Raw genomic sequence first — 57,671 nt, forward strand, 5'->3', positions numbered from 1 at the left:
TAAACGGCGGCGAGCGAAGCCCTGACTTAACCATCGGCGACACCCCTCCGTCAGGCCTTCGGCCTGCCACCTCCCCATGATCGTCGCTCAGGCGTCGGCCCAGCGGCGCAGCAGATTGTGATACACCCCGGTCAGCTCCACGACCGAGCGATCCCCCTGCCCCTTGTCCGCACCCAGCCGCTGGATGGCGCGGTCCAGGTCGAACAGGATGCGCCGCTCGCCATCGTCGCGCACCATCGACTGTATCCATAGGAAGGACGCGACGCGGCATCCGCGCGTGACGGCCTCGACCCGGTGCAGGCTGGAGGCGGGATAGAGCACGGCGTCGCCCGCGCCCAGCTTGACCCGCTGTTCGCCGAACAGATCCTCGACCACCAGTTCGCCGCCGTCATAGGCGGCCGGGTCTTCGAGAAAGAGGGTCAGCGACAGGTCCGAGCGCATACGGAAATCGCTGCCCCGCTTCAGCCGCACCGCATTGTCGACATGGACGTCGAACGCCTGGCCACCGGCATAGCGGTTGAACAGCGGCGGATAGACCTTCAGCGGCAAGGCCGCCGCCACGAACAGGGCTGAGCGGCCCAGCGCGTCGAGGACCATCCGCCCCGCCTGGGTGGCGGCGGCGGAGTCCTCGGGCAGTTGCTCGTTGCGCTTGGCGAGCGCGGCCTGCGGGCCGGAGGTGGCGTTGCCGTCACCCCATGCGCCCGCATCGATGACCGAGCGGATCGCCGCCACGCCGGCGGGATCGAGGACATGGGGAATCGCGATCAGCATGACGGCAACGTTACGCGGGTCAGAAGTTATAGAACAGGCTGAGCGTCGCCTGGCGCCGGTCGCCGGGCACCGCCCAGCCGCCGGTGACGATACCGGTCGTCGCATTCACATTGTTGCGCACGCCCGTGACGTATTTCTCGTCGGTGAAGTTCTGGACGTTGAGCTGCAAGGTCCAGCGCTGCGCAATGGTATAGGCCAGATAGGCACGGTGGATCAGATAATCGGGCACGCGGAACTGAACCCGGTTCCCCGCGACCGGAACATTGGTCGCGAACGCACCCTGATAGGTCAGGCCGTAACCGACCTCCAGCCCGAAGGGCAGCTTATAGGTGGTGAACAGGCTGCCCGAATGTTTGGGCGTCTGGATCAACTGGCTGCCCGCCTGCGGATCGATGACTCCGGCCGCCTTGTCGCGGTTGGAGATGCTCTGCAGCACCTTGCCGTCGAGATAGGTGTAGTTGGCGAAGATCGTCCAGGCATGGGTGATCGCCCCCGATGCGCCGAGCGCAATGCCGTCCACCCGGCTGCGCCCGTCGAGCACCTGAAGATTGGCGGGCAGCGCGGGGTCGTTGGAGGGCACGCGGTAATTGGTGCGCTCGTTGCGGAAGACGGCGGCGGTCAGTTCCAACCGACGATCGAACAGCCCGGCCTTCACGCCGACTTCGTAATTCTTGGCGGTTTCGGGCGCGACGGCGCAAGGATTGGCGGCGGTCGCCGTCGCCGGCACGCCACAGCCCAGCCGCACGGTCGTCGACGATGGCGTCTTGGCATTGCCATAGCCGGCATAGAGGCTGACATTCTCGACCGGGTGGAACACGCCCCCGACGCGCCACGAGAAGAGCCGCTCGCGGCTGACCTGCGGTTGGGTGGCGAGCGTGTTCACCGCGGCGGCCGTCAGCGGCAACGAACGGAAATTCGCCTCCTGATATTCCCAACGCACGCCGCCGTTCAGTTCGAAGAAGCGGTTCAGCTCCAGCGTGTCGAAGGCATAGACGGCCAGATTGCGCGTCTCGCTGCGCGACTGGGCGGTGGCGACGAAGTTGATCGGGCCCGTATAATTGGTGTTCGGGTTGGCGATATTGATGAGGGGAAGCGTCACCGCGCTGCCATCGGCGTTGCGCAGCAGCGATCCCTGGGTGATCCGGTAATTCTCGATCATGCCCGACACACCGACATTCAGGACATTGTGCAGGCCGCCCTTGACCCCCGCCTCATGCCGCAGATCGGTCTGGTTGTAGAGCATCTGGTTTTCCTGGTTCCGCACCAGCCCGCGCGGCCCCGAGGGCTGATAGAAGCCCGGCGGGACATTGGCCGGGCACGCCGCCCCGACCGTCCCGCCGGGTGTCGCGGTCACCGGCTGCAACCCGGTCGACGCCAGACAGAACGTCCCCTGCGGCGCGGAGGTGACACTATTCTGCTTCACCTGTTGCCAGCGGGTCAGGTTGCGCACGCTCCAATGATCGTCGATCGCGTGGCGGAAGGTCGCGGTCAGCCGGTCGACGGTGCTCGCCTGCCGGTCGAGATTGGCGATCCCGAAATAGGCGCTGCGGCTGGCGCCGGGCACGAACCGGTCGACGATGCCATTGTCGAAATAGGGCACGCCATAGACGGGCGTGTTGCGATCCTCCTGATGGACATAGGCCAGCGTCAGGCTAGTCGTCCCGTCGATGCCGATCGTCACCGAGGGCGCGATGCCCCAGCGCTCCATCTTCTCGACATCGCGGCCCGGCACGTCGTTATGGTGATAGGCGCCGTTCAGCCGCACCGCGACGAGATCGGACACGCGCACATTGCTGTCGATCGCACCGCGATAATAATTGTCGGTGCCGACCGAGCCCTGCATGATGGTCAGAGTCTCGGGCGTCGGCACCTTGGAGACCAGGTTGATCGTGCCGCCGACCGATCCCGATCCGTTGAAGACGCTGTTCGCGCCATTATAGACCTCGACCTGTTGCAGGTTGAACGGGTCGGTGCGGCTATATTGCGCGCTGTCGCGAACGCCGTCGATCGTGATGTCGTTGCTCGCCGAATAGCCGCGCAGATTGATCGAGTCGCCATAGCCGCCGCCGCCTTCGCCCGCGCCGAAGGTGATGCCCGGTATCGTCTGAAGCACGTCGCGCAGCGTCTGGAGATTCTGCTTCCGGATGGTCTGTTCGCTGACCACCGTGATCGTCTGCGGCGTGTCGAGCAGCGGCGATGTCGCCTTGGGGCTTTCCAGCGTCGCGGCGGTCGCGCGCTGGCCGGTAACGATCACCGTGTCGCGCTGCCCCGCGGCGTCCTGGGTCCGGGCGCTCGTATCGGTGCGCGGCGCCTCTTCGGCGGCGGCGATGCCCGGTGCGGTCGCCAGAAAGCCCACGCAGGACAGCGCGATGAATGAATGTGACATGGTCTATTCCCCTTTGGCGGCCGCTGCTATTGCGAGACACTCTCACTGTCAATGCGATTGATAGTGATTATCATTCTACCCCTGCCATGACGTGCCTCGCGGTGGGGACTGACATGCGGGCTACATAATTGCCGTCTAAGCGGCCCGCTTCGGTCCCGGCACGTCATGCGCCAGACCATGGGGTGGGCACGGACGACGGATGGCAGACACGGCGAACGCCTTGGCCTGCGCGCCACAGGGTGTGCGCGGATGACGCTGTTGCTGGCGATCGCCCTGGCCGGCGTGGCGCAGAACGACCCGGTTCTGGCGGTCGACCTACCCCCAGGTCCCGCCGCCGCCGGGCTCGACCGGCTGGCGCGACAGGCGGGACAGGCATTGGTGGCGCGCCCCGCCGATCTGGCGGGACGCCAGGGTCCCCGGCTACGCGGCACTATGCGGCTGTCGACCGCGCTTGATCGCTGGTGCCGCCCGGCGCGGCTGTCCTGTCGCCAGCGCGCGGGCGGGATCGTGGTGCGCGCCGCCGGCCGCCCCCCCGAGGTGCGGCCGATGCCCCACCCGCCCCTCACGCCACCGCCCGTCATCGGCGAGGAAGTGATCGTCTCAGGCCGACGGGGCACCGGCGTACAGGGCGAGCTGGAGCGCAGCTATTCGGCATCGCAGATCGATCGCATCGAATTGGACCGCCGCTCGCCGCAGAGCCTGGCGGAACTGCTATCGAATCTGCCGGGGCTCTGGGTCGACAATTCGGCCGGGGTCGCGGCGAATACCATTCGCGTGCGCGGCATTCCGCTCGACGGCTATCAGGCGATCGCGGTACAGGAAGACGGCCTGCCCGTGCAGCATGACACGCTGCCCTGGACCGATATCGACCAGTTCGTCCGCCCCGACCTGATGATCGAGACGGTCGATTATGTGCGCGGCGGCCCCTCCGCCATCTTCGCCAGCAATGCGCCGGGCGGCATCCTCAACCTGCGCACCCGCGCCCCCACCGCGCAGCCCTCGGCGGAGGCACGCGTCACCCTGACCGATTACGGCCTGGCGCGGTGGGAGGGCTATGCAGCCGACCCGATCGCGCCGGGCTGGCGTGCGATTATCGGGGGAGTGGCGATGCGCGATCCCAGCGTCCGCCGCATCGCCTCGACCTTGGGTGGGGGACAAATGCGGGCGCGGGTCGATCATGATCTGGCAGGCGGCGGCACGCTGACGCTGGCGCTGCATCTGCTGGACGACGACACGCTCAACATCTCGTCCTTCCCGATGCGCTATGACCATGGCAGGCTGATGCCGCTGCCCGGTTTCGATCCCCGGCGGGGGAGCTTTTTCGGTCCCGAATTCGCCGATCTGGATTTCACGGCGCTGGGCCTCCGCCCGGTCGGGCGCAACAACCGCAACCGGCTGGTCACCCCTTCGCTAGCGCTGATTCAGCCCATGGGTGCGGGCAAGCTGAGCCTGCGCGCGCATTACCGGACATCGCATACCGAACGCTATGCGCTGTCCTCGTCGGGCAGCGCCGTCCCGGCGGCCGACGCCTTGGCGCTCGCCCTGCCCCGCCTCGTCGCCGCGTTTCCCGATACGACCAGCGTGGCGCTGCGCCATGCGAGCGACGGCACGCCCTTTGCGGCGCTGCCGGGCAATGACCGTGTCACGGTGCTCAACCCGGTCGCCGCCGACACCCGCCTGAACGAAGCGATCGCCGACCTGTCCTATTCGCGGTCGCTGGAGGCGGCCGGGCATCATGAGCTGACGCTGGGGATCTACGGCGTCGGCTATGATTGGCGCTTCACCCGCGCCGTCGCCCGGGCGCTGGTCGAAGCGCGCGAGCAGGGGCGTCGGCTCGATCTGGTCGCGCTCGACGGCGCGGGGCGGACGGTCGGTCGGTTGACCGACAAGGGCCTGCTGACCGCCGGATCGACCTATGAGGCGTTGCAAGGCCGACAGCGCATGGTCGCCCTCTATGCCGCCGACGAATGGCAATTTGCCGAGCGCTGGCGGCTCGACTGGGGATTGCGCCACGAACGCGCGCGCGTGTCCGCCCGGGTCGAGCGCCCCGCGACGATCGACGGCGGCGATCCGCAGACGCTGGCGGACGATCGGCTCGCGGTCGGATCGGGGCTATGGGACAAGCGTCGCCAGCCGCTGGCACGAACCGCCGCGACGCTGGCGCTGCATTGGCGGGCGACCGAGACGCTGGGCAGTTTCGCCCGGCTGACCCGCGCGATGCGCCTGCCCGACCCCGGCGTCTTTCGCATCGGCAGCGGCGATGTCGCCCGGCCGCTGACCATCGAGCAGGCCGAACTGGGGCTGATCTGGCGGCGGGGCGCGATGGGACTCGACGCCACGCTGTTCGCCAGCCGCTTTCCCGATATCGCCCTGCCCGACCTTTCGCTCGATCCCATGACCGGCGCGGTGCAGGTGGGCCAGCATGACGCGACCGCGCGCACGCTGGGGCTGGAACTCAGCGCGCACGCCCATCCGCGTCCCGGCCTGTCGCTGCGCGCCACCGCGACATGGCAGGACCCGCGATTGCAATCCTATCGCCTGTCGAATCTGGTCGACGGCCAGCTCGTCCCCATCGATCTCAGCGGCCGCCTGCCCCGCCGGGTGCCACAGCTGATGGCCAATGTCTCCGCCAGCTGGGCGCTGCCCGGCACCAGCGTAACGCTCGACGGTGATCTCTCGGCGATGGGACGCCGCTTTGCCGATGATGCCAACACGTTGGCGCTGCCCGGCTTCGCGATCCTGGATCTGGGGGCAAGCTGGGCGGTGACGCCGACGCTGACCATGCGGCTGCGCGCGACCAACATCCTCGACCGGATCGCGGTGATGCAGGGCGATGCGCTGGGCGGCGAAATCCGCGCGAGCGATGCCGCCGGCGTCATCACCGTCCGCGCCCAGCAAGGCCGCGTCATCGCCTTCAGCGTGGATTGGCGGCTTTGAGCCCCCGGCGATAGGCCGCCAGTTCCTCGGCCGCCGCCGCCATGTCGCGACGGAAAGCGGCATCGCCATGCTCGCGTGCCACTATCGCGCTCGCCGCCAGATAACCGCCCTCGACCGCGCTCATGGTGTGCGATCCGCAGATCCAGCGGCTGTCGCCATAATCACGCCCGCGCGCCAGGATCGCCTGCGCACGATCGGGCAGCAGTTCGGCCATGATCAGCGCAAAGCCCCAGCCATGCGCGGTATGACCCGAGGGATAATCGCCATTGGCGATCAGCGAGGGCGTGCGCGGCTCGCAAATGGGAAGGTCGGTGCCGATGAACGGCCGCGCCGATTGCCAATGCGCCTTGCCCACTCGGATCGCCGCCGAGCGATCGGCATCGAAGCGCGCGATCAGTGTTTTCGTGACCGGCAGGCGCGACCAGTCGGGCCGGAAGCCCAGCGCCGTGGCGAAGCGGTCGCCCAGATCGCTCGACACATCGGCCGTCGCCTGTTGCCAGCGCGGCGAACCCTGCATGGCGCGACTGTCGCGGAAGAGTTGCGCATCCGCCTTGGCGCGCGGCGAACCCGGTGTGGGCGGCCCCGGCAGGATGGTCGCCAGGTCCAGGCCCTCGCCGACGGGCAAATAGCCGGTCTTGTCCCGCGCCCCGGCGGGAACGGCGCTCGACAGCACAAGCATCGCCACCAGCCCCATCCGCCATGCCATCGAACGCATATTCATCCCTTTTGCCAAGATTTGACCCGCCATTCGCTAGAGTATCGAAAACAGGGGCCGGGGACAGGATGGATCGACAATTTTCCATCGCACATCGCCCGCCCGGCACTTGTAACAAAAACGCCATAAATGTCTTAAAACTTTTACAAAAATCCTTGTCCCCGTTTGCCCGAAACCTCCGTCTTCCCCCGCGATCGTCCGCATGGCCGGGCGAGCAACTGGATTTCCTTGGGGGGAATTATCGTGACGAAATGGACGAAGAGGACGCTGCTGCTGGCGTCGAGCACGCTGTTCGCGGCGCAGCCGGTATGGGCGCAGGACATGAACGGGCAGGACGCCGGGGCGCAAGCGCAGGGCAGCCCGACGGACGCGGGCGGCGACGTCGTCGTCACCGGTTATCGCACCAGCCTGGCCCAGGCACGCAATTCCAAGCGTGATGCGACGATCATCAAGGACTCGATCTCGGCATCCGACATCGCCGCCTTTCCCGACCTGAATCTGGCCGAAGCGCTGCAGCGCCTGCCCGGCGTCGCGATCAACCGCGAGGCGGGCGAAGGCCGCCGGATTTCCTTGCGTGGTCTCGGCCCCGACTTCACTCGCGTCCAGCTCGACGGCATGGAAGTGCTGGGCAATGTCGACTCGCCGCAGGATAGCCGTGGCCAGACGACGCGCGACCGCGCCTTCGACTTCAACCTGTTCGCCGCCGAACTCTTTAACCATGTCGATGTCGAAAAGTCGTATCAGGCCAAGCAGACCGAGGGCGGTCTGGCCGGCACGGTCGGCCTCTACACCGCGCGCCCCTTCGACTATAAGAGCAGCAAGGTCGCGCTGTCGGCGCAGGGCGGCACCAACTCGCTGACCCGCGATTTCCAGCCGCGACTGACCGGCCTCATCTCCAAGAACTGGGGTAATTTCGGCATCCTCGTCTCGGCCGCCTATAGCCGCCGCAACACGCGCGAAGAAGGCTTCGACACCTATCGCTGGCGCCACAACAAGGCCAATGGCAGCGACCTATCGCGACTGACCGCCGCCGAGCAGGCCAAGATCAACTCGGGCGACCTGTTGTTCGCGCGCGGCAATCGCCTGTCGGTGTCGGACAGCACGCAGGAGCGGATCGGCCTCACCTCCTCGGTTCAGTGGAACCCGACCGACAAGGTGCATCTGACGCTCGACGGCCTCTATGGCCAGTTCAAGGGCGACCGGTTCGAGACCCATCTCGCCTCGCGCGGCGGCGGCAGTTCGACCTGGCTGGGCGGCGGCGAGACCTTTGCCGGCACCGTCTATCCCAATTCGCGGGTCAACGCGATCCAGTGGAACGACCGCAACGAGGTCGTCTATCTCGACGTCACCGGCGGCAAGGCCTCGACCGAAACCCGTATCCAGAACACCAAGAACATCTTCAAGCAGCTGGTGCTGTCGGGCGATGCCGAGCTGGCCGATGGCCTGACCTTCAACTGGCTGGGCGGTGTCGAGCGCTCGGGCTATTCGATGCCGGTCAACGACAAGTTCACCCTGGAAGGCTTTGGCGACGTCATCTCCGACTATCGCGGCGGCACCTATTCGCTGGTCAACACCTACAAGTTCAACACCGCCGATCCCAATTTCTGGCACGCCAAGCGCCTCTATGTGAACAACACCTACCAGGACACGGCGTTCGACAATGTGAAGGGTCGTTTTGACTATAAGGTCACGCCCGATGATACGATCAGCGTCGGCGGCGAATGGCGGCGCTTCGCCAATTCGGGCTATTATGCCGAACAGGACAATATCCTGACCAGCAGCTTCGTCTCGGGCAAGGTCAACGCCAATCCCAGCGGCTATGCGCAGACCTATACCGGCTATTCGGGGCAGGACTGGACGATCGTCGACTTCCCCAAGATGCTCCAGACGCTGGGCATCAACCGGTCGCAATATCTGACGGGCAAGCTGGGCGTGTTCGCAGTCGAGGAGCGGACGGGCGCCGCCTTCGTCCAATATGACTGGAACCATATCCTGGCCGGCGTGCCGTTCCGCGGCAATATCGGCGCGCGCTACTACCGCACCACCGTCATCTCGGACGGCCTGGCCAGCGTCGGCCCGATCACGGTGCGCGGGGAATATGAAGGGGTGCTGCCCGCCGCCAATCTGATCTTCGAGCTCGATCAGGGCCTGATGGTGCGTTTCGCCGCCTCGAAGAACATCAACCGCCCGTCGCTGGGCGCGCTGGCGGTCAACGGGTCGGTCAACAACGACAATGGCAACATCACCGTGTCGCTGGGCAACCCCAATCTGCGCCCCTATAAGTCGACCGATTTCGACATCTCGACCGAATATTATTTCGGCTCGGTCGGCTATGTCGCCGCCGCGCTCTTCTACAAGACGCTCGACGGCTATATCTCGACCCAGACGATCAACAATGTGCCCTATTCGCAAACGGGCCTGCCCGACAATCTCTATCCCGGCGTGACCGGGCGGACGATCATCGACAGCTATTCGCGCCCGATCAACCTGCTCAAGACCAATTTGTTCGGCGTCGAGCTGTCGGGCCAGACCGATTTCAAATTCCTGCCGGCGCCCTTCAACCGGTTGGGGACGGCAGTGAACTTCACCTATGTCGACTCGCGGCTGGATTATTCGAAGATCTACACCGGCAGCATCGCGACCACGCTGGAGGGCCTGAGCAAATATAACGCCAACGCCACGCTCTATTATCAGGACAAGGCGTTCGACGCCCGTATCTCGGCCAATTATCGCAGCGGCTATATCTTCAGCGCCTCGCCGGTGCTGACCGCGCTCGGCCCTGATCATGACGTCACCGGGTTTGAGGGTACGGTCTATGTCGATATGTCGGCGCATTATGCGCTGACCAATCATGTCCAGCTGACGCTGAACGGCATCAACCTGACGAACCAGCGCGAACGGCAATATTCGAACAGCACCAAGCGGCTCTATGTCGTGACCCGGTCGGGCACGACGCTGCTCGGCGGGGTCCGGATCACCTTCTAATCTAGAGGGCTCTTGATGTCCTGCCCGTGCGGGATATCAAAATCATGGCGCGTCGGCCCTTGGCGGGGCCGGCGCGCACCGTTTTTTGACAAGGATTGTCCCCGGATGCCCTGCAACCGGCTCTTCATGGGCGGGACCGAATGACCGGATCCGTGGCCTGGGTCGCCGAGGGGCGCGAGCGTCTGCTGACCTATGTCCGCCGGCGGATTCGCGAGCCCGAACAGGCGGAGGATATCGTGCAGGAGGCGATCATGCGCGTCATCGAGCAGGAGCGCAAACAAGTGATCGAACAGCCGCTTGCCTATGCCTTTCGCGTGGCGGATTCGGTGATCCACGGCCGGGCCCGGCGGACCGTGCCGGATGGTGGCCCGGTCGATGTCGAACTGGCCTGCGCCCTGCCGCTCGCCGATGAGGTGCTCGACTATCGCCAGCGTTTCGCCCGCTTCCAGGGTGCGCTCGTCACCCTGCCGCCGCAGCGCCGTGCCGTCTTCGTCGAACGGCATCTGGAGGGCAAATCGCGCACGCAGATCGCCGAGGAGATGAATATCAGCGTCGAGGCCGTGAAGAAGCATCTCGGCCGCGCCATGGTCGATCTGGCCGGATGCATCGACGACCTGCCGGCCCGCCTTAACCGGGGGGGCGGCGCATGACTGACATGATCAACCAGGACCGGCTGGAACAGGCCGCCGACTGGGCCGACCAACTCGACAGCCTGGGTCCGGAAGCCCGCGCAGAGCTGGGCCGCTGGCTGCACGAGGCGCCGGAGAACCGCGCGGCGCTGGTGCGGATGGTACGGCTGCTCGGCGACCCCGCCTTATTTGATGTGGTCGAACAGGCACGATGCGAGGCAATTCCCCCGCTCCCCCCGATGACCGAGGCGCGGCCCGCCCGGCGCTGGCCGTCACGGATCGGACAGCCGACGCGGCGACGGCTGGCGGTCAGCATCGCCGCCGCATTGGCCGCGATGATCGCGACGCCGCTGATCTGGCGTGGGACGCAGCCGGACACGCCCGAGATGACCCGAATCTATGCCAGCACGATCGGCCAGCAGCGGCAGGTGCATTTGCCCGACGGATCGAACATGACGCTGGATGCCGCATCGCGCGTCGCCATCGCCTTTTCGACGGATGGGCGCGACCTGACCCTGCAGAATGGCGCCGCCCGGTTCGAGGTGCGCCACGACGCCGACCGTCCCTTCGCCGTGTCCACGCCCGAGGGACAGATGGTGGCGCTCGGCACCAATTTCAGCGTCGATCGCGGCGCGGGCCATAGCGAGCTGCGGGTGTTCCGCGGCCGCGTAAGGCTGACCGCCCCCGGCCAGCCGTCCGTCATCGTCACCGCCGGTCATTGGGCCGAGGCCGGCGCCGGGCCCATCGTGCTGCACGCCTTCGACATCGGCGATTATCAGGGATGGCAGGACCGCTGGCTCAGCGGCGATCACATCCGCCTGGGCGATGCCATGGCGCGGCTGGGCCGCTACAGTCCCCGGCCGATCCGGCTGGCCGACCCCGCTTTGGCGAATGAAAGCTTCAAGGGCCGCTTCCGCCTCGACCGACCGGTCGAAAGCCTGACGCTGATCGGCGAACTGTTTGATCTTCCATTACATAAGGATGGAAAGACCCTGCAATTGGGCCCGGCCCGCCGACACTGACCAAAATCGGCAATTTTCAGGGCGTTCGGCCAACATATATTATCTTATTTGGCCAGGTGGTGGCGCGACGTCAAAATGGATTATCGACCTAGGTCAATGCCTTAGAATGACGGGGCGGCCCGAAATCGATTTTATGGCTCAACGAAGCCTTTACCGGCTTTGCGTTACGGCTGGCGTCATGACCGACCGTTCCGACCCGAATCGCTATCTCCGCATCGAAGGGCGGCAGGCGGAATTGGGTATGTATATCCATCCGTTGCATTGCTCGTGGCTGGACAATCCGTTCTGGCGCAGCAGCTTCCTCTTGGTCGAACCCAGCGACCGGGCCCAGATTCACGCGTCGGTACCCCATATCACCATCGATCTGACCAAGGGCCGCGGCCTGACGCTGGCCGCCGCCATCACGAGCGAGGAGGTCCCGGCCCCTGCCGCAACCGTCGCCCGGATTCGCCCACGCCGCCGCAAGCCACGCACTGATACCGAAATGGCGACCGCGCTGGCCGAGCATGCGACCGCAACCGTTTCCCGCCTGTATGGCGAGGCGCGGCTGGGCCATTCGGTGCACGTGCCCGACCTGGCCCCCGTGGTCGAGGAAATCGCGCAGTTCATCGCCAAGGGGTCGGCGACCATGCTCGCGGTCACCCGGCTGAAGGACGGCGACCAATATACCTATATCCACTCGGTCGCGGTCGCGACGCTGATGATGGGATTGGCGCGGCATCTGGGCCTCGGCAAGGAGGATATCCGCGTCGCGGGTATGGCCGGCCTGCTGCACGATATCGGCAAGATGCAGGTCGCCCCCGCGATCGTGGACAAGGCCGGCAAGCTGACGATCAACGAACTGGCCGAGATGCGCCAGCACCCCCGCTGGGGTTACGACATATTGGTGGGGATCGAGGATCTCGATCCGCGCATCGTCGATGTCTGCCGCCATCATCACGAAAAGATGGACGGCACCGGCTATCCCGACGGACTGACCGGCGAACAGCTCAGCGTCTTTGTTCGCATGTCGGCGATCTGCGACGTCTATGACGCGGTGACGTCGATCCGGCCGTACAAGCGCGCCTGGTCCCCGCATGAAGCGCTGGCCCGGATGGCGGGCTGGCAGGGGCATCTCGACCCCGAAATGCTGCGCGCCTTCGTCGCCAGCCTGGGCATCCAGCCCTATGGCGCGCTGGTCCGCCTGCATTCCAACCGGCTGGGACTGGTGGTGCGCGAGAGCGATTGCCCGCAGACGCCGATCGTACGCACCTTCTTCCACGTCCCCGACCAGCAGCCGCTGCCGCCCGAGGATGTCGCGACCAGCACCGATCCAATCCTCCGGGCCGAGCGGGGCGATTACTGGTTCGGCGAACGCTGGCCCGCGCTGCACGCGGAGATCATGGCGCTGGCCGCGCTTCCCGATCCGCCACGACGACGACAGGCGGGCGGCAACGCCTGAACCTTCCGGACGCATCCCAACCCCGGCTTGTGGATTGGCGCCGGTGCCGCGGAGCATGTATGGCGCGGCCATGATCCGCCTCAGTGAACTGAAACTGCCTCTCCATCATGCGGATGAGGCGCTGCCCGCGGCCATTTGCCGCCGCCTGCGCGTGACGCCGCGCGACATGATCCGCTTCAGCGTGGCCCGGCGCGGCCATGATGCCCGCGACAAGGGCAATATCCAGCTCGTCTATTCGGTCGACGTCACCCTGAAGAACGAAGCCGCCGTTCTCGAACGCTTCCGCCGTGACCGCGATGTGCAGCGGACGCCCGACACCCGCTATCACATGCCGAGCACGCCACCAGCGGGAGCAAAGCGCCCCGTGGTGATCGGTGCCGGTCCCTGCGGACTGTTCGCCGCCCTGATCCTGGCCCAGGCCGGCTATCGCCCAATCATCCTGGAGCGCGGCAAGGTCGTGCGCGAGCGGACGCAGGACACCTGGGGCCTGTGGCGGCGCAGCGTGCTCAACCCCGAATCCAATGTCCAATATGGCGAAGGGGGTGCCGGCACCTTTTCGGACGGCAAGCTCTACAGCCGGATCAAGGACCCGCGTCACCTCAACCGCAAGGTGCTGACCGAGTTCGTGAAGGCCGGCGCGCCGCCCGAAATCCTGACCGAGGCGCATCCGCATATCGGCACCTTCCGCCTGGTGACGATGGTCGAGAGCATGCGCGCCACGATCGAGGAACTGGGCGGCGAATATCGCTTTTCCACCCGCGTCGACGGCATCGATGTCGAGACCGACGGATCGGGTGAACGGCGGGTGCGCGGGCTGCATCTGAACGGCGGCGGCTATCTGGAGGCGGATCATGTCGTCCTCGCCATCGGCCATAGCGCGCGCGACAGCTTCGCGATGCTGCAGGCGGCGGGCGTCTATGTCGAGGCCAAGCCCTTTTCGATCGGGGTGCGGATCGAGCATCCGCAAAGCTGGATCGATCGCGCGCGCTTCGGGCATCAGGCGGGGCATCCGATCCTCGGCGCGGCGGAATATCACATCTCCCACCACTGTTCGAACGGGCGCACCGTCTACAGCTTCTGCATGTGCCCGGGCGGTACGGTGGTCGCCGCCACCTCCGAGGAGGGACGCGTCGCGACCAACGGCATGAGCCAATATTCGCGCAACGAGCGCAACGCCAATTCGGGCTTCGTCGTCGCGATCGATCCCGAACGCGACTATCCCGGCGATCCGCTGGCGGGGATCAAGCTGCAACGCGCGCTGGAGGAACAGGCCTTTGTCGCCGGCGGCTCGAACTACAAGGCGCCGGCGCAGCGGGTCGGCGATTTCCTGGCCGGGCGCCCCTCGACCAGCCTGGGGTCGGTCACCCCCTCCTATCGCCCCGGCGTAACGCCGACCGACCTGTCGCAATGCCTGCCCGATTTCGTCATCGCGGCGATGCGCGAGGCGATTCCCGCCTTTGGCCGCCAGATCGAGGGCTATGACCATCCCGATGTCGTGATGACGGGGGTCGAGACGCGCACCTCGTCGCCGGTCCGCTTCACCCGCGGCGAGGACGGGCACAGCCTGAACACGCGCGGCCTGTTCCCGGCGGGCGAGGGCGCCGGCTATGCCGGCGGCATCCTGTCGGCGGCGGTCGACGGGATCAAGACGGCCGAGGCGGTGGCGCGCAGCATCGGCGCGGCGTGAAGATCTTCTTCGACGGCGGCCTGCGGCCCCTGCCCGCCGGCATGGAATGGGCGGTCGTGCTCGGCGGGCGCACCCATATGGCGCGGGGCCTAGGTCCCGGGACCAGCATGACGGCGGAGTGGCTGGCGCTGATCGCCGCGACCCGGCTGGCCTATGCGGAGCATGTGGCGGACGCCGTCCTGCTGGGCGATGCGGCGGCGGTGATCGCGCAGGCGAACGGCGCGGTGCGCGTGCCCTCGGCCCACCGCGCGCAGTTCCAGCTCTGGTCCGAACTGCCCCGGCCGCCGGGGCGGTTTCGGCTCCGCTATGTCAAGCGGACGCAGAATCTGGCGGGCATCGCCCTCGCCAGGCCAGGTCTCCGCCAGCCCGGATCATGATATCGCTTCCCCTGCGGGGGCGGTTTCGGCTCGTCGCATCGCGAAGGTGCGGGACAGGCCGTGATAGAGCTTCTCGCGGCATACCAACTGGCTGACGCCATCGGCGATGAAGGCGGCGGCGAACATGGGGAGCATCAGGCCACGGCTGGCGGTCGTCTCCGACAGGATGATCACGGCGGTCAGCGGCGCACGGACCACCCCGGCGAAATAGCCGACCATGCCCAGGATCACGATCGCCGAGGCGGGCGAGTCCGGAAAGATCGAGCGGAGCAGATTGCCCAGTCCAGCCCCCACCGACAGCGACGGCGCGAAGATGCCACCGGGCAGGCCCGCCACCGCCGTCGCCAGCGTGGCGAGGAACTTGGCCGGCCCGAACCACAAGGGCGCATCGACGCCGACGATCATCGCCCGCGCCGCGCCATAGCCCGTGCCCCAGGTCAGCCCGGTGCCAACGCCCAGCGCCGCCACGACCACACCGCACATCGCCGCGAACAGGATCGGCCTCTTCTTGCTCCACAGGGTCAGTCGGCTGGTGCCCATCGCCATCATCAGCATCAACCGCGCGAAACCGCCGCCCGCCAGTCCGCCGACGATCCCCGCGACCGGCGCCGCCACCAGCGCGGTGACGATCGGCATATGCGCGCCGATCAACCCGAAATAGATATAATCCCCCTGCGCCGACTGGGCGACCATGCCCGCGATCGCGATCGCGGCGACGACCAGCAGCGTCACCTTCTGCTCATAGGCCGAGGCCAGTTCCTCGATCGCGAAGAGCAGCCCGGCGAGCGGTGTGTTGAACGCCGCCGCCACGCCCGCCGCGCCGCCCGCGATCAGCACGGCACCGCGCAACGGCACGCCCAGGATACGGTGGGTCAGCCCCATGATCGCCGCCGCAATCTGTACGGTCGGCCCCTCACGCCCGACCGAGGCGCCGCCCAGCACCGCCGCCAGCGTCAATCCCGCCTTGCCGATCACCGTGCGGACCGAGACCAGCCCCTGCGTCGCCCGCTCCGGATCGGCCTGCGCCGCCATCACCTGCGGAATGCCCGAGCCGCGCGCGAGCGGCACGTAACGCCGCGTGATCCACACCAATATGGCGAACAGCAGCGGCGTGATCACCAGTGGTGCCCAGTGATAGCGCGCGGCGAAATGGCCGAACATCTCGCCCGCCAGATCGGCGGCGCGGGCGAACAGCGTGGCGGCGAGACCGATCGCCACCGCCCCGATCAGGATGGCCAGCCGCGTCCGAAACTTCACCGAGCGCGGCCCTTGTCGACGGAGGAGCGCCCGGTAACGCGCGGGCGTCCAAATCCGGTGTCCGGGGCGGGGCGGGTTCGACTCGGCCATGCATCGGCTCTACACGCGGTGGCCGCGCCATGGCCAGCCACATGCCGCGGCGATCCGCCCCGTTTGTCCAAAGGGGTCGTCGCGCCGGCCGGGATGGCGTAGCACTGACCTTTTCAACCGGTGGAAGACATAGCGGAATGGCAGAACAGACGGCCCATGCTCGAAACCCGATACGGCGATGGTGGACCCTGTGGGTCGTGGGAGGGGTCGATCATGATGCGGTGCTTCGCCAGATCGCCCAGGATTCGGGCTGGTCGGGTCGCTATGCCTTTCTGATCGTCGTATCCGCCGCGATCTCGCTGCTCGGGCTGCTGATGCCCTCGGTCGCGGTGCTCATCGGCGCGATGCTGTTGTCGCCGTTGATGATGCCGATCATCGGGCTGGGTTTCGGCATCGCGACCTTCGACACGCGCGAGATGCGCCGCGCCGCCACGGCCCTGATCGCGGGGGCGGTCATCGCGATCGCGCTGTCGGTCGTGTTCGTCACCCTGTCGCCGGTGCAGACCATCACCAGCGAGATCGCCGGGCGCACGCGCCCCACGCTGTTCGACCTGCTCGTCGCGCTGCTCTCCGCCGTGGCGGGCGCCTATGCGCTGATCCGGGGGCGCGGCAATACGGTGGTGGGCGTGGCGATCGCCATCGCGCTGATGCCGCCGCTGGCGGTGGTCGGCTTCGGGATCGCCACCGCCAACTGGACGGTGTTCAGCGGTGCGCTGCTGCTGTTCCTGACCAACGCCGTCACCATCGCGCTGACCGCCGCGATCGTCGCGCGCCTCTATGGCTTTGGCAGCCATTTGTCGCATCAGCATACGGGATGGCAGCTCGCGCTGTTCGTCGGCGCGCTCGGCGTGCTGTCGATCCCGCTCGTCGCCGCGCTGCGCCAGATCGCGTTCGAGGCGGTCGCGCAGCGCCAGACCCGCGACACGATTCGCGCACGTTTCCCCGATACGTCGCGGCTGGGGCAGCTCGACATCGATTATGGCGCCAAGCCGATCCGCATCCGCGCGGTGGTGTTCACGCCCCGGCTGGAACCCCAGGCGGACCGGGTACTGGCCGCCGATCTGCGCGCCCGGCTCAGCCGCCCCATCGACCTGCATGTCGACCAGTTGCGCGTCTCGCTGGACGACAATGGCGTCGAGGCGGCCCAGCTCGCCCGCGCCAGCGCTTCGTCCGCCCCCAGCGCCGCCGATCGGCAGCAGCGCGCCGCCGCCGATCTGGCGCTGATCGCCGGGATCGCCCCCACCGCCGTCCGGATCGACCCGTCGCAGCGTATCCTGTCCGCCGACGCCGCTCCGCTGCCCGGGCTCGGCCTGGCCGGTTATCGCACGCTGGAACAGCGGGCCGCCGGCGCCCTGCCGCAATGGACGGTTCACCTTGCGCCCCCCGCCGACACCGCGCTGCCGACGATCCGGTTCGTCGAAGGGGTGATCAACGGGGACCTGCTGGACGCCACCGCCTGGGCGAGCGAGCGATTGGACCGTACGGTGCGGGTCCATGGCGGCACCCTGGCGCAGCGGCGCGCGGTGGCCGAGGGACTGATGAGTCGCGGAGGCCAAGCAGAGGCAGGTTCGGCCGGCGGAGCATTGCGCCTGGAATGGGCGCCGCCGCCCCAGACAGCGTCCACAAGCGAAGGCCAATCGGCATCCTCTCCTGTCAGCGGAGGTGACAGGCCGAAGACCTGATGGTGGGACGCCCCATGGACAAGGCCTGTCGGTTTGAACGCCGATCGACTCGCGTAACGAGCTGGGCCCGCATGGAGGACAGTTAAGCTCCTTATCGGAGCCAATGTTTCAAGGTAACGACATCACCACCCAAAAGAACTGCTGATCTCCATCCATGTTATGGCGATGATCCGCGCCTGGTGCTTTATTGACCATCCGCTCGCGGATCGGACCATGAAGGAGGTGCATCATGCCACTCCACCATCGCCATATCCTCGTCGTCGAGGACGAATATATGCTGGCCTATGATATGCAGGCCGATCTGGAGGCTGCCGGCGCGGTCGTGATCGGTCCCGAGCCGTCGGTCATGCAGGCGCTGTCCCGGATCGATCACGAGGACCGGATCGATGCGGCCCTGATCGACCTCAATCTGCGCGGCGAAATGGCGTTCCCGGTCGCCGATGCGCTGACCGCGCGGCACATCCCGTTCCTCTTCGCCAGCGGCTATGACGATAGCGCGATTGGTGATCGCTATCCGGGGGTCGATATGTGCAACAAACCCTTCAGCAAGCGGTTGCTGCTGGGCTCGCTCATCCGCTTGCTGGACGCGGGGACGCCGCGCCACGGATGAGTGCGGCGATCGCAGGAGATGGCCGATTCCCCCACCCGTAACACCCGATGGCCGCTATATCGTGGTGCGCGGGCGACTCTGGCGCCGCGCCAATCCCAACCTGTCCGAGCAGGATCGCCAAACCCATGTCGCGGCGCTGATGCGGGCGCGGCGCGCGGTGCGGGACGCTTTGGCCAAGGACGACGCCGATGCGCTTCGCGCCGCACGAGCCGACGTCAATAATGCCAAGCTGGCCTTGGGAGAGCGTGGCCCGACCTGGTGGACCGATGGCGAGGACCTGAATCGCCATCTGGCGCGCAACACATCTTACGCCGATTGGTATGCGGCGTTGGAGGAGAACACGCCACCGGATGACTGATCGCCATGGCGCTTTCGCCACCCACCGCTGAACCATCGGGGACGGCGGTCGGTTCTGTCTGTTGCAGATCGGGAGACGAGGCAGAATGGCGACGATGACGCTGACGGGGCTGGAGATAGCCTATACCGACACCGGCCCGCGTAATGGTCCGGCCGTGCTGCTGCTTCATGGCTGGCCCGATGACGCATCGACCTGGGAGGCGATCGTCCCGGTTCTGACCGGGGCGGGCCTGCGCGTGATCGTGCCGACCTTGCGCGGGTTCGGCGAGTCGCGCTTCCGCCGTGCCGACATACCGCGCACCGGCGACAGCGCGATCCTGGCACTCGACGCGATCGCGTTAATGGACGGGCTGGGCATCACCCGGTTCCAGGTCGCGGGCCATGACTGGGGCAGCAATATCGCCGAGGCGCTGGCGGTCGGCTGGCCGACGCGGGTCAAGCGGATGGCGATGCTCAGCACCCCGCCCCGGCTGGGCGGCATGCCCACCCCGCCCTTCGACCAGGCGCAGCGGCAATGGTATCACTGGTTCATGGCGACCGCGCGCGGCGCGCAGGCGGTGCGTGACGATCGCAAGGGCTTTGCGCATATCCACTGGACCAACTGGTCGCCGCCGGGCTGGTTCGACGAAGCGACGTTCGACCGGGTGGCGAAGTCCTTCGACAATCCCGATTGGGCCGAGGTGACGATCCACAGCTATCGCGCGCGTTGGGATGAGGCGAAGCCCGATCCTGCGGGGCGCTGGCTGGCCGAACGGGTCAAGGCGAAGACCAGCCTGTCGCTGCCCACCCTCTACATCCATGGCGACCGGGACGGGGTAAACCCACCCTCCACGGCGGATGACGTGCCGGCCAAGTTCACCGGCCCGTTCGCGACCATCACGCTACCGGGCGTCGGTCACTTTCCGCAGCGCGAACGCCCCGATGCGGTGGCGCAAGCCCTGCGCCGCCTGTTCACCGGCGATGCCAGCCTGTTCCCGGTGCAGGACGTGCCCGGCAAGCCCGTCTCGCTGGCCCTGGGTGTGGCGGCTGTCGGGCTGGCCGTTGCCGCTGCCGGTATCGTCGGCGGACGACAGTGGCGCGCGCGTCAGGCGGCCGGACAGTAACTCCGCAGGAACGTCGCGTGGGGCGGGATCGGCGCGATGGCTTCGGCGATCTGGCGGTCCAGCCCCGATAAGGACTCGCGCAGCGCCTGCGGGCTCAGCATTCGCGCGATCTGGTGATGGGCGCGCGGCATCAGGCCCTGGCCGAGCATCACCGAAACCCAGGAGTCGATGCGGAACAGATCGTCCTGCCCCTGCCACGCGCCGGCGCTCTCGACGAAGAGTGCGATCCGCTCCTTCAGGCTGTCGGGGAGCGGCATCGATGCACAATGCTGCCAGAAGGGGGAATCATCCCGCTCGGTCTGGGCGTAATGCAGGATGATGAAGTCGCGGATATGCGCCCATTCCTGCGCCGATTGGGCATTGAAGCGCGCCGCCAGCGCTCCCGTATCGCCGCCGCGAAACGGGAAGGACTGGATCAGCCGCATCACCGCGATCATCACCAGATGGATGCTGGTCGATTCCAGCGGCTCGATAAAGCCCGCCGCCAGCCCCAGCGCGACGCAATTGCGGTTCCACGCACGCCGCCGCACGCCCGCGCGGAAACGTAAGGGACGCGGATCGAACAGCGGCCTCCCCTCGACCTCGCCAAGCAGCGTCGCCACCGCCTCGTCCTCGCTCATCCGGTCGCCGGCATAGACCAGGCCGTTGCCGACCCGGGTCTGGAGCGGGATCTGCCAGCGCCAGCCGGCGCGGTGGGCGATGGCGCGGGTATAGGGGACGGGCTCGCGTACCGCCTCGGTCTGCACTGCCAGTGCGCGGTCGCAGGCCAGCCAGTGGCTCCAATCCTCGAACCCGGTTTCCAGCGCCCCTTCGATCAGCAGCGCGCGAAAGCCGGTGCAGTCGATAAACAGGTCGCCCGCGATCCGCTCACCGCGTTCGAGATGCAGCGCGGCGATGTCGCCGCCTTCGCCGTCTTGCTCGACCCGGATGATCCGCCCCTCGACACGGGTCACGCCCGCCGGTTCGGCGATGGTGCGCAGGAAGCGGGCATAGGCGGTGGCGTCGAGATGATAGGCATAGGCCAAGGTCTCGTTCGCATCGCGCGCGAACCGGCCTTCGGCCGCCGCGCGGGCTTCGCGCGAATAATCGGTATAGTCACGCCCGAAACCATGAACGCGCGCCTCCAGCCAGAAATGCTGGAAATCGGCGATCGCCACCGCACGCCCGACCGTCCCGAACGGATGGAAATAGCGCGCGCCGAGCTGATGCCAATTCTCGAAGGCGATCCCCAGTTTGAACGTCGCCTGGGTCGCCGACATGAAGGCGGCCTCGTCCACACCTAGAAAGGCATGGAAGCTGCGCGCGGTGGGAATGGTCGACTCGCCGACGCCCACCGTGCCGATATCATCCGATTCGATCAGTGTGACATCGACGAGCGGCCCCAATTGCCGCACCAGCGCGGTCGCCGCCAGCCAGCCGGCGGTGCCGCCCCCCGCAACGACGACGCGGGTGATCGGGCGCGTGTCGCTCATCGATTCAACCGGTGCAGCAGATAGGCACGCAGCCGCCGCGCGCCTTGGTCATCAAGCGGCGCCAGCGGTCCCTGCGCCGCAGGCGGCAGGTGACCGGTCACGCTCTCCGCCGGTCCGAAGACATAATGATCGAAGATTGCGCGCCAGGCTTGTTTCTCCGCCGCCGGCCGGTCACGCAGCGAGAGCATCGCATGCATCACCGTATCCATCGGGCTGTCGAGGAAATCGGGCGCGGCATTCCACCAATAGTTCACCAACACATTGAAATCGTCCAGCGCCTCGACATGATGCCACCAGAGCGCGGGGTAGACGAGCAGATCGCCGGGTTCGAGCTCGGCGACCTGCGCCCGTTCGATAGCCTGAGCGAAACGGGGGAAGCGTTCCAGATCGGGCGCGGCGAAATCGACCATGCTCACCACCTGCCCGCCCGGCGTCGGCGCGAGGGGTCCGGGGTAGAGATTGGCGATCTGATCGGGCGGGAACAGCGTGAAGCGGCGGCAGCCGACCGCACAGATCGCGGCGTTGTTCGCCATGTCGTAATGCGCCGAGGCGATGGTGCGGTTGCCGATCCAGATACTGGCCAGCGGCACATGGCGGGCGAACAGTTCGCCGGTCGGGTTGAGGTCGTTCTCGCTTCGAAAGCCCGGCAGATAGGTGTCGAGATCGGTCGACCCCATATAATAGGCCGTGCCCGACCGATCGCCGAGCACTTGGGCTAGAAACTCGGCCAAGGCGAAGGGCCGCGCCTGGAAATTCAGCGCGGTACCGCTCGCGTCATAATGGAAGCGTCCCCGGATCGCAGGGTCGCCGATATAGCCGGTGACGGGCCGCCCCCGATCGAAGCGGCGCAGATAGGCGGCCGCGGCCTGGGCCGAGTGCCGGCCTTCGCGCACCAGCGGCCAGTCGGCGGCATGGCCGCGCAGGATGACGGGCATCCCCTCGGCGATCAGCGCCTCCAGATCGAGCGCGCCGCCCGCCGGCACCTCGCGAACCCGCGCCGCTGGAGTCAGGCGATCAGCCAAGGGCATGTTTGCGAATCTTGCGATCGATCAGATGGCGCAGATTGCCGAGCGACGAGGCGATCCAGATGGCGGGGCGCAAATGATCCTGCGCGTGGAGCGCCGCCAGCGTCTCCGGCTCCAGCGCCGCCAGCCGATCGGTATCGATCGTCAGGCAATCGGGGACATTGTAGCGGCGCCCCTCGTCCAGATCGAGTTGCAGCAGCGCGGGCGTCAGCAGCCCTGCGGCTTCGAGCGCGTCGAACAATTCGGTCTCGGTCTGCACGCCGACATAGATGCGCTGGAGCATTGCCGAGACATGATCGAGCAACGGCGCATTCCCGCCATGATCGCGAAAGACGGGCATGCCGTCCGGGGTCAGGCGCGGATGATCGGGATCGACGAACACCATCGGCGCGCCGTCCGCGTCATGCCCGATCGAGAAGGGCCCGCGCGCCCGTGTCGCGGGGACATAGCGCGCATCCCAATGCTCGCCGTCGAGGAACAGATTCTCGTCCGGGTCGAGGCCGAGCAACACCGTGGCGTAGAGCTTGGCACTCTCGTCCCGGCGCAGCAGGATCGCATAATCGCGCTGCAATTCCTCGAACTCGGCCGGAAAGACGCGCGTCTGGTTGATCGCATCGCCATAGCGCGCGTGATGTCCGACCGCGACGCGAAGATCGCGGTGATCGACATTGTTGAGCAGCACGAAGGTCATGATCACCCTCTATACCCGGAAGACCGCCGGGGGGCAGCGGCCTTCCGAGTTCCGGGATCAGAAGCGGTAGCGCGCACCGACCAGATAGCGGGCGGAGCCTTCCGCGAGATACCAGGTGTTCATGCGGTCGCGACCATAGGTCTGGACGCCCTCCTCCGTCAGGTTGATCGCCTCGAAGCCGAGCGCGAAGCGCGGCGTCAGGTCGAAGCTCATCGAGAGGTCGAGCTGACCATAAGGCGCGGTGAAGACCGGGTTGCGGTCGCCGCCACGGTTGATATCGCTCAGGAACTTGTCACGCCAGTTGTACGACAGGCGCATCGAGATGCCGTGTTTGTCGTAGATCAGCGTGGCATTGGCGGTATCCGACAGGCCGACCAGCGCGAAGGTGTTGACCGTCGGATCGGCGGCGATGTCGATGCCGATATTGCCGCGCACCAGCGTATAGCTGGCCGCGATGCCAAAGCCCGTTTCGCCCAGGAAATACTGGCCCGCCAGTTCGACGCCGTAGATATGCGCATCGCGATTGTTGATCGGCGTGTTCACCGCGAAGTTGAACAGCGGATCGCTGGCGTTCGGGCTGACATCCAGGGCACCCAGCACCTGGTCGACAAAACCCTGGTTCAGCGCACGGCTCTGGGTGTTGTAGTTCGCGCCGAACTGCGCGTTGGTGGCCGCGACATTGCCGTTATTTTGCTGGAGCAGCGCGGTATAGGTGAACAGGTTCACGTCCGTAATGTCCGCGCCGAAGGTGCTGGTCAACTGCTCCTTCGCCACACCGGAGCGCGTGCCCGCCGCGCCCGACGTCGCGTCACGCAGACCGAACAGGTTGCGGTTCACGACGGTGTTGCCGATGAAATTGTGCACCCGCTTGTCGAAGAAGCCCGCCGACAGGAACACGTCCTTGCGTGGATACCATTCCAGCGTGACGTCGATATTGTCGGAGGACAGCGGCAACAGCCCGGTATTGTTGGCAGACCCCGTCGCGATGCCGCCGATCGCGGTCGGCCGCCCCGGGGCACCAACACCGGTCGAGGCGAACAGATTGCCATAAGGCGCGCGCGAGATCGTCTTGCTGTACGAGGCGCGGGCGAACAGATTGTCCATCACCTCCAGCTTGGCGTCGATCGCGGGCAGCCAGTTGCTGTACGATCCGCGCGCCGAGATCGCCTGGCGATCGGTGCTGTTCTGGACGACGAAGTCGTTGTCCGCGGTCCAGACGATGGCCAGCGGCACCGGCTGGAGCGAGACCGCGCTGACCTTGGTATTTTCGTAGCGCAGGCCGGCGACGATCTGTGCGGTGCGGCCGAAGACCGTGCCGTTCCAGGTACCCTGGAGATAGCCCGCCCAAATATTCTCGCGCACCGAATTGTCGCTGTTGGCGTCGATATTGTTGCGATGGTCGACGCCGTCGTTGGTCACGCCAATATAATGGTTGAACAGCGTGTTGTAGAGCTTGGTCGCGTCCTGGGTGCGGAACGCGATCTGGGTGTTCGCGTCGGCGTTCGGGTTGTTATGCTCGAACTTGCAGGTGTTGCAGAATTGGAAGACCTGTCCCGGGGCCAGCTGCGCGACGTCGGGCGGCAGCGAATTGCCCCAGTCGCCCAGCACCTGGCGGGTGTTGTACTGGGTCTGGCGCGTAGTGGTGGTGCGATAGTCGCCACCGGCGTCGAAGCGGAACTGGTCGTTCAGTTCCCAGCCGGCATCGGCGCGAATCTCCTTGATCCGCTGCGTCTGGTTCGACGCGAACTGGCGCTGCACCGCGCTCGACAGATCGCCGACATCGAGGATGCCGTTGTTGTTGCCCTTGATGAAGCTCTGGCCCGTGGGGGTCGTGCTGCGCGTGCCGTCATTGATGGTCAGCGTCTGCTGCGGGAAACCGTTGTCGGTCCAGTACAGGCTGTGCGCGGCCACGACCGGCGCGTTGATCGCGACGGTGGTCGAGGTCTGGCCATTGGGATTGTCCGGCGAGCTTTGCGCCTCGCCGATATGGCCGTCGATCGACAGGGTGAACCGATCGGTCGGCTTCCATGCGATATTGCCGCCGAAATCGTACAGCTTGTTCTTCTGTGCGCGATACGCCTGCTCGAAGGCGGCGTCCTTCACGCCGTTGATCGTCTCGGACAGGAATTGCGTCGTCGCGATACCGTTGCTGGCATCGTCGAACGTCACCTCGCCGAACGGACGGTTGAACCAGTTGGACTGGCTCGACCGACGTTCCGACTGGCGCAACTGGGCATAGAGGCCGTCGGCGGTGAAGGTCAGCGTGTCGGTCGGGCGGAATTGGATGATCGCCTGGCCGTTGATGCGCTCGCGGCTGGCCTCCGAGAAGTGATAGCGGAAGTCATTGGGGACGGAGACCAGCGGATTGCCGGTTGGGCGGTTGTTGATCTTGGTCGCCGCGTTCACGAACCCGTTGGCGGGGTTCAGGAAGTCGTTCAGCGAGCGGATATTCCAATTGTCCGGCGCGACGCTGGCGAAGCTGAAATTGCGCTTCTGATAACTGCCGAACAGCGACACGCCGAAGCGCTGCTCGCTGTCGGACCAGCCGACCGTGCCCGACGCCTCGGGCGTGACGCGCGCGCCGCAGTCGATGCAGTCGGCCGAGCTATTGTCATAGCTGCCCTTTACGCCCAGCGAGCCGACGAGGCCGGTGTCTGCCGAGTCGAGCGGACGGCGACTGACCACGTTGATCGTCGCGCCGATGCCGCCCGAGGGGATGGCGGCGCGGCCGGTCTTGTAGACCTCCAGCGTCTTCACCCCTTCGGAGGCGAGGTTGGAGAAGTCGAACGACCGGCCGAAGCCGCCCGCGCCGTCGCCGCCCTGGTCGCCGCCGACCGCGACGATGTTGGACGTGGCGAGCTGACGACCGTTGAGCGTGACCAGATTATATTGCGCGCCGAAACCGCGCACCGTGACGGTCGAACCTTCGCCGTTGCGCCGGTCGATCGACACGCCGGTGATACGCTGGAGCGACTCGGCCAGGTTGGTGTTGGCGAACTTGCCGATATCTTCCGCGCTGATCGCATCGACGACGCCGTTCGAATCGCGCTTGATCGCGATCGAGCGTTCCAGCGAGGCGCGGACACCGGTGACGACGATGTCGGCGCTATTGGTCTCGGGCTGGGCGTTGGTGGGGCTGGCCTCTCCGGCGGGCGGCGGCGGATTGCCGGTATCGGCCTGCGGCGTGCCCTGTTGCGGGTCGCCGGCGGCGGTGGTCTGCGCGCCGGCTTGGGCCGCCAGCATCAGCCCGGCGCTGAGGCCCAGAATCGATGTCGAGCGCACGAGTACGCGCGCAAGCCTTGTCCCCTTCATCCCACCTCTCCCTTTGACGGCATCATCGCGCCGTCTGTTTTTCCCGGTCATTTATCTGGCCGGTTTTTGTATGAAGCTCTTGCTATACCGACCGACATCGGTGTCAACGAAATTGCCACCCACCTATGTCGGTCGGATCGATCAATTGGTCGACTGTGCTCCCGCCGCCACAGTCACATCGCCCGACGCCACGGGATGCTCGGCATCGGTGGCCAGCGTCAGGCGATAGCGACCCGGCGCGGTGGCCCAGCCGCTGCCCTTGGTCCAGCGTGCCAGGATGCGCGGATCGGCGGCGATCGACAATTGCCTGGTCTCGCCCGGCGCCAGCGTCACCCGCTGGAACCCTGCGAGGCGCAGCGGCCCCTGCCCTTCGCCGGTGACGTAAAGCTGCGGCACGACGACGCCCGCCCGCTGGCCGCTATTGGTGACCGCGACCGCCACCGATGGCGTCGCGCCGCCAGTGAAGCGCGGCGTGCCGAAGCGGAAGCGGGTGTAGCTGAGCCCATGGCCGAACGGGAATAGCGGCCGGTCGCCGCGCGCGGCATACCAGCGATAGCCGACATCGCTGCCTTCCTGATAATCGACCGGGAAAGGTGCGAGGTCGCCGGTATCGACCACGCCGGCATTGCTCGACGCATCGGTCAGCGCGGTGACGCCGGCGGGCAACACGGGACGCGGGCGCGGCAGTTGCGAAATGGCACGCGGAAAGCTGATCGGCAAACGGCCCGAGGCATCGACCTGCCCGAACAGGACGCGCGCGATCGCCTCGCCGCCGCGCTGGCCGGGATACCAGGCCTGGACGATCCCGGAGACATCGCCGACCCAGGGCATCAGCACCGGGCCGCCCGTCTCCAGCACCACGACGCTGCGCGGATTGGCCTTGGCCACCGCCGCGATCACCGCATCCTGATTGTCGGGCAGCGACAGCGAGGGGGCATCCTGCGCCTCGGTCTGCCACTGGGTGGCGAACACGATGGCGACATCGGCGGCCTTGGCAGCTGCCGCTGCCGCCGCCGGATCGCGCCCGTCGACGAACGTCACCTGCGCGCCCGGTGCCGCCGCCCGGATCGCACGAAGAGGGGAGGAATTGTGATAGGTAATCCGGGCGAAAGAAGCGGCCGCGCCCTTGGTCAGCGGAATCTCGATCGGCACGCCACCGACCGAGCGTACCTGGCTCGATCCGCCGCCCGACAGCACGCCGACATCGGCATGGCCGCCGATTACGACGATGCGCTTGGCCGTCGCCGCCAGCGGCAGGACGTCGCGGTCGTTCTTCAGAAGGACGATTCCCGCCTCGGCCGCGCGCTGCGCCACATCGGCATGCGCGGCATAATCGATGGCTTGCGCAGTCGCGGGCGTGGGATCGTCATAGAGCCCGCTGGCGATGACGCCGGTCAGGATCCGCGTCACCATCTCGTCGAGCCGCGCCTCGGGCACGCGTCCGCCTGCGATCGCATCGGCGAGCGGCTGACCGAAATAGATCTGCTTGTCGAGTTCTTGCCCCGATTCCTGATCGAGACCGGCCAGCGCGGCCTTCTCGGTCGAATGGACCCCGCCCCAGTCGCTCATGACGAAGCCCGGATAGCGCCATTCGCTGCGCAGGACGTCGGTCAGCAGGAAGCGGTTCTCGCAGGAATAGTCGCCATTGACCTTGTTATAGGCGCACATGACCGATCCCGGCCGGCCGCCGTCGATCGCGATCTTGAACGCGAGCAAGTCGCTCTCGCGCAAAGCCTTTTCGTCGATCCGTGCGTCCAGGATGTTGCGTCCCGTCTCCTGCGCGTTGAGCGCATAATGTTTGACGGTCGAGACAATATGGTTCGATTCGACGCCCCGGATCGACTCGCCCCCCATCAGGCCGGCGAGCAGCGGATCTTCGCCCAGATATTCGAAATTGCGGCCGTTCCAGGCGTCACGCGTCAGGTTGACGCCACCCGCCAGCAGCACGTTGAACGTCTTGGCGCGTGCCTCCGCCCCGATCATCGCGCCGCCGGCATAGGCGATGGCGGGATCGAAGCTGGCGGCGGTGGCCAGGCTGGAGGGCAGAGCCGTCGCGGTATCGCCCTTGCGCTGCTCGACCTGATTGGCGACGCCCAGGCTGGCATCGCTTTCGCGCAGCGTCGGCACGCCCAGACGCGGGACGCCGGGGACATAGCCGGCCGAAGGGATCATGTCGGCATGGCGTTCCTTGGTCATCGGGGGGAACAGGCCATGGACATAGGCCAGCTTCTCCGCCCGCGTCATCGCCTTGACCAGCGCGCGGGCACGCTCCGCTGCAGGGACATCCTTGTTCTGCCAGGCACCCTGGGTCGGGCTTTGCGTCGCCTGCTGGGCCGACAGGGCCACGGGCGCGGCCCCGGCGAGAAGGGCGGCGGCGAAAGCAAGGCGGTACGACATGAACAGGCTCCTGGCGATCGGGGTCCCGCAGGAACATAGGGTCATGGCGACGCAGGACTGCCCGTCCCGTCGCTTGATCCTCTCCTGATGAAACCCCGTTTCTCCGACGATGTTCGGCGTGTATGACATCGGTGTCAACGCCAAATCGGTGATGACGGCTGGGCGGCACCCTGCCCAAGGACGGGACATGCCCCACTTCCTGTCGCGTTGCGACGGGGCACGGCGCGGCTAGAATGGATAAGATATGCGGCGATACCCGATTCCTCCCCGTCTCGCCGCCTCACTCCCGGATATACCGCGATGAAGCCGCTGACGATCAAGGACGTGGCCCGGCAGGCCGGCGTTTCCCCCAAGACCGTGTCCCGCGTCATCAATGGCGAGGCGCATGTCCGCCCCGAAGTACGCGAGGCGGTGGCGCGGGTCGTCGCCGAGATGAATTATCAGCCCAACGCCTTTGCGCGCGGGCTGTCGAGCACCCGATCCTTCCTGATCGGGCTATTCTTCGACGATCCGGGGTGCAGCTATGCCAATGACGTGCTGCTGGGCGCATTGGGGCGGGCACGGGCGCTGGGCCGGCATCTGGTGATCGAGACGGTGGCGTTCGACCGTGCCGACTGGCGCGAACGGCTGGAGGAAAGCCTGCAAGGGCTGCGGCTGGGCGGCGCGATCCTGACGCCGCCGATCTGCGACTGCGACGAACTGATCGCGATCTTCGAGCGGCATGACGTGCCCGTCGTCCGCATCGCGCCGGGCACCCACACCGCGCGCACGCCGCGCGTCTGGATGGACGACCGGGCGGCGGCGCGCACCATGACCGAGCATCTGCTGGCGCTGGGCCATCGCCAGATCGGATTTGTGCGCGGCAATCCGCAGCATACCGCCTCCGAACGCCGCTGGATGGGCTTTTACGAGGCCATGACCGATTTCGGCATCGTGCCCGACATGGCCCGCGTGTTTCAGGGCGACTTCACCTTCCGCTCAGGGCTACTCGCCGCCGAGGCGCTATTACGCGGGCCCAACCCGCCCAGCGCGATCTTCGCGAGCAACGACGAAATGGCGCTGGGCGTGCTGACCGCCGCCAGCGCCGCACAGATCGCGGTGCCGCAATCGCTCGCCATCGCCGGGTTCGACGATGCGCAACTGGCGCGCATGGCCTGGCCGCAGCTCACCACCATCCGCCAGCCCAATGTCGAAATGGCCGCCGCCGCTATCGATCTGCTGGTCGAGCGCGCCCCGGATGGCGGCGCGATGCAGGCGCTCGAACTCCCCTATGAACTCGTCGTCAGGGCCAGTTCGGTCGAGGAGGAGGCGCGCGAGGCCCAGCCAAAGGCCAGCACCGGCAGATAGCAGGCCGCCGGCAGGAGCAGCGCCGGCAGCAGGCCGACCCGGTCGGCGAGTAATCCGGTCAAGAGCGGCACGACCGCACCGCCCACCACCGCGACGCAAAGCACCATGCCCCCGGCGGGCGCTTCCTCCGCGCGGGGCGGCAGCGCCAGGACATAGATGGTCGGGTACATGATCGAATTGGCGATCCCGACCGCGAGCAGCGCGATGGTCGCCGCCATCCCCTGTCCCAGCAACGCCGCCAGCACCAGACAGGGCGCGAGCGTCGCGGCGGCGGCGAGCAGATACGCGGGCTCCATCCGCCGCAGCAGCGCGGCCCCCGCGAACCGCCCGACCATCGCCCCGCCCCAATAAAGCGCGACCAGCCGGGCCGCCGCGACCGGCGACCAACCCGAGGCATGGCGCGTCATCAGGAAATCGGTCAGCAGCGCACCGATCGTCACCTCCGCGCCGACATAGGCGAAAATCGCCAGCGCCCCGCCCTGCAAACGCCGGTTGCGCAGCGCGGCTGTCCATGTCCCGCGCGTGCGCCCATGCCGCCCCCCTTCGCCAAGCAGATCGCGGTAGCGGGCAAAGCCCAGAGCCAGCCCCGCCAGCGTCAACGCCGCCAGCCCGAACGGCAAGGCGGGCATCCAGCCCGCCGCCCGCCCCGTCGCGGGGATCAGCGTGCTGGCGCCCAGCACCGGTCCGACCACCGTGCCCAGCGAATTGAACCCCTGCAGCAGGTTGAGCCGCGTCGCCGCCAACCGGGGATCGCCCGCCATCGTCACCGCATTGTTGCTGGCGATCTGAAGAAAGGTCGCCCCCGTCGACAGGGCGAGCAGCGCGATCAGCACGGGCGCATAGGCCTGCGCTCCCAGCCCCAGGATCAACAGGGTGCTGCCCAGCGCCATGATCGCCAGCCCGGTGGCGTTGGCACGCATATAGCCGGCCTGCGCGACCAGCGCGGCGGCGGGAAAGGCGAACAGCAGATAGCTGGAGAAGGAGGCGAACTGGATCGCACTCGCCGCGCCGTAACCCAGCCCCCAGGCCAGCCTTACGCGCGGCACCAACAGGCTGATCGAGGAGGCCACGAATCCGCCGATGAAGAACACCCCGATTGACAGCCGGAACAGCAGGGTCGCCGTCCGCGCCGGATCGGCCATGGGGACAAGCGGTGACGCAGGCTGCGGATCGCGGGCGGACATGGCACCATGCCTATCAGCTTTTGGCGCATCGCCAACAGCGGGACGCCGCACGCCAAAAGCGCAAGATTGGTCGAGCAGGCCATGGGTCGCCGGGGTAACCGGAATGGCCACGAGGGACGGACAGGATGACGACGGCGATCGACCATTATCGCACCCGCATGCAACGGGTGCTGGATCATATCGACCAGCATCCGAGCGGCGATCTGGACCTGGACGCGATCAGCGGGATCGCGGCCTTTTCCAAATTTCATTTCCACCGACAGTTCACGGCGATCTTCGGCCTGTCCGTCTATCGCTATGTCCAGCTCGCCCGGCTGAAACGCGCCTCGCACCAGCTCGTCACCGACCGGGCGCGCAGCGTGACCGATATCGCGCTGGAGGCCGGCTATGACGCGCCCGATGCCTTCGCCCGCGCCTTTCGCGCACGGTTCGCGCAATCGCCCTCGGCCTTTCGCAAGGCACCGGACTGGACCCCGTGGCTCGCGGCCTTCGCGCCGGTCAACATCGCCAGGAGCAAGCTGATGCCCATCACCTACACCACCGACGACGTCACCATCCGCGACATGCCGCCGACCCCGGTCGCGCTGTTGGAACATCGTGGCGACCGCGCCACACTGGACCAGACGATCCAGCGCTTCATCGCCTGGCGCAAGGCCGCCGGGCTGTCGCCTCAAACCAGCCCGACCTTCAACATCTTCCGGTCCGAGCGCGTGCCCGCCAATCCGGCCGATTACAGCATGGACCTGTGCGTCGGCACCGACCGGCCGATCGGGCCCGAGGATGCGCCGATGCAGCCCGGCGTCATTCCCGGCGGACGCTGCGCGGTCTTCCGTGTCGTCCACAATACGCATGATCTGGAGCCCGCCGCGCTCTATCTCTACCGCGAATGGTTGCCCGCCAGCGGCGAGGAGGCACGCGACTTCCCGATCTATTGCCGGCGTCACCTGAATTTCTTCCCGAATGCGGCGGTCCATGACGTGGTCGTGGAGCTGTTCCTGCCCCTGCAATAGGATCGGTGGACGCCACGGACCCGCCGGGCGATCGGATCGTTTGTGGCGTCATGCCTCATCCTGCCATTCTTCCCGATCATGTCGCCGTCATCACCGGCGGCGCCAGCGGCATCGGCCTGGCCGTCGCCCGGCATCTCGCCGCCGCCGATATGAGCATCCTGCTCGCCGATATCGACGAGGATGCGCTGGCCGAGGCCAAACACGCCCTGCGTGACGAGGGTCGGCGGGTCGAGACGATCCGGGTCGATGTCGGCGATCCATCGCAGATCGCCCGGATGAAGATCGCCGCGGAGGATCTGGGCCGCGTATCGATCCTGATGAACAATGCCGCGCGCGAAGGCGGCGGTGGCATCTTGGCGGGCGCCAATATCTGGGAGCGGACGATCGCGACCAATATGATGGGCGCGGTATATGGCGTGCAGCACTTCCTGCCCGCGATGCTCGCCGCCGACTGGCCCTGCGCGATCGTCAACACCGGATCGAAACAGGGCATCACCCTGCCCCCCGGCGATACCGCCTATAATGTCAGCAAGGCCGGGCTGAAGGCCTTTACCGAGAGCCTGGCGCACGATCTGTTGGCAACCGATGGCCGGGTCAGCGCGCATCTGCTGATCCCCGGCTTCACCTATACCGGCTTTACCAAGCGGCGCGGGATCACCGAACGGCCCGCAGGCGCGTGGAGCGCCGATCAGGTCGCCGACTATCTGCTGTCGGGCATGGCGCGCGGCGATTTCTATATCCTGTGTCCCGACAATGATGTGACACGCGCAATGGACGAGCGCCGCATCGCCTGGGCGGCGGGCGATATCATCGATAATCGCCCGGCTTTGTCGCGCTGGCATCCCGATCATCAGGACGCTTTCGCACGCCATATGGAGGACAAGGCATGAAGATCGGTTTCATCGGGCTGGGGCAGATGGGCGCCGCCATGGCGAGCAATCTGGTGCAGGCCGGCCATGACGTGACCGTATGGAACCGCTCGCCCGACAAGACCGAGCCGCTGGTGGCCGCCGGTGCGACCCGCGCCGAACGCCCGGTCGATGCGGCACAGGGCGATGGGGTGATGACGATGCTGGCCGATGATGCGGCGCTGGAGACGGTGGTCTTCGACGCCGATGGCATCGCCGGCGCCCCCGCACTGCATATCGGGCATAGCACGATCAGCCTGGCACTGGCCGATCGGCTGGCGGATACGGCGGGGCCATCCGGCTATGTGTCCGCGCCGGTCTTCGGCCGCCCCCCGGCGGCGGCGGCCGGCAAGCTGTTCGTCGTGGCGGCGGGCGACGATGCCGCGCTCGACCGCTGCCAGCCGCTCTTCGAGGTCATCGGCCAGCGCGTGTTCCGCATCGGCGAAAAGCCCTCGGCCGCCAATCTGGTCAAGCTGAGCGGCAATTTCATGATCATGGCCGCGGTCGAGGCGATGGCCGAGGCGATGACCCTGGCCGAGAAGAACGGCGTCGATCGCGCCACCCTGCTCGAAGTGCTTACCGGCACGCTGTTCGGTTCGCCCATCTACCAGACCTATGGCGAGATCCTGGTCGAGGACCGGTTCCGCCCGGCGGGCTTCACCGCGCCGCTGGGGCTGAAGGATATGAGTCTGGTCGACGCCGCCGCAACACATGCCGCCGTGCCGATGCCACTGTTGGGCATCGTGCGCGATCACCTGCGCGGCGCGATCGCGCAGGAGGGGCGCGATATCGACTGGGCCGGGATCGCGCTGGCGGTGCGCAAGGGCGCCGGCGTCTGACGCCTCAGCCCGGACGCGGGACCGGGCGGGTGATGCGGATCAGGAAAATGCTCAGATAGAAGATGATCAGCAGGAGCAGCGTGGCGAGCGGCCCGACAATCTCGCTCGCCCGCGCGCCCATCTGATTCAACCGGATGAACAGATGCATGCCGCCGGTCGCTGGCGACGCCCAGGCCAGCGTCGCCAGCCAGCGCGGCATCGCGTCGAGCGGCCAGGCGAACCCCGCCAGGAAGACGAGCGGGACCGAGGTCGGCAGCAATATCTTGAGCGCGTCGTCACCGTTGCGGAAGAAGGCGCCCGCCGCCAGCCCCAGCGCCGCGACCGCCCCGGCAAAGGCCGGCACCGCCAGCAGCAACAAGGGCATGTTGCCGCCACGCGGAATGTCCTGCACCCAATAGACGAAACCGAAATAGAAGAACGCCGCCAGCATGCCGATCACCATGCACGCCACCCACATCCCGAGCGCGTCCGACAGGCGGACGGGGGCAGAAATACGCCGCCGCCGCTCCGCGATCAGCCGTGCGCTGGCGAACAGCAGGGTCTGTTGCAGGATGATGTTGGCCACCGCCGGGAAGATATAATCCCGGTAACCGCCGGTGGTGTTGAACAGCGGATGGACCAACACCGGCATCGCCGCCTGCCGCACCAGCACCCCCCCGCGCGCGGCACGCCAATCGTCGAGCGTGTCGATCACCACCTCGGCGAGCCCCGCGCCGATGCTCTCCGCGCGCAGGAGATAGGTGCCGTTGAGCCAGAGCGCCACGCCGCCCGTCCCCCGCCCGGCCAGCGCGTTGCGGGTGAAATCGGGGGACAGCATCAGAATGGCTTCCGCCCGCCGTTCGCGCATCGCGGCGCGCGCGGCGGGCATGTCCGCCACCTCGCCCACCACGGCCACCGCGCGCGTCTCACCCAGATGCGCAATCAGCCGGCGCGACAGGGGGCTGTGGTCGCCATCGACTACCACGACGGGTAGCCGGGTGGCGGTCTGATGCGCATAGGGCGCAGGATAGTAAAAGGCATAGAGCAGCACCGACAGCACCGCGACGGCGACCAGGTCGCGCGTCGTCAGGATGGTCAGCAACGTCTCCTCAAAGGTGCGCCGGAAGCTCATGCCCGCCGCCCCGCCCGTCGGATGAGCCAAGCGCCCGCCCCGCCCGCGACCAGCGGATAGAGCATCAGGACGGCGCCGGCGCGCAGGAACGGCATCGCAGCCACGCCCATCACCTGATCCATCTGAAGCGCCATGAAATGGGTGAGCGGCAGGATCTGGCTCCACACGCGCGCAAACAGCCCCGCGCCGGTCAGCGGCAGGGATGCCCCCGAATAGGCCAGCGCCGATCCGGCAAGGATCACCGCGCCCGACAGCGAGGTCGACACCTCCCGCGTCGCCGCGACCAACAGCAGCGCCAGAGCGGCGGTGGCGACGAACAGCAGGACCAGGCCGACCACGATCAGCATCAGGCTCCCCTCGGGCCGGTAACCACGCGCCAGCGTCAGCCACAGCAGCCACAGCGTTCCCCACAGCGTCCCGGCCACGATATGCGGCACCATCCGCCCGATCAGGACCGCCACCGGGGCGGGAGTGCCCCGCGCAAAGGCGGCGAAGCTGTGATCCTCCATCAACGCGCCGATGCTGGAGACACAGGTGACCGCGATCAGCAGATGCAGGATGCCCGGCCCCAGCAACAGGCCCAGATACCATTCGAAACTGGTCGTCGGATTGCCCAGGATCGTCACCGCGATCCCCGGCAGGGGCACGCGCAGGGCCACGGCCTGCGCCAGCCCGCTATCCTCCGCTCTCGCCGCAAGGAGCGTCGCGGTGATCACCGCCCGCAAATTGGTCGCGGCCAGCGCGCCGGTCGACAGGAAAACCGCCTGATGGAAAATCTCGACCGGCGCGCCGTCCGCCACCCGCGTGCCGACGCCGCGCGGGATGACCACCGCCGCCACCGCACGCTCGCTGCGGATCATCGCCATCGCCTGGTCGAGATCGGACGTGCGCGCGACGATGCTGACGCTGTGCGAGGCCGCGATATGGCGCACGATCGACCGCGCCAGCGCGCCACCATCGCGGTCGACGATCACCGTCTTCAATCCATAGGGCGATCCGGCGAACAGCATCGCCGCCATCGCGCCCAACAGCAGCAACGGCATCAGCATCAGCAATAGCAGGTCGACCCGCGTGCGTCCGATTCGCGCGATCTCGGCGCGGCAGGCGGCCCGGATCGCGTTCATTGCGGCCAGTCGAACAACACGCTCATCCCCGGCCGCAGCCCGGCGACCGGGGTCACGGGCTTCAACTTCACCGCGAAGGCGCGCACGTCATAGCCGCGCGACTGGCGGGTGGCGCGCCAGGTGGCGAAGCTGCCCTGGGCGGCGACATGCGCGACGCGGAACCGCACATTGCGATCCAGCGCGGGCACATGACCGACCAGTTCGCGCCCCATCGCCATGCCGCGATAGTCGTCCTCGCGCACGTTCAGCGTCACCCAAGGATGGTCGATATCGATCACCTGGAAGGCAGGCAGGATGGGGCTGACGATCTCGCCGCTGCGCAACAGGCGCCGCGACACCTCGCCATCGATCGGCGAGACGAGCGTCGTTTCGCGCAGGAGCGCATCGGCGGTCGCAGTTGCGGCGCTGGCCGCGCGCACCTGTGCATCGGCGATGGCGCGGTTCTGCGGCCGGACGCCGGCCATCACCTTGTCATATTGCGCCTTGGCCGCCCGCGCCGCGCGGGCGCTGCTATCGCGTGCGGCATGGGCCTCGTCGCGGCGCTGGGCGGCGATCACCCCTTCGGCGAACAGCCGATCGGCGCGCTTGCTGGAGGTGGCGGCCAGATCGGCCGTCGCCTGCGCAGCAAGCCAAGTCGAGCGGACCGAAGCTACATCCTCGCTCCGTGCGCCTTCGATGGCGATCGACTGGAGCGCGCGGGCACTGTCGAGCGCGGCCTGCGCCTGTTGCCGGCCATTGGCGACCTCGGGCGCGGACAGGGTGGCGAGCACCTGTCCGCGACGGATGCGGTCGCCCTCATCGGCGCGCAGCTGTTCGACGCGCGCCAGCGTCTTGGTGGCGATGTTGATCTCGTCGGCCTCGACCTCGCCCTGCAACGGCTCGGGCGCGGGACGGCTGGCGAGCCACAGCCCGATGCCGATCGCGATCGCGACCAGCACCAAGCCACCCCAGAGCAGCAGGCGCGCACGACGCGACGGGGCGGCGGGTGCCACTTCGGTTTCGCTCATCGGCGCGGCTCCTGGGTCAGGCGGATATCGGCACGCGCCAGATGGTCGGAAAAGCTGTCGAGTTGCCCCGATGCGGCGAGCAGGCCGGCCAGCGCTAGATCATATTCATAGGCGGTCGCCGCCTTTTGCGCGCGGGCGGCGGCCAGGGCGGCCTCTGCCCCCAATACAGCGGTCAACGTCCCCTCCCCCTCGCGAAACGACACTTGCTGAACGCGCAGATTCTCGGTCGCCGCCGCCATCGAACTGTCGAGCGACAGGAAGGAGCGACGCGCGCTTTCCACCAGATCCCAGGCCTTCAGCGTCGCGCCGGTCGCCGCCTTGCGCGACTCGCGCGCGGCATCGGCGGCGGCAGCGGCATTTTCCTGCGCGGCGTTCAGCGCATGGCGGCGATCGACATTCGACAGCAGCGTGTAGCGAACCCCGACGCCCGCGACCCAGTCCGGCTCGGTCGGCAGTGCGTTGCTGCGGTTGAGATTATACTCGCCAAACGCGAAGGCCTGAGGCCGGTAGCGCGAGCGGGCAAGGTCGACCCCGGCATCGGCCACGCCACGCGTTGCATCCGCCTGTCGCGTTTGCGGCAAGGCCGCCTCGCCGCCCAGAAAGCTCGAGGCGGGGGCGAGCGGCCGGCTGGTGACGAAGAGCGGGGTCAAGGGCTCCACCGCCTCGACCTCCAGCAGCCGCGACAGGTCGCCACGGGCGCTGTCGGCGGCGATCGCCGCGCGCTGCCACGCGCGGTCGGCGGTGTCGCGGGCCACCTGCGCCTCCAGCGTGCGGGCATGGGGGATCACGCCCGCCGCCTCCAGCTTGCGGGCATCGGACAGCAGCCGGTCGAGCGCCTCACGCGATTCCAGCGCCGATCGGGCAAGCTGCGCCGCCATGATCTGTCCGAAATAGAGGCGGATCAGATTGAGCCGGGTCAGGTCGCGTGCCTGCGCCGCGCGCGCCGACGCCATCTCCGCCCCGGCCTTGGCACCGCGCTGGATCGCGGGGATCGCGCCGCCCGAATAGAGCGGCAGGACGCCCTGCACCGTCGGGCGGAACACATCGTCGCGATAACGATAGGACAGGCTGTCGGGAATGATCGCGAACAGGCCGGGCAGCGCCTGCGAGATGCGGCCGACGATATCGTTCGCGATCTGCTGAAAGGCCGGCGGCACGGTGCCGGGGATGCCCGACAGGAAATCCTGGGTCGCGTCGCTGGCCGATTGCTTCGATCCGGTCAGGTCGACCGACAGCGTCTTTTGATATTGCAGATATTGCGCCGAGGCGGTCAGGATCGGGCGATGCAAAGTGGCGACGGCCGCCGCCGTCTCGCGCGCCGCCGTTTCGGCATGGTCGGCAGCGGACAGCGCGGGCGACACATTGGCCAGCCGGTGCGCCGCCGCATCATAGCTGAGCGCGACCGACCGATCCTGTGCCGATGCCCCTGCCGACAGGCTCGCGACGACAAGGCCGAGCAGCAGCTTTGTCGGGCTCGTGGGGCCGCGCGGCGAACCGACCATTCTCACATCGTCACTCCCTAGGGGCCCCCACCCGCGCTTGGCATAGCGCGCTTGACGCTTACGTCAAAGAAGTTGGCGCCCCGGCCGGGGATCAGGTTTCGCCGAACAGCTCGCGCTGGCTCTTCTCCAGTTCCTCGCCATAGCGGCGCCGGACATGCGCCTCGGTCAACAGGCCCAGCACGCGGCCATCGGCATCGACCACTGCCAGTTCCTCGCACCGGGCGGCGTCGAATGCCGCCATGACCATCTGGATATCCATATCGGGGCGAAGCGCCTGATCCCGCGCCTGGGCCAGTTCGCCGACGCGGGTCTCGCGCGCGACGTGCTCGTCATGGGCGACGACCGGGTTGACGATGCCGGCATAGCGATCGGCGGTATCGACCAGGACCACCCGGCTGGTCGAGCCGAGCGGGAAGCGGTGGCGAAACGCGCTCACCATCATGCTGTCGGGGACGAGATTGGGCTGCCGCCGCATCATCCGCCCGGCGGTCAACGCCTTGACCCAACCGACATCGCGCGCGCTGCGGATCGTCTCGCCGCGCAGGTGAAGCCGCCAGGTCGAGAAGGAATAGCCGAAGAATTGCCGCACGATCGTCGAGGACACCAGGCTCGCGGCCAGCACGGCGCCGGTCAGGCTGAAATTGCCGGTCGCCTCCAGCACCAGCATGGTCATGGTAAAGGGCGCGCCAATCACCGCCACCGCCAGGGCGGCCATGCCGACCATCGCGGCATTGCCCGGATTAAGCACCGACGTGCCCGCCATCCACCCCAGCAGACCGGCATAGAGATGCCCGATGAGCGTGCCGAGGAACAGCGAGGCGAAGAACAGGCCGCCGCGAAAGCCGAAGCCGAGCGAGACGATCGAGGCGAGCGACTTCATGACCAGCACGGTCGCGACAAAGGCCAGCGGCACCGCCGTCATCATGTCGATGTGCAGCGCGCTGTGCCCTGCCGACAGCACCTGGGGAGAGACGGCCGCCAGCACCGCCATCAACAGGCCGCCGACGATCGGCCGCCCCCAGCCCGGCAGGACGGCGCGCGTCCGCGCCTCGACGACGCCGACCGCGCGCATGATGACGATGCCGATCACCGCGCAGACCACGCCCAGCACACCATAAACCAGATAACCGAAGCTGTGGATGGCGGGCCCGCGCTCGACATGGACGATATAGGGGACGACGCCCAGCCGCTGCGCCGTCTGCGCGCCCGCCAGCGCCGCGGCGACGACCGGCGCGATGGCGGCGGGCGTATAGGCACCGATCACCACCTCGAACGCGTAAAAGGCCCCGGCCAGCGGCGCGCCGAACGCCGCCGCGATCGCCGCCCCCGCCCCGGCGCCGACCAAAGTCCGCACCTCGATCCGCCGCAATTTCAGCCATCGCCCGGTCAGCGAAGCGATCAGCCCGCCGAGCTGTGCATAGGCGGCCTCCAGCCCGACCGAGGCGCCGAAGCCATTGGACAGGATCGTCTGGCCCGACACGATCGCGCTGTCACGTACCGACAGGCGCCCGCCATGCAGGGCATTAGCCTCGACCGCGTCGACCAGCGAACGGCGACGTGCGCCGACCAGGCGATTGAACAGCACCAATGCGCCACCGCCCAGCGGCAGCATCAGCAATTGATGCCAGCTTAGGGCCGGTATTCCGCTCAACCGCCATTCGGTCGGCATCGCAAAGGCGATATGTTGAAGGGTGCGGGCCAGCGCGCCTTGCGCCACGGTCAGCAGCCCTGCCCCCATGCCGATGAGGATCGCCACCACGACAAACAGCGATTCGATCGAACGCGCCTGTCGGGCCAGCCAGCGCAACCACGCGGCACTTCGGCGCACGAGGCGCGGCAAGACCGGCAGTCGGTGATGGAGCGGGGCCATGCCCATCGCTCTGCCGACACACGCCGCGCGAGTCACGCGCGGACTTCAGGATTTTGGGAAGGGTCCCAACGAACCGGGACGGCCGCCGCTCAATCGATGCGACGCCGTGGACGGGCGGGACGAAGCCCGCCCGCCGTCATCATCGCGTTACTTGCCGCGCAGCGTGTTGATGAGCGCCAGGCCCAGTACGCCGCCCAGTGCGGCGGCCGCGAAGGGGCGTTCCTGCACGAAGTTGCGGACGACGTCCTTGGCCTCGCCAAAGGTCTTCTGCGCCTTGCCGCTGAACTGATCGGTCTTGCCCTCGGCCTGCAACGACTTGTCGTTCAGGGCCGTGCCCAGACCTTCCTTGACCTTGCCGCCGATGTCGGTGGCCGAACCGGTAAGCGTATCGGTGTTCATCGATCGTCTCCTTGGCAAATGGATGGGACAGCGTCCCGTCCCCGACGCCCCCAACGCGCGACGGGGCTTAGGGGTGCATCGGCCGTGATCGCGCCGACACTTATCCGGCCGCGCCCATCGCCACGGCCTGCACCCGGAGACGCGGGAACACCGCCTCGATCGGCTTGGTATCGGGCAGCACATAGACATAACCGCCCTTGCGGCGGAACATCGGCTGGATCTGGCGGCCGTACACCGCCTTGGGCACGTTGATGCAGCCAAAGGTGATGCGGTTGTCGTCCGGCGTCGGCGACAGCATCCGCTCGCGCCGCTTCTCCCGCGCGCCGGCATCGGTCGGGATCGGGTGGATCGCGACCGAGGTCGCGTAATCGACCCACAATACCCGCTCGCCCGCCACCGGCAGACCGAATTTGGCGAGGTAGCGCCCGGCGGGCGTGGTCTTCTCGGCGGGCCCCAGATCGGCCAGCTTCTTGCTGCCGACACCCGGACTCGCCTCGTCACCGGGCGCGATGCCGATCAGCACGGGCGCGGCGGCAACCTGTTTGCCCTTGGCATCGAACAGGAACATCGTTGCCTGCTGCTTGTCGATCACCGCCCAGGGCAGTCCATGATTGTCGCCCGCGCCGGCGACCCAGGACACGACACGCGCCACCGCTTCGGAGGGCAGGATAACGGGGGGCGGCTCGACCGCCTTGGCCGCGACCTTGGCTTTGGCCTTGGCGGGCTTTTTCGACGGCTTGGCCTTGGCGCTCACCGCCTTGGGCGCCGGCGCCGCGCCAACCATCGCCACCGGCAGGATCAGCGACAGCCCGGCCAACACCCGCACGATCAACTTCATCGTTTCGGCACACTCACAAAAGATCGGGCACAAAAGATCGGCCGCCCCACCCGAGGGGGACGGCCGACAGGCGAAAGGGGGTATGTTCGGTACCGCGTGACCGATGCGATCAGTGGCGCGCGCGCTTGGCGGGCCGCTGCTCCTGCGCGGTCAGGCGCTGGTCCATGCCATCGACGCGGCCGTTGAGCTGATCCAGCCGCTGACCATTACTCTGCGCCTGTTGCGAAGCGGCCTGCGCCTCGGCCAGCGCGGACTTCGCCGTGCCATCGGTTTCCTGCAAGCGCGCCTCCAGCGTGTCGACGCGCTGGCTGACCGGCGCGATCTGCTCGCGCACGAAGGACTTGGTGGCACAGCCGCCCAGGCTGACGGCACCGGCCAGGGTTACCATGGCGAGCAGGGATTTGGACGCGTAAGCAGACATCACTAAACTTTCAGTCGTTGACTAACTGAAACAAGCAAGCCGAGCCGTGACGATCCGACAATCCGCTTTCTGTTCGACCGTGCCGCATCTTCGACCAAATGTTATATGAACCGAATACAACGCAAATCCTGCTCTTCTCGTCGCAATTCGGCGTCATGACTTGGGATCACCGGCGCGACTTTCGTCCCGATCCGGTCGCAAAGGGATCGCGCGGAATATCGTCTGCCCCCGATTTTTCACCGCTCGACACCCGCGTCCTATCGGCCAATTTGGCGACGCATTGCCGCAGGCTGGCGACCGCAGCGCCGCTGCCGTCGAGGGGCAGGCGCTCGACCGGAACATCGCCGCGCGCGATGGCCAGCATATGGGAGCTGGCGAAATAGGCCGGAAATTTCGGCTCGAAACTGGTCACGAAGCCCCGCTTTCCGTCCGACGCCAATCCGACCGCGAAATGCTTGGCATAGCCGCCCTTCGATAGACGGAAATCGAGCTTGAGCCTCTGCTTCGGCTCGATCGACCAGTTGGAGTTGAGCACCGTCAGATGGTTGGTTCCGTCGCGGTCGAGCCCCAGCAACAGGGTCGTGTCGCCGGGGCGGTCATAGACCTTGGTCAGGAAGCATCCCTGCCCATCCTTGCTCGGTGCCACCGTCCACCCGCCGATTGCGCGCGGGGCGTCGTCACGGGCGATGGCAGGCGCGGAGGCGAACAGGCCGGCGAGGAGCGAGAGGCAGGCGAAACGGGGGAATATATGCGATTTGGGCATCGTCATGGGTCTCCGCCGCGATCCTAACCGGCGGCGTGGCGATTGGCCAATGCTGGCGACACGAGCAAACCCGCCCGAACGACGAGGCGTTCGGGCGGGCCGGTGACGATCAGGTCGATCGAAGCGGTCAGGCCTTGAGCGACTTGGCCATGTTGAGATGCGCGGTCACGGTCGGGATCAACCCGGTCGCGAAATCCTTGAGCGCGGGCATGTCGCCCGATGCGGCATAGGCCTTCAGCGTGTCGAGCGTCTGCTGATGCGCCGCGGTCTGCTCGGCGATATAGGCCTGATCGAACGCCGTGCCGTTCAGCGCCTTCAACCGGTCCAGCTTCTGCTGCTGCTCGGCGTTCAGGGTCGGATCGGGGGTGATGGCCGGCGTCAGCCCCGCCACCGTCGCCTTCAGCTTGGCGGTCGAGGCGGTGTGCGCATCGATCATCTTGCGCGCATAGGATTTGACCGAGGCCGAGGCGCCGTTGGTCAGCGCCAGCTTCGACGTTTCGATCTCGAAGGCGTCGCTGGCGGCGGCGGCATTGGCGAAGCTCTGCGATGCGCTGACCGCGGCGGTCGGGGTCGGCGTCGTCGCCTCCGGCTGGGTCGCCATGGCGGTGTCGTTCGTCATGTTCGTCTGCGCGGGCTCATTGCTCCGCCCGCACCCGGCCAGGGCCAGAAGAGCGGTGGTGGCGAGGATGGTGGCGCGAATGGTCATGTTGGCAAACCCCTGAAATTACATGCTTCCGTCCTGCATAAGCGCGTATCGCGGCCCGACGTTCCCATGATCGGACCCGAGCCGCCCCTCACGTCGTTAGAGCGCAGACCGCCCGCGACGCGGCGACAAGCAAAGGAAAGGATATCATGAGCATCTTCGGCAACATCCTGGGCAAGATCTTCAACCATGGCGGCAAGAAGGCCGACGCGCCCGCCGGGCAGGCCACGCCCGCCCCCGCGCAGCCGGCCCCCGCACAGCCGACGCCCGCGCCCGCCGCACCGGCCGCGCCTGCGCCCCAGGCGGTAGATGTCGGCGCGGTCCTGTCGGAAATGGCGTCGATGAAGAATGGCGGCGGCAATTACCAAAGCTCGATCGTCGACCTGCTCAAGCTGCTCGATCTCGATTCAAGCCTGGCCGCGCGTAAGGAGCTGGCCAACGAATTGAATGTCCATGCCGGCGAGGATGGCAGCGCCGAACAGAATATCGCGCTCCACAAGGCGGTGATGGCCAAGTTGGCGGAAAATGGCGGCATCGTCCCCGACAGCCTGCGCAACTAATCCCTATATCTTCCCCGATACGGGGAGATGACAGGCCGCAGGCCTGACGGAGGGGGCGTGCCAGGGGTAGAATACCCCTTGCGGCGTACCCCCCTCCACCATGCCCCGCATGGCCTTCCCTCGCCTTACCGGGGAGGAATGATTGGCCCCCATGCAAGGGATTCTACAGTCGGCGCCGAGCAAGCGAGAAACAACCGGATTTCTCCACTAATTCTCTCATCCTGTAACGAGATACGATACCCGGGATAAAAGTCTGGCACATCGGCTCCTCGCCGACAGCGACGATCCTACATGCCTATCCACTCGATCCAGGCCCCATAGGGATGGCAATGCGCGAGAACCTGGTCGCGGCCATCCGGCCAGGACCGCAGGCGTAGCTCGACCCGCTCCTGCCGCTCGTCCCATTCGAAGCCGATACAGGCGAAGGTCCGCGATCGACACGCCTCACCGCCCACCCGCGCCAGCACCCGCTCGATGGCGCCACGCTCTTCCGCGCCGACATATTGCAGCACCATCGAATGGAGCACGACACGGTGTCGCTCCTCCGTCGAGGGGACCGAGAATTGTGCCGCCAGCCAATCCGCCGCGCTGCCGGCCGCCATGTGCGGCGGGTGGCGGCGGGCAAGCGCCAGCGCGTTTTCGAGCCGCGCACCGCGCTCGGGCTGATCGGCAAAGATGAAGGACGCCAGCCGCTCGCAGGCGGCCGGGTCGTGAATATCGACCGGATGGAGATCGACGCCCCGCGCCTCGCCGATCACCACCGGCACGTTCGGTGGCGGCGAACCGTGCCAGGCCGGCGCGATATGGACCGGCGAATGGGCATCGCCGGTCCGCACCCCACCCAGATCATAGGCGTAGCGCGCCAGATTCAAGTTCAGGCCCGCGCTGGCGCCGATTTCGAACAGGTCGAACACGCCGCCATGGTCGCGCGCCAGCACCATCAGCGCGGCATGAAAGGCTGCCGCGCGTCCCACCTCGTTGGTCTGTGGGACCTGATGCAGCCAATCGACCAGCAGATCGTCATGGCTTGCCAGCGCCAGGGCGACCGCTTCGTCGAACCGGCGATGCTCACCGGCATACAGGGCGCTGAGCAGTGGAACGCGACCCTGCCGGGCGAGCGCGTGAAGCGCGGCGTTGATCCGCATGGCGATCGCCGAGGAAGCCGCCGTGCGCCCCCAGGAGCGAATCAGCCGGGCGGTGTGCGGTGCATGGTCCAACTGCCGATCGACCGCCGCCAGCAGGTCGGCGACGAACGGCGTGCCCATGGTACGCATGACACGGGATTGTCGGGACAATTCGCTTATCGAAGCGCCGACATGGGGCTCGGGCAGCACGTCGGGCGTCGACGGATCATCCGACTTCACGCACATCAATGTCGAACGCTCCGACTGCATCGCCCGGCTATGACCCCGCAAAGGTTAACATATCAAGGCTAGCCGTGCTCCGCCCCTTGCCGGGACGGAGCACGGCCGAGATCCGATCAGAAGCCGACGCGGACCGACAGCGAGGTCGTACGCGCGTTGATCGAGCGGGCACGGACGATGCCGTTCGCCGGGATCACCGAATCCTCGGCCTCGGTAAAGCCCTTGGTATTGAACAGGTTGTTGCTGTTCAGCGAGACGAACACCCGGTCGGTGGCGTGGAACTGCACAAAGCCGTTGACCACGGTATAGCCGGGCAGCTTCAACTGGTTGCTGTCCTGCGCATAGCTGCTGGTCGTGCCGATCACGTTCGCACCGATCGTGATGCGGTCGAACTCGACCTGGGGCGTCGCCTGGAAGATCAGCCGAGCCTGGCGGCGCGGCGTGTTGCCGACCGCATCGGGGTTCAGCGCGTCGCTGACGATCTTGGCGTCGGTCCAGGTGGCACCGCCCATCAGGCTGAACGGGCCGTAGCTATAGGCGCCGTCGAGCTCCAGGCCGTATGCGCGATATTTGCGGTCGATGAAGATTTGCCGCGTCGCTTCGTAATTCTGCTCCTCGGTCTTGGCCCAGAAACCGGTCAGGTTCACATACATGCCGTTCTTGCGGTATTTCAGCCCGGCCTCGGCCTGCTGGACATAATCGACCGCCGCATCGGCATTGACCAGATGACCGTCGACCGTGCTGACCGCCGGACCGAACAACAGCCGGTCGGCATTGGCGCGCGCGCCCCGGCTGTAACGGACGAACATCGCGAACGGTTCGGACACGCGGAAGTTGATGCCCGACGAATAGGACAGATAGTGCCAGTCATAATCGACCGGTGCCGGGCTGGTCAGCGGGATGACCGACACGCGGCGCTCGGCGGCCGAGATGACGCCGTCGCCATTCATGTCGCGCGCCGTGGTGCCGACGCGCCCGCCGCCCAGATCCGACCCGAAGATCGACCCTTGCGCATTGCCGAAATCGTACCGGATGCTGGCGCCCAGCGCGATGCGACCGATCTTGTAGTTCAACGATCCGAACGGCGCGTTGACATTGTAATCGACGCGGTAGCTACGCCGGCAACAACCGCCGAAATAATCGGCGCCAAAGGCGTAATAGCCGTTCTGGGTCTGCGCCACGCCCGCCGCATTGAACACATCGACCAGCGCCGCACGGCCCCCTCCCCGGACATCCATCAGCGTCGAGGTCCACAGCCAGTCGGTGTCGATCGTCTGACGCGACTTGTAGAAGCCGGCGGTGGTGGTCAGTTCGCCCTTGCCGACATCGAAGACGCGGCTGGCGCGCAGATCGTTGGTGACATTGTCCAGGCTGTTGAGATTGACGTCGAACACGACGATGCGCGCCAGCAGGCCATTGCCGTTCAGACCGGCGAAGTTGGTAATCGCCTGGCCGCTATTGGGGCCGCTGGCATAGCGCAGCGTCGCGCCCGCGCCGCCCAGCGTGGTGGCGGTCGCCGCCGCGCTGTCGACCGCGGCCGGGAAGTTCGAGATGAAGCGGCCGGAGATATCGGCATAGCGGAACCGGTCGGTCACGGTCCAACCCGACACGTCGAAGCGCGTCTCGACACCGAAGGAATTGACCACCGGATGCATGCCGTCGCGCTTGTCATGGATGGTCGGGTTGTTCTGCCCGTCGAGCGTCACGTTGCTGGTATCGTAGCGTGACAGCAATGCATCGCGCGCGATGTCGAAGCCGGGCACGCTCTCATAATGCGGATCGGCATTGGTGCCGGTCACGCGGACGGGATTGGGCAGATAGCCCGCCGACCGGTCGTTCAGGAACTTGCCGTAGAAGCGGATATAGCCGCCGCTGAACTCCTTGGTGACGTTCAGCTTGATCTGGCCGCCCTTGGTGCCGTCATAGCCGACGCGGCGCGGCCCCTCTCCCTGATGGTAGAAGCCGCCAACATGGAAGCGCAGCGTGTCGGTGACCTTGGCGCCGTAATCAAAGTCGAGGCGATATTCGCCATAGTCCAGTCCGGCGGTCGCCATCACCGCGCCGCCGGGCACGTCGCCGGTCTTGGAGATCATGTTGACCACGCCGCCGGGCGAATTGGACGAGAAGGTCGAGGCCGAGCCGCCGCGAATGGCATCGACCGACGCGACGTTCATATCGGCGCGCAGGAAGATATCGGCATTGGCGAAGGTGATGTCGCCGAATTCGAGCACCGGCAGTCCGTCCTCCTGCAATTGCAGGAACTTGGCACCGCCCGAGGCGATCGGCAGGCCACGGATCGAGATATTGGCATTGCCGTCGCCCCCCGAGCTTTCTGAGCGGATGCCAGGGATGTTGCGGAAGATTTCGGCGGTCGAGCGCGGGGCGGCTTTCAGGATTTCGTCCTGCCCCAGCGAACTGGTCGAAATCGCGCTGTCCAGACGATCGCGCCCCCGCGCGACGGCGGTCACCACGACATCCTTGTTCAGGGTGCTGCGCGACGCGGTCCTTTCATCGGCCGGCTTGTCGAACGCGGCGCTTTGCGCCTGCGCCTGAACCGGTACGAGCAAAGCAAGCGGCATGGTAGAAAGCAGCAAACGATGAAGAAGCACGTAATCCCCCCTTTGACAATCGGGGGTGATCTACGGCGCCAAACTTTGGAAAAGCGTTAAAGGGCAGTTTCCCTAACCCAATAATTATGCGTGCTCTTTCCCGGGCGCCTTGCACCCATATCATCATCAAGAAGATCATCGGCTTATTTGCGCGTCGCAGATTTCCACCTGCCCCGGTCCAGGCAGACGGGCTTGTCATCATTTCGGGTGCCGCGCGAAAGCCGAGCCTGGCCGTGAACGGCAAAAAGCCAATCCTACGCTGGCCCCGAAGCCCGCCACGGGCGTTCCGCCTTCGATCGAAAGGGGGGCTGTTCGACGTGGCGCATGCTGGCAGGATTTTCTGGTTTCTTCGCGATGCGGTTTTGCCATGGCCCCGCTCGCATCGCACCCCGCCGACGGTGAAGTGGACCATGCTGCTCGTCCGGACGGTGCGCAGCGCATTGCACGACGATTTTGGCATCGCGGCCAGTTCGATCGCCTTTGCCGCCTTTCTGGCGATGATCCCGCTGATCGGCCTGATCACCGGGGCCTATGGCCTGTTCGCACCGCCCACCAGCGTCGCACATAATCTGAGGACGCTTACCGCCATCCTGCCCGCCGATGCCCGGCAGATCGTGGTGGGCGGGCTTCACAACACGCTCGCCTCGCATCGCGCCGATCTGGTGACCCTGCTCGCCTCGCTTGGTATCGCCCTGTTCAGCGCGCGGCGGGCGGGGCGGTCGCTGTTGCACGGCATCAACCTGGCCTATCGGATCGATCGGGAACGCAGGGGGCTGCGGCGGCAGATCGCCTCCACCCTGCTGGTACTGGGCTGTGCCGCGCTGGTGCTGACCGCGCTGGTATCGCTATCGGTATTGGCGTTTCTCAAAAGCTATGTGCCCGATGGCCTGCCCGGAGCACGGACTGCCTCGACGATCCTCCTGTTCGGTTCGCTGACGCTGGGTGCGGGGGGCGCGCTGCTGCTGATCTATCGCTATGCGCCCGCCGCCGAAGAACCGATTCCGTGGCGCCGGGTCGTGCCGGGCACGATCGCGGCGGTGGCGATGTGGCTGGGGGCGACGACGCTGTTCCGCGCCTATGTCGCCCATGTCGCGCGGTTCGACGACACCTATGGCTCGCTATCGGCCGTCATCGTGCTGATGCTGTGGCTGCTCGTCTCCGCCTGGGCATTGTTGCTCGGCGCCCGCCTCAATGCCGAGGCGATGGAGCGAGCCGGGCTGACCATCACGCCCGAGGTCGCCTGACGGCGCGCTCAGCCCTGTCGCCAGAGCCGGTTGAAATCCTTTTCGAACGCCGCCCGGTCATGCGGGTCTTCCATCGCCTCGGCCACGCGCTGGGCATGACGATCGGCCCAGCGTGCGATCGCCGCCCGCGCCTCCGGCAGGGCGGCATGGATCGCCCAGAGCGTATTGGTCAGGCGCAGCGACACCTCGATCTCGACACTGCCGTCCCGCACGATCGGGCCGAAGGCATCGGTCAGCATGTCGTCCATCGAGGGCAGCCCGATATGCACCGGGTAAGTTCGCGCATCCTCCTTCCGCGGCGTCGCCTCGGGGCGAAGAGTCAGGAAGACGCGCAGAAGCGCGTTCAGCACCTCGACCCCCGTGCCGGGATCATTGGTCGCGGGGGCCAATGCGCGGCTGGCGATCTCGGACAGCGCGATCAGGCCGAGGCGCGGGTCCTGGTCGAAGCGGCGATGCCGTTCGATGGTGAAGGCCTTGGTCATGGCCTTGCGCGCGGCATCATCCACCTCGCCCACGACATGCAGCAGGGGGCGGGCCGGATGCATCATCGCCCCCGGCAGGGCCGCGACATGGAGGGACACGCCCTGCTGCTCGGCCAGACGACCCAGCGCCTCGGCATCGATATGGGTGACATAGCCGGTCTGGGTGGTGCAGATGGCCGTGGCCGTGGCCGGCACCGCGACCGCCGGGCGACCGCACAGATGCGGCTGCGCGGCGAAGTCCGTCATCGCGCTCGTCGCGGCGTCCTCCACCCGGTCGATGACATCGGCCATCCGCCCAAAGGCGGTGATATGCCCGATCCAGCGCAGCAGCGTCCCCACGACCAGCAGGATGATGACGACGGTCGCCGCGAACAGGATGATGCGACCGCTATTGCCATAGGCCCCGGTGTTCAGCCCGATGATCCCGATCATCGAAAAGACGAAGGCACCCAGGAAGGTCGACAGCGCATTTTGCGAGGTCGGGTCACTGACCATCAACTGCGTCGCGCGCGGCGTGGCAAGCTGGGTCGCGGACGAATAGGCGCTGACCATCGCGGTCAGCGAGAAGGTCGTGACCGCCAGCATGCTCGACGCCATGATCTGAAGGATGGTGCCGACCGACCGCTGCCCGATCTCGATCCCGAAGCTATAGGACAGATAGGGGGTGATGATCGCCGCTAGGATCGCCAGCGCCACGCTGGCCGCGCTGATGATGGCCGCGCGGAACCATATCTGGCGCACGATCCGGCCGAGCATCCAGGACCATTGCTTCATGCGCCGGCCCTTTCGCCGCGCATCGACCCCATCGTCACCAACTGCATTCCACCCTATCCCTCAGAGCTCTTCTCGCCCCTTTCTGCCACGCATACCGTTCGGCGGGGGCGCAAGGTTCCGGCCCGTGCGGCGAAGCGGGTATCGGACCATAGGCTCTTTGGTGCTCTTCGGCCCTTGATGATTCAGATGATGAAAGGGGCCATGCCCGCTGGGATCAACTTGCGAACTGCGGGGTTGCAAGGGAGGATGACCGACGATCCCGTTGGTTTTGCTCCGAAAGGTCCTGACCATGGGCGATATCGAAACGTCACGCCGCGGCATTCTGGGTGGCACCGCGATCGGACTGGCCGCGGCGGCGGCCCCCGCCGGCGCGCTGGGCCAGGCCACAACCGAGGGCCACGCGCCCAGCCTGCGCGATCCGCGCTCCAAATATACCCGCACGCCCTTCCCCGAACAGCGCCAGCCTTGGCCCGCGCTTGCCAGTAGGATGACGCCCCGCCCCGATCACGGCGAAACCAGCTATCGCGGCTCGGGCAAGCTGACCGGGCGCAAGGCGCTGCTGACCGGCGGCGACAGCGGCATCGGCCGTGCGGCGGCGATCGCCTTCGCGCGCGAAGGAGCCGATGTCGCGATCAACTATCACCCCAGCGAGGAGCCCGATGCGCGCGAGGTCGCCGACCTGATCCGGCACGCAGGGCGCAAGGCAGTGCTGCTGCCCGCCGACATCCGCACGCAAAAGGCCTGCGAAGACACGGTTCGCAAGGCGATCGCGCAGCTGGGCGGGCTCGACATCCTGGTCAACAATGCCGCCTATCAACAGTCCAAGGCGGACGTGTTAGAGATTTCGGACGAGCAATTCGTCCGGACCTATGAAACCAACGTCTTCCACGTCTTCCGCTTTTCGAAAGCGGCGATCCCCTCGATGCCGCCCGGCGCGGTCATCATCAACACCATCTCGCAGAACAGCTATGACCCCGGCGAGGACCTGATCGACTACGCCTCGACCAAGGCGGCGATTCAGAACCTGACGCGAGGGCTGGCCAAGCAGCTCGCCAAGAAGGGCATCCGGGTCAACGCCGTCTCCCCCGGCCCGATCTGGACCCCGTTACAGGTGGCAGGTGGGCAATTGCCCGGCAAGATGCACGAATTCGGGCAGGACACGTCGCTGGGCCGCGCGGGCCAACCGGCCGAGCTGGCCACGCTGTTCGTCACGCTGGCGTCGGACGAAGCCAGCTATTCGACCGGAACCGCGGTCGGCGCGCATGGCGGCAAGGGTTTCCCGTAACGCCGCCACGCGTGGTGGGGAGCACTCGCCCCCACCGACCGCGCTTAACGCCGTCGCCAGCGTTCCAATTGGCTCAGCACGTCATTGGCGATCTGATCGGTCGTATAGCCGGTTATGTCGCGCATTCCCGGCACCCCGTCGGTACTGGCGGTCAGGGTCCAGCTATGGCTGCGGCGCTTCTCCGACGCCTCCAACGCCGTGAAGGCAGCGAGCGGACGCGAGCGGGCGGCGACGCGGTACACCAGGACGTGGTCGGGGCTGAGCGTGATGGTCAGCGTGGCGCCGAGTTCATCATGCTCGACCCGGCTGTCCGCCCAGCCCTCCTGCACCATCGTCTCGCACACCGACCGCAGCGCGGGCAGCGCGCGTTCTTCGAGCTGGCGCCCGATCTCCTTGCGGCTTGCCGGCACGAACAACCGCTTGAGCCGTTCGCCCATCGCCGCCGTCTGCTCCTCCAGCGCGACACCGGCTAGGTCCGCATTGGTCTGTCGGATCAGGCCGAAGGCGAGCAGCAGCATGATGAAGCAGAATGGCAGTGCGGCGAGCAACGTGGCGGCCTGAAGCGCGCCCAGGCCGCCCGCCACCAGCAGCAAGGCCGCCGTCACGCCCAACAGAATGCACCAATACATACGCTGCCAGCGCGGTGTCTCATCCTCGCCCCCCGAAGCCAGCGTATCGATCACCAACGCGCCCGAATCGGCGGAGGTGACGAAGAAGACGCCGACCAGCAGGATCGCCAGCGACGAGGTAAAGCCGGCAGCCGGCAGATATTCCAGGAACTTGAACAGCGCCGTCGACAGATTCTCCTGCACCGCCCGCGCGATGCCACCCGCCGCCACGCCAAGGTCGAGCGAGATCGCGGTGTTGCCGAACACCGTCATCCACAGGAAGGTGAAGGCAGTCGGCACGAACAGCACGCCGATGACGAACTCGCGAATCGTCCGTCCGCGCGAAATGCGCGCGATGAACATGCCGACAAAGGGCGACCAGGCGATCCACCACGCCCAGTAGAACAGCGTCCAATCCGCCATCCATGCACGCGGCTCATAGGCATAGAGGGTGAAGGTGCGCTTGACGAAATGGTCGAGATACAGGCCGAAATTCTGCACCAAGGCGCGCAGCAGGAACAGCGTCGGGCCGACCGCCATCACGAACAGCATCAGCAGGACGGCAATGATCAGATTCAGCTCGGACAGCCGCCGGACGCCGCGATCGGCGCCGCTCAGCACCGACAGGGTCGCTGCGCCCATGACCAGCACGATCAGCCCGATCTTGACCGTCGTCGTGTCCGGCACCGCATATTCATAGGACAAACCCGCCGTAATCTGCGACACGCCGAAGCCCAGCGACGTCGCGACGCCGAACACGGTGCCGCAGACCGCGAAGACGTCGATCGCATCACCTAGTGGCCCGTTGATCCGCTTGCCCAAGAGCGGCGAAAGCCCCGAGCGCATGGTCAGCGGCAAGCCCTTGCGATAGGTGAAATAGGCCAGGCTCATGCCGACCAATGCGTAGATCGCCCAGGCATGGACGCCATAATGGTGGAAGGTGATCGCCATCGCCTCGCGCGCGGCCAATATCGTTCCCGGGGCGACATCGGGCGGTGCGATATAATGCTGGATCGGCTCGGCCACCGCGAAATACATCAGCCCGATGCCCATGCCCGCCGCGAACAACATGGCCAGCCAGGAGACATAGGGGAAATCGGGCTCTGCATCGTCCGGCCCCAGCTTCAGCTTGCCGGCCGGACCGAAGCCGAGCGCGAGCACGATCACCAGAAAGGCCGCGACCGAGGCGATGTAGAACCAGCCGAACGTGTCGATCGTCCAGCTTTGCGCCGCCTTGAACGCACTGTCGGCCGTACCGGGCATGAGCAAGGTGGCGGCCAGCATAATGGCCACAATCGCACTGGCGCCCCAGAAGACGCGGGGGTTCATTCGAATGTTTGGCATCGCGGCAACCTAACCGCGATTAATTCAAAAGCCCATATCGGAGCTGAATTTTGCCAGGCGGCACCCCCCAGATCACTCGATTTTCTATGGCTCGCGGTGCATCCGGGGAGGTGCATTTTACACGATTTTTCTGAATATCTGGAGCGATCGCGAGAAGCTTTCAGCAATCGGATAGGCAACCATGTTAACGATCCCAACGCTGGTGACGACGGACGCTATCCCCCCTCAATCGCCGGTCATGCCGATATAGCGTATTACGCTGTCGGCTCCGCCGTTGCGGACACGCAGCGAACCGATCCGCGCACCGCTGGCCGATCGGACGATCAGGTTGATGTCGTAATCGCTGCAATATTCCAGCTGGACCAGGTCGTTCATCGGATTGCCCGGGATCGTGTCCCACACCTCCCCTGTGACGCGCAGGCCCGAGCAGCGGACTGCACGCAAGAACTGGCCGTTGCGACGCCCGCGCAAGGTGATGTTGCGCAAGGTCACGTTGCGGCAATCGGTGAGATAGGCGGTCGGCCCGTCCTGTGTCGCCGCACCGAAATCCAGATCGGCATTGGCGATGGTGATGTCACGTATCTCGCACCCTTGCGCCACGCCATTATTCTGCATCATCAGCGGACAGCCGGTAGGGCCCTGGGTGATCCGCCCCTTGATACCGCTAAGCGTCACGTTGCGGATGATCGCCTTGCCGGTCGTCGTGCTCGTGAAGAATTTGATGCACGAGAAGGCCGCGCTGTCGAGCGTCATGCTGGTCAGCGTGATCCGCTCCATGATCGCATCGATCGATTCATGATTTTCCGACGTGAAGGACAGCGCGTCGTCACCGCTGCGTACGGTGATGTTCGATCCGCTTACCCGCGTGCAGGCGCCAAAAAAATGCAGGCCATCGGCGCCCGGCCGATTGACCCCGGAGAAAAGCTGCAGGCCATTGAGATGCCCGCCGCTGGAATTCTTCACCTCCATCCCGAACCCGGTCAGCGGCCCGGCGGTCTTGACGCCAATGACCGTAAAGCCGTCGGTCGCGACGATGCCGAGCCCCTTGCGCGTCGCCCCCGCCGGATCGGATTCGCCACCGACAAAGGCGCCACCCGCGCCGATGATCGTGACATTGGACAGCCGCTGCCCCGAGCGGTTGGTGAGGCAGTAATGCGTGCCCACGGCGGGGCCGTGATCATTATAGACGTCGCCCGCGACCAGGATACGCGCGTGGCTGGCATAGCCCAGCCCCGTCGCCAGCAGGCGATGTCCGCCGGGAGGAATCGTAAAAGCGCTGCGGGTTCTGGCCGCGGCGTCGAGCGCGGTTTGCAGGCTGGTGGTCATGTCGGTCAGGGCCATGGGTGCGGTCATGCGCTGCGCTTAAAAACGGACGGCTGAAAAGTTCCACCACCGTCATTCCCAAACCCGACAAAATTACATCATTTTATGCACTTATCTCCCATTTTTGAGGCCGTTAACATTGCGTCAAGGGAAGCGGCGAAAAGGGGCGGCGCATGCAGAACCCGACCTTTTCCCATGCCCCCCACCCCTATGATCGGCGCCACTATGATCGTCGCAACGTCCTTCGCCTGATCGCCACCTTTTCGACCGGCGCGCTGCTCGCCGGATGCGGCAGCGGCGGCGGAGACGATTCGATCGTCACACCGCCCGCCGCCACCACCCCCGTGCCCGTCGCCTCACCAGGGCACCCACTGAATCTGGCCCTGACGCTTGCCTATCTCGGCGGGCAATATTTCTCCTATGTCGCGCGCGGTGCACCGCTGCCGAGCGTGCTGACCGGAAACGGTGCGGGGGCGGTGACCGGCGCCCGGCAGATGCGTTTCAACGATTCCTCGATCGCCTGGCTGGCGGCGGATCTGGCGGATGACAAGGCAGCCCACGTCACCGCGCTGCGCGGACAGATAGGCGCGTCCGCGCCGGCGCAGCCCGCCATCGACCTGTCGCCGGGCGCATCGGGTGCGTTTTCGCTCGCCGCCCAGCGCGCCGGGATCGTCGGGTTGGGCCAGGCCTTCGATCCCTATGCCGACGACACTCATTTCCTGATCGGCGCGCTGCTGATCGAAAATGCCGTGGCGGCAAGCTATCGCCGATTGTTGCTGGTCGAACCGGATTCGGCGAACGGTGCGATGGCGGCGGCGCATCTGGCCGATTCCATCTATCATGGCGGGGTGATCCGGGCGCTGCTCGACGACCGTGCCGCCACGACGCCCGCGGTCGATGCGATGCTCGGCCGCATCGGCACGATGCTCGCCACGCTCGACGGCACGCAAGGCAGCGACCAGATCCTGCCCGGCGGCGATACGAACAGCTCCAACCTGCTCGACGCGGAAGGACGCCCCATCCCCTTTACCCGCACCGATCGGCAGGTGCTGAACGCGCTTTACCTCTCCGCCACCGGGCCGGGCGGGTTCCTGCCCCAAGGCGCGGTCGGCATCGCATGATGGGCAACGGCACACAGCGTCTCACCCCGGCGGTACAGGGCAAAATCCCATCCATCGCTGGGCCAGGGCGTCTTCAGCACGATCCGCCCGCCCCGTCCGTGAAAGACAAGGCGATCGAGCGGCAGGGCAAGGCCGACGCCTAGCGCCTTGCCATAGGCCTCCCGCAGGACCCACCGACAGGCCAGTTCGATTACCGGGTCCGCCGCCGCGATGACGGAATGACGCTCGCTATCGGCCAGCCAGGGATCGTCGACGTTCGCGTTCAGTGCGACACGCGACACCGTCTCCACGTCCAGGCCGATCCGCCCGCCTCTGGCCCAGGCGACGGCATGGCAAGCCGAGGTGCTGCTCCGGCTGACCACGGTCGCGCGCCCCGCCATCCGCACGGCCGCCGCATCCCGATCTGCGGCGGATGGCGCGAGGAGCAGAGTCCGCCCCTTGCCCAGATCAGCCGCCATCGCCTCGCCGCAGGGCACCGTCATCAGGTCGCGCAGGCACAAGGCCAGTGCGCCCTCCGGCGAGCACGGCGGGTCAGGCCGAGCCAGCATGGCTCGTCGGGTCGATCCGATCGGCGAGCAGCGCCAGCCGGGGAAAATCCTGGATCGTCACCACCCCGCCGCGGATCAGGGCCAGTTCCTCGCGCCGCATCTGCGACACGATCCGGTTGATATGGACCAGGCTCAACCCCAACAGCTCGCCCAGCGTGTCCTGGGTCAGCGGCATCGGAAAGGTGCCACCGTGCACGAAGCCGATCACCGACAGCCGGTGATGCAGTTCGAGCAGCAGATGCGCGGTCCGCTGCAACGCGCTTTGGCACCCCAGGCGGACGATATGGTCGAGCAGCGCCATCTCCTCGCACCGATCGATCGCCGCGAGCGCACGCACGATGCCGGGATGGTCCTGCGGCTCCATCCGTACCGCCTGCACTAGCCGGGCGATGCCGATCGTGCGCACGGGGGTCAGCGCGATGACAGGGTTCATGGCC

The 57,671-nt window shown here is 66.7% G+C and carries 46 protein-coding genes (1 of these 46 running past the window's edge); 19 read left to right on the top strand and 27 right to left on the bottom strand.

Annotation, left to right across the window (positions count from 1 at the left end; all coding sequences use genetic code 11):
- Positions 1-87 precede the first annotated feature (87 nt).
- Together SP6_RS11820 and SP6_RS11825 are read right to left on the bottom strand one after the other, a co-directional pair.
- Entirely contained in the window at positions 88-771 is a 684-nt protein-coding gene (locus tag SP6_RS11820; protein WP_007404710.1) for a Fe2+-dependent dioxygenase, read from the bottom strand.
- A 19-nt stretch (positions 772-790) separates the two neighbouring features.
- Positions 791-3,157: a TonB-dependent receptor gene (locus SP6_RS11825; protein ID WP_037568376.1), complete on the bottom strand. Its 2,367-nt coding sequence runs from the start codon at positions 3,155-3,157 to the stop codon at positions 791-793.
- 249 nt (positions 3,158-3,406) lie between these two features.
- Between SP6_RS11825 and SP6_RS11830 the strand changes: the two genes are divergently transcribed.
- Positions 3,407-6,094 (top strand): TonB-dependent receptor, encoded by a 2,688-nt coding sequence (locus tag SP6_RS11830; RefSeq protein WP_042469094.1) that lies wholly within the window; start codon positions 3,407-3,409, stop codon positions 6,092-6,094.
- Here SP6_RS11830 and SP6_RS11835 read toward each other — a convergent pair.
- On the bottom strand, positions 6,072-6,809 hold the full coding sequence (locus SP6_RS11835; RefSeq protein ID WP_007404863.1) for an acid phosphatase: 738 nt from the start codon (positions 6,807-6,809) through the stop codon (positions 6,072-6,074). The genes SP6_RS11830 and SP6_RS11835 overlap by 23 nt on opposite strands.
- A gap of 243 nt (positions 6,810-7,052) precedes the next feature.
- On the opposite strand from SP6_RS11835, the gene SP6_RS11840 reads away from it, so the two are divergent.
- The 6 genes from SP6_RS11840 to SP6_RS11865 all read left to right on the top strand — a co-directional run bounded on the left by SP6_RS11840 (position 7,053) and on the right by SP6_RS11865 (position 14,950).
- Positions 7,053-9,794 carry a TonB-dependent receptor gene (locus SP6_RS11840; RefSeq protein ID WP_232253946.1) on the top strand — a complete coding sequence of 914 codons (2,742 nt, stop codon included), beginning with the start codon at positions 7,053-7,055 and terminating at the stop codon, positions 9,792-9,794.
- Between the two features lie 140 nt (positions 9,795-9,934).
- On the top strand, positions 9,935-10,444 hold the full coding sequence (locus SP6_RS11845; protein WP_007404744.1) for a sigma-70 family RNA polymerase sigma factor: 510 nt from the start codon (positions 9,935-9,937) through the stop codon (positions 10,442-10,444).
- On the top strand, positions 10,441-11,445 hold the full coding sequence (locus tag SP6_RS11850; protein ID WP_082052496.1) for a FecR family protein: 1,005 nt from the start codon (positions 10,441-10,443) through the stop codon (positions 11,443-11,445). Before SP6_RS11845 ends, SP6_RS11850 begins: the two co-directional genes overlap by 4 nt.
- Positions 11,446-11,623: 178 nt before the next feature.
- Positions 11,624-12,886, top strand: a complete 1,263-nt coding sequence (locus SP6_RS11855; protein WP_042469096.1) for an HD-GYP domain-containing protein — start codon at positions 11,624-11,626, stop codon at positions 12,884-12,886.
- 70 nt (positions 12,887-12,956) lie between these two features.
- Positions 12,957-14,573 carry an NAD(P)/FAD-dependent oxidoreductase gene (locus SP6_RS11860; RefSeq protein ID WP_007404777.1) on the top strand — a complete coding sequence of 539 codons (1,617 nt, stop codon included), beginning with the start codon at positions 12,957-12,959 and terminating at the stop codon, positions 14,571-14,573.
- Entirely contained in the window at positions 14,570-14,950 is a 381-nt protein-coding gene (locus SP6_RS11865) for a ribonuclease H family protein (protein WP_007404831.1), read from the top strand. The genes SP6_RS11860 and SP6_RS11865 overlap by 4 nt, the downstream gene beginning before the upstream one ends.
- Here SP6_RS11865 and SP6_RS11870 read toward each other — a convergent pair.
- Positions 14,945-16,207, bottom strand: coding sequence for a chloride channel protein (locus SP6_RS11870; protein ID WP_007404795.1), 1,263 nt, complete (start codon positions 16,205-16,207; stop codon positions 14,945-14,947). The genes SP6_RS11865 and SP6_RS11870 overlap by 6 nt on opposite strands.
- 227 nt (positions 16,208-16,434) lie before the next feature.
- Between SP6_RS11870 and SP6_RS11875 the strand changes: the two genes are divergently transcribed.
- The 4 genes from SP6_RS11875 to SP6_RS11890 all read left to right on the top strand — a co-directional run bounded on the left by SP6_RS11875 (position 16,435) and on the right by SP6_RS11890 (position 20,049).
- On the top strand, positions 16,435-17,979 hold the full coding sequence (locus tag SP6_RS11875; protein ID WP_045078249.1) for a DUF389 domain-containing protein: 1,545 nt from the start codon (positions 16,435-16,437) through the stop codon (positions 17,977-17,979).
- Between the two features lie 229 nt (positions 17,980-18,208).
- Complete coding sequence (locus SP6_RS11880; RefSeq protein WP_007404747.1) at positions 18,209-18,589, top strand: response regulator; 381 nt, start codon at positions 18,209-18,211, stop codon at positions 18,587-18,589.
- A gap of 61 nt (positions 18,590-18,650) precedes the next feature.
- The gene (locus SP6_RS11885; protein WP_007404819.1) at positions 18,651-18,947 is read left to right on the top strand and encodes a hypothetical protein; all 297 of its coding nucleotides are present in this window, start codon (positions 18,651-18,653) and stop codon (positions 18,945-18,947) included.
- A gap of 85 nt (positions 18,948-19,032) precedes the next feature.
- Positions 19,033-20,049 (top strand): alpha/beta fold hydrolase, encoded by a 1,017-nt coding sequence (locus SP6_RS11890; protein ID WP_045078251.1) that lies wholly within the window; start codon positions 19,033-19,035, stop codon positions 20,047-20,049.
- On the opposite strand, the gene SP6_RS11895 is transcribed toward SP6_RS11890, so the two are convergent.
- The 5 genes from SP6_RS11895 to SP6_RS11915 all read right to left on the bottom strand — a co-directional run bounded on the left by SP6_RS11895 (position 20,031) and on the right by SP6_RS11915 (position 28,946).
- The gene (locus SP6_RS11895; RefSeq protein ID WP_007404771.1) at positions 20,031-21,521 is read right to left on the bottom strand and encodes a tryptophan halogenase family protein; all 1,491 of its coding nucleotides are present in this window, start codon (positions 21,519-21,521) and stop codon (positions 20,031-20,033) included. The two genes, SP6_RS11890 and SP6_RS11895, sit on opposite strands and share 19 nt — an antisense overlap.
- A complete protein-coding gene (locus SP6_RS11900) occupies positions 21,518-22,549 on the bottom strand; it encodes a cupin-like domain-containing protein (RefSeq protein WP_037568369.1) in 1,032 nt (343 codons plus the stop codon). The genes SP6_RS11895 and SP6_RS11900 overlap by 4 nt, the downstream gene beginning before the upstream one ends.
- Complete coding sequence (locus SP6_RS11905) at positions 22,536-23,237, bottom strand: SapC family protein (protein WP_007404740.1); 702 nt, start codon at positions 23,235-23,237, stop codon at positions 22,536-22,538. Before SP6_RS11905 ends, SP6_RS11900 begins: the two co-directional genes overlap by 14 nt.
- A gap of 57 nt (positions 23,238-23,294) precedes the next feature.
- Positions 23,295-26,549 (bottom strand): TonB-dependent receptor, encoded by a 3,255-nt coding sequence (locus SP6_RS11910; RefSeq protein ID WP_007404727.1) that lies wholly within the window; start codon positions 26,547-26,549, stop codon positions 23,295-23,297.
- Positions 26,550-26,690: 141 nt separating this feature from the next.
- Positions 26,691-28,946 carry a beta-glucosidase family protein gene (locus tag SP6_RS11915; RefSeq protein WP_007404708.1) on the bottom strand — a complete coding sequence of 752 codons (2,256 nt, stop codon included), beginning with the start codon at positions 28,944-28,946 and terminating at the stop codon, positions 26,691-26,693.
- Between the two features lie 300 nt (positions 28,947-29,246).
- Here SP6_RS11915 and SP6_RS11920 point away from each other — a divergent pair, with 300 nt between their 5' ends.
- Positions 29,247-30,293 (top strand): LacI family DNA-binding transcriptional regulator, encoded by a 1,047-nt coding sequence (locus tag SP6_RS11920; protein WP_042469097.1) that lies wholly within the window; start codon positions 29,247-29,249, stop codon positions 30,291-30,293.
- Here the strand turns inward: SP6_RS11920 and SP6_RS11925 are convergent.
- Positions 30,215-31,477, bottom strand: coding sequence for an MFS transporter (locus SP6_RS11925; RefSeq protein WP_007404702.1), 1,263 nt, complete (start codon positions 31,475-31,477; stop codon positions 30,215-30,217). The two genes, SP6_RS11920 and SP6_RS11925, sit on opposite strands and share 79 nt — an antisense overlap.
- A 125-nt stretch (positions 31,478-31,602) precedes the next feature.
- On the opposite strand from SP6_RS11925, the gene SP6_RS11930 reads away from it, so the two are divergent.
- From SP6_RS11930 to SP6_RS11940, 3 genes are read left to right on the top strand one after another with little or no spacing between them, the layout of a single operon-like run.
- Positions 31,603-32,487, top strand: a complete 885-nt coding sequence (locus SP6_RS11930) for an AraC family transcriptional regulator (protein ID WP_007404735.1) — start codon at positions 31,603-31,605, stop codon at positions 32,485-32,487.
- A gap of 5 nt (positions 32,488-32,492) precedes the next feature.
- Positions 32,493-33,377, top strand: a complete 885-nt coding sequence (locus tag SP6_RS11935; RefSeq protein ID WP_233419825.1) for an SDR family NAD(P)-dependent oxidoreductase — start codon at positions 32,493-32,495, stop codon at positions 33,375-33,377.
- The gene (locus SP6_RS11940) at positions 33,374-34,234 is read left to right on the top strand and encodes an NAD(P)-dependent oxidoreductase (RefSeq protein ID WP_007404865.1); all 861 of its coding nucleotides are present in this window, start codon (positions 33,374-33,376) and stop codon (positions 34,232-34,234) included. Before SP6_RS11935 ends, SP6_RS11940 begins: the two co-directional genes overlap by 4 nt.
- A gap of 4 nt (positions 34,235-34,238) precedes the next feature.
- Here the strand turns inward: SP6_RS11940 and SP6_RS11945 are convergent, their stop codons facing one another.
- The 10 genes from SP6_RS11945 to SP6_RS11990 all read right to left on the bottom strand — a co-directional run bounded on the left by SP6_RS11945 (position 34,239) and on the right by SP6_RS11990 (position 43,975).
- Complete coding sequence (locus tag SP6_RS11945; protein ID WP_128130715.1) at positions 34,239-35,375, bottom strand: ABC transporter permease; 1,137 nt, start codon at positions 35,373-35,375, stop codon at positions 34,239-34,241.
- A complete protein-coding gene (locus SP6_RS11950) occupies positions 35,342-36,469 on the bottom strand; it encodes an ABC transporter permease (protein ID WP_007404734.1) in 1,128 nt (375 codons plus the stop codon). Before SP6_RS11950 ends, SP6_RS11945 begins: the two co-directional genes overlap by 34 nt.
- Entirely contained in the window at positions 36,466-37,476 is a 1,011-nt protein-coding gene (locus tag SP6_RS11955; protein WP_007404834.1) for an HlyD family secretion protein, read from the bottom strand. Before SP6_RS11955 ends, SP6_RS11950 begins: the two co-directional genes overlap by 4 nt.
- Positions 37,473-38,978 (bottom strand): TolC family protein, encoded by a 1,506-nt coding sequence (locus SP6_RS11960; RefSeq protein ID WP_007404822.1) that lies wholly within the window; start codon positions 38,976-38,978, stop codon positions 37,473-37,475. Before SP6_RS11960 ends, SP6_RS11955 begins: the two co-directional genes overlap by 4 nt.
- A gap of 91 nt (positions 38,979-39,069) precedes the next feature.
- A complete protein-coding gene (locus SP6_RS11965) occupies positions 39,070-40,848 on the bottom strand; it encodes a chloride channel protein (RefSeq protein WP_007404736.1) in 1,779 nt (592 codons plus the stop codon).
- Positions 40,849-40,995: 147 nt separating this feature from the next.
- Positions 40,996-41,247 (bottom strand): CsbD family protein, encoded by a 252-nt coding sequence (locus SP6_RS11970; RefSeq protein WP_007404860.1) that lies wholly within the window; start codon positions 41,245-41,247, stop codon positions 40,996-40,998.
- Between the two features lie 100 nt (positions 41,248-41,347).
- Positions 41,348-42,085: a hypothetical protein gene (locus SP6_RS11975; RefSeq protein ID WP_007404821.1), complete on the bottom strand. Its 738-nt coding sequence runs from the start codon at positions 42,083-42,085 to the stop codon at positions 41,348-41,350.
- Between the two features lie 109 nt (positions 42,086-42,194).
- A complete protein-coding gene (locus SP6_RS11980; protein WP_007404807.1) occupies positions 42,195-42,506 on the bottom strand; it encodes a hypothetical protein in 312 nt (103 codons plus the stop codon).
- A gap of 166 nt (positions 42,507-42,672) precedes the next feature.
- Positions 42,673-43,275, bottom strand: coding sequence for a hypothetical protein (locus SP6_RS11985; RefSeq protein WP_007404786.1), 603 nt, complete (start codon positions 43,273-43,275; stop codon positions 42,673-42,675).
- 121 nt (positions 43,276-43,396) lie between these two features.
- Positions 43,397-43,975 (bottom strand): DUF4142 domain-containing protein, encoded by a 579-nt coding sequence (locus SP6_RS11990; RefSeq protein WP_007404810.1) that lies wholly within the window; start codon positions 43,973-43,975, stop codon positions 43,397-43,399.
- A 146-nt stretch (positions 43,976-44,121) separates the two neighbouring features.
- On the opposite strand from SP6_RS11990, the gene SP6_RS11995 reads away from it, so the two are divergent.
- Entirely contained in the window at positions 44,122-44,532 is a 411-nt protein-coding gene (locus SP6_RS11995) for a DUF3597 domain-containing protein (protein WP_007404755.1), read from the top strand.
- A 287-nt stretch (positions 44,533-44,819) separates the two neighbouring features.
- Here the strand turns inward: SP6_RS11995 and SP6_RS12000 are convergent, their stop codons facing one another.
- Both SP6_RS12000 and SP6_RS12005 read right to left on the bottom strand, forming a co-directional pair.
- A complete protein-coding gene (locus SP6_RS12000; RefSeq protein ID WP_007404832.1) occupies positions 44,820-45,926 on the bottom strand; it encodes a DUF2332 domain-containing protein in 1,107 nt (368 codons plus the stop codon).
- A gap of 86 nt (positions 45,927-46,012) precedes the next feature.
- Complete coding sequence (locus SP6_RS12005) at positions 46,013-48,505, bottom strand: TonB-dependent receptor domain-containing protein (protein ID WP_007404840.1); 2,493 nt, start codon at positions 48,503-48,505, stop codon at positions 46,013-46,015.
- Positions 48,506-48,915: 410 nt separating this feature from the next.
- Here SP6_RS12005 and SP6_RS12010 point away from each other — a divergent pair, with 410 nt between their 5' ends.
- Positions 48,916-49,749 carry a YihY/virulence factor BrkB family protein gene (locus SP6_RS12010; RefSeq protein WP_042469100.1) on the top strand — a complete coding sequence of 278 codons (834 nt, stop codon included), beginning with the start codon at positions 48,916-48,918 and terminating at the stop codon, positions 49,747-49,749.
- Positions 49,750-49,757: 8 nt separating this feature from the next.
- Here SP6_RS12010 and SP6_RS12015 read toward each other — a convergent pair whose 3' ends face one another.
- Positions 49,758-51,005, bottom strand: coding sequence for a DUF2254 domain-containing protein (locus SP6_RS12015; RefSeq protein ID WP_007404745.1), 1,248 nt, complete (start codon positions 51,003-51,005; stop codon positions 49,758-49,760).
- 289 nt (positions 51,006-51,294) lie between these two features.
- On the opposite strand from SP6_RS12015, the gene SP6_RS12020 reads away from it, so the two are divergent.
- Positions 51,295-52,290: an SDR family oxidoreductase gene (locus SP6_RS12020; protein WP_042469117.1), complete on the top strand. Its 996-nt coding sequence runs from the start codon at positions 51,295-51,297 to the stop codon at positions 52,288-52,290.
- Between the two features lie 44 nt (positions 52,291-52,334).
- On the opposite strand, the gene SP6_RS12025 is transcribed toward SP6_RS12020, so the two are convergent.
- Together SP6_RS12025 and SP6_RS12030 are read right to left on the bottom strand one after the other, a co-directional pair.
- On the bottom strand, positions 52,335-54,242 hold the full coding sequence (locus SP6_RS12025) for a BCCT family transporter (RefSeq protein WP_042469101.1): 1,908 nt from the start codon (positions 54,240-54,242) through the stop codon (positions 52,335-52,337).
- 225 nt (positions 54,243-54,467) lie between these two features.
- Positions 54,468-55,595 carry a hypothetical protein gene (locus SP6_RS12030; protein WP_007404732.1) on the bottom strand — a complete coding sequence of 376 codons (1,128 nt, stop codon included), beginning with the start codon at positions 55,593-55,595 and terminating at the stop codon, positions 54,468-54,470.
- A gap of 143 nt (positions 55,596-55,738) precedes the next feature.
- On the opposite strand from SP6_RS12030, the gene SP6_RS12035 reads away from it, so the two are divergent.
- Positions 55,739-56,686, top strand: a complete 948-nt coding sequence (locus SP6_RS12035; RefSeq protein WP_007404711.1) for a ferritin-like domain-containing protein — start codon at positions 55,739-55,741, stop codon at positions 56,684-56,686.
- Here SP6_RS12035 and SP6_RS12040 read toward each other — a convergent pair.
- Both SP6_RS12040 and SP6_RS12045 read right to left on the bottom strand, forming a co-directional pair.
- Positions 56,626-57,234, bottom strand: a complete 609-nt coding sequence (locus tag SP6_RS12040) for a 4'-phosphopantetheinyl transferase superfamily protein (protein WP_037568363.1) — start codon at positions 57,232-57,234, stop codon at positions 56,626-56,628. The genes SP6_RS12035 and SP6_RS12040 overlap by 61 nt on opposite strands.
- A protein-coding gene (locus tag SP6_RS12045) for a Crp/Fnr family transcriptional regulator (protein ID WP_007404812.1) crosses the window boundary here: on the bottom strand, positions 57,218-57,671 show its 3' portion. The gene runs 320 nt beyond the window's last position; the window shows 454 of its 774 coding nt (coding positions 321-774); its start codon lies off the right edge, out of view — the gene reads right to left on this strand; its stop codon occupies positions 57,218-57,220. Before SP6_RS12045 ends, SP6_RS12040 begins: the two co-directional genes overlap by 17 nt.

Origin of the sequence: Sphingomonas paucimobilis NBRC 13935 (assembly GCF_000739895.2) — a bacterium.
Taxonomy (GTDB): Bacteria; Pseudomonadota; Alphaproteobacteria; order Sphingomonadales; family Sphingomonadaceae; genus Sphingomonas; species Sphingomonas paucimobilis.

Coding starts and splice junctions, on each gene's coding strand:
- SP6_RS12035 (WP_007404711.1), top strand. CDS start 55,739: ATGCAGAACCCGACCTTTTCCCATGCCCCCCACCCCTATGATCGGCGC.
- SP6_RS11855 (WP_042469096.1), top strand. CDS start 11,624: ATGACCGACCGTTCCGACCCGAATCGCTATCTCCGCATCGAAGGGCGG.
- SP6_RS11905 (WP_007404740.1), bottom strand. CDS start 23,237: ATGACCTTCGTGCTGCTCAACAATGTCGATCACCGCGATCTTCGCGTC.
- SP6_RS11955 (WP_007404834.1), bottom strand. CDS start 37,476: ATGAGCGAAACCGAAGTGGCACCCGCCGCCCCGTCGCGTCGTGCGCGC.
- SP6_RS11940 (WP_007404865.1), top strand. CDS start 33,374: ATGAAGATCGGTTTCATCGGGCTGGGGCAGATGGGCGCCGCCATGGCG.
- SP6_RS11875 (WP_045078249.1), top strand. CDS start 16,435: ATGGCAGAACAGACGGCCCATGCTCGAAACCCGATACGGCGATGGTGG.
- SP6_RS11960 (WP_007404822.1), bottom strand. CDS start 38,978: ATGGTCGGTTCGCCGCGCGGCCCCACGAGCCCGACAAAGCTGCTGCTC.
- SP6_RS12020 (WP_042469117.1), top strand. CDS start 51,295: ATGGGCGATATCGAAACGTCACGCCGCGGCATTCTGGGTGGCACCGCG.
- SP6_RS11965 (WP_007404736.1), bottom strand. CDS start 40,848: ATGGCCCCGCTCCATCACCGACTGCCGGTCTTGCCGCGCCTCGTGCGC.
- SP6_RS12000 (WP_007404832.1), bottom strand. CDS start 45,926: ATGCAGTCGGAGCGTTCGACATTGATGTGCGTGAAGTCGGATGATCCG.
- SP6_RS11860 (WP_007404777.1), top strand. CDS start 12,957: ATGATCCGCCTCAGTGAACTGAAACTGCCTCTCCATCATGCGGATGAG.
- SP6_RS12025 (WP_042469101.1), bottom strand. CDS start 54,242: ATGCCAAACATTCGAATGAACCCCCGCGTCTTCTGGGGCGCCAGTGCG.
- SP6_RS12015 (WP_007404745.1), bottom strand. CDS start 51,005: ATGAAGCAATGGTCCTGGATGCTCGGCCGGATCGTGCGCCAGATATGG.
- SP6_RS11845 (WP_007404744.1), top strand. CDS start 9,935: ATGACCGGATCCGTGGCCTGGGTCGCCGAGGGGCGCGAGCGTCTGCTG.
- SP6_RS11890 (WP_045078251.1), top strand. CDS start 19,033: ATGGCGACGATGACGCTGACGGGGCTGGAGATAGCCTATACCGACACC.
- SP6_RS11950 (WP_007404734.1), bottom strand. CDS start 36,469: ATGAACGCGATCCGGGCCGCCTGCCGCGCCGAGATCGCGCGAATCGGA.
- SP6_RS11985 (WP_007404786.1), bottom strand. CDS start 43,275: ATGACGATGCCCAAATCGCATATATTCCCCCGTTTCGCCTGCCTCTCG.
- SP6_RS11910 (WP_007404727.1), bottom strand. CDS start 26,549: ATGAAGGGGACAAGGCTTGCGCGCGTACTCGTGCGCTCGACATCGATT.
- SP6_RS12040 (WP_037568363.1), bottom strand. CDS start 57,234: ATGCTGGCTCGGCCTGACCCGCCGTGCTCGCCGGAGGGCGCACTGGCC.
- SP6_RS11920 (WP_042469097.1), top strand. CDS start 29,247: ATGAAGCCGCTGACGATCAAGGACGTGGCCCGGCAGGCCGGCGTTTCC.
- SP6_RS11990 (WP_007404810.1), bottom strand. CDS start 43,975: ATGACCATTCGCGCCACCATCCTCGCCACCACCGCTCTTCTGGCCCTG.
- SP6_RS11930 (WP_007404735.1), top strand. CDS start 31,603: ATGACGACGGCGATCGACCATTATCGCACCCGCATGCAACGGGTGCTG.
- SP6_RS12010 (WP_042469100.1), top strand. CDS start 48,916: ATGCTGCTCGTCCGGACGGTGCGCAGCGCATTGCACGACGATTTTGGC.
- SP6_RS11970 (WP_007404860.1), bottom strand. CDS start 41,247: ATGAACACCGATACGCTTACCGGTTCGGCCACCGACATCGGCGGCAAG.
- SP6_RS11980 (WP_007404807.1), bottom strand. CDS start 42,506: ATGTCTGCTTACGCGTCCAAATCCCTGCTCGCCATGGTAACCCTGGCC.
- SP6_RS11850 (WP_082052496.1), top strand. CDS start 10,441: ATGACTGACATGATCAACCAGGACCGGCTGGAACAGGCCGCCGACTGG.
- SP6_RS11825 (WP_037568376.1), bottom strand. CDS start 3,157: ATGTCACATTCATTCATCGCGCTGTCCTGCGTGGGCTTTCTGGCGACC.
- SP6_RS11820 (WP_007404710.1), bottom strand. CDS start 771: ATGCTGATCGCGATTCCCCATGTCCTCGATCCCGCCGGCGTGGCGGCG.
- SP6_RS11835 (WP_007404863.1), bottom strand. CDS start 6,809: ATGCGTTCGATGGCATGGCGGATGGGGCTGGTGGCGATGCTTGTGCTG.
- SP6_RS11900 (WP_037568369.1), bottom strand. CDS start 22,549: ATGCCCTTGGCTGATCGCCTGACTCCAGCGGCGCGGGTTCGCGAGGTG.
- SP6_RS11975 (WP_007404821.1), bottom strand. CDS start 42,085: ATGAAGTTGATCGTGCGGGTGTTGGCCGGGCTGTCGCTGATCCTGCCG.
- SP6_RS11830 (WP_042469094.1), top strand. CDS start 3,407: ATGACGCTGTTGCTGGCGATCGCCCTGGCCGGCGTGGCGCAGAACGAC.
- SP6_RS11895 (WP_007404771.1), bottom strand. CDS start 21,521: ATGAGCGACACGCGCCCGATCACCCGCGTCGTCGTTGCGGGGGGCGGC.
- SP6_RS11880 (WP_007404747.1), top strand. CDS start 18,209: ATGCCACTCCACCATCGCCATATCCTCGTCGTCGAGGACGAATATATG.
- SP6_RS11925 (WP_007404702.1), bottom strand. CDS start 31,477: ATGTCCGCCCGCGATCCGCAGCCTGCGTCACCGCTTGTCCCCATGGCC.
- SP6_RS11915 (WP_007404708.1), bottom strand. CDS start 28,946: ATGTCGTACCGCCTTGCTTTCGCCGCCGCCCTTCTCGCCGGGGCCGCG.
- SP6_RS11995 (WP_007404755.1), top strand. CDS start 44,122: ATGAGCATCTTCGGCAACATCCTGGGCAAGATCTTCAACCATGGCGGC.
- SP6_RS12030 (WP_007404732.1), bottom strand. CDS start 55,595: ATGACCGCACCCATGGCCCTGACCGACATGACCACCAGCCTGCAAACC.